Annotated in this window: 52 protein-coding genes and 1 other RNA gene (1 of these 53 running past the window's edge); 19 read left to right on the forward strand and 34 right to left on the reverse strand. The window is 63.7% G+C overall.

The window, feature by feature from the left end:
* Nucleotides 1-20: 20 nt before the first annotated feature.
* From NCS02_RS10465 to NCS02_RS10480, 4 genes are all read right to left on the reverse strand, one after another.
* The gene (locus NCS02_RS10465; protein ID WP_250496932.1) at nt 21-770 is read right to left on the reverse strand and encodes an electron transfer flavoprotein subunit beta/FixA family protein; all 750 of its coding nucleotides are present in this window, start codon (nt 768-770) and stop codon (nt 21-23) included.
* A 175-nt stretch (nt 771-945) separates the two neighbouring features.
* Nucleotides 946-1740 carry a MetQ/NlpA family ABC transporter substrate-binding protein gene (locus NCS02_RS10470; protein ID WP_008342356.1) on the reverse strand — a complete coding sequence of 265 codons (795 nt, stop codon included), beginning with the start codon at nt 1738-1740 and terminating at the stop codon, nt 946-948.
* A 14-nt stretch (nt 1741-1754) separates the two neighbouring features.
* Nucleotides 1755-2408 (reverse strand): methionine ABC transporter permease, encoded by a 654-nt coding sequence (locus tag NCS02_RS10475; protein ID WP_008342358.1) that lies wholly within the window; start codon nt 2406-2408, stop codon nt 1755-1757.
* Nucleotides 2398-3432, reverse strand: coding sequence for a methionine ABC transporter ATP-binding protein (locus NCS02_RS10480; RefSeq protein ID WP_008342360.1), 1035 nt, complete (start codon nt 3430-3432; stop codon nt 2398-2400). Before NCS02_RS10480 ends, NCS02_RS10475 begins: the two co-directional genes overlap by 11 nt.
* A 164-nt stretch (nt 3433-3596) precedes the next feature.
* On the opposite strand from NCS02_RS10480, the gene NCS02_RS10485 reads away from it, so the two are divergent.
* Nucleotides 3597-4478 (forward strand): alpha/beta hydrolase, encoded by an 882-nt coding sequence (locus tag NCS02_RS10485; protein ID WP_008342362.1) that lies wholly within the window; start codon nt 3597-3599, stop codon nt 4476-4478.
* Here the strand turns inward: NCS02_RS10485 and NCS02_RS10490 are convergent.
* Nucleotides 4475-5398 (reverse strand): histone deacetylase family protein, encoded by a 924-nt coding sequence (locus tag NCS02_RS10490; protein ID WP_008342364.1) that lies wholly within the window; start codon nt 5396-5398, stop codon nt 4475-4477. The two genes, NCS02_RS10485 and NCS02_RS10490, sit on opposite strands and share 4 nt — an antisense overlap.
* Before the next feature lie 308 nt (nt 5399-5706).
* On the opposite strand from NCS02_RS10490, the gene mltB reads away from it, so the two are divergent.
* Nucleotides 5707-6879, forward strand: a complete 1173-nt coding sequence (mltB, locus tag NCS02_RS10495) for a lytic murein transglycosylase B (protein ID WP_008342366.1) — start codon at nt 5707-5709, stop codon at nt 6877-6879.
* A 73-nt stretch (nt 6880-6952) separates the two neighbouring features.
* Here the strand turns inward: mltB and cysM are convergent, their stop codons facing one another.
* The 16 genes from cysM to gyrA form a co-directional block, all read right to left on the reverse strand.
* A complete protein-coding gene (gene cysM / locus NCS02_RS10500; protein WP_008342367.1) occupies nt 6953-7855 on the reverse strand; it encodes a cysteine synthase CysM in 903 nt (300 codons plus the stop codon).
* A gap of 257 nt (nt 7856-8112) precedes the next feature.
* Nucleotides 8113-8487, reverse strand: coding sequence for a ComEA family DNA-binding protein (locus tag NCS02_RS10505; RefSeq protein ID WP_008342369.1), 375 nt, complete (start codon nt 8485-8487; stop codon nt 8113-8115).
* A 75-nt stretch (nt 8488-8562) separates the two neighbouring features.
* A complete protein-coding gene (gene rfaD, locus NCS02_RS10510; protein WP_008342370.1) occupies nt 8563-9555 on the reverse strand; it encodes an ADP-glyceromanno-heptose 6-epimerase in 993 nt (330 codons plus the stop codon).
* 19 nt (nt 9556-9574) lie between these two features.
* Nucleotides 9575-10549, reverse strand: a complete 975-nt coding sequence (gene rfaE1 / locus NCS02_RS10515; protein ID WP_008342371.1) for a D-glycero-beta-D-manno-heptose-7-phosphate kinase — start codon at nt 10547-10549, stop codon at nt 9575-9577.
* Nucleotides 10515-11918, reverse strand: coding sequence for a UDP-glucose dehydrogenase family protein (locus tag NCS02_RS10520; RefSeq protein ID WP_008342372.1), 1404 nt, complete (start codon nt 11916-11918; stop codon nt 10515-10517). Before NCS02_RS10520 ends, rfaE1 begins: the two co-directional genes overlap by 35 nt.
* A gap of 82 nt (nt 11919-12000) precedes the next feature.
* A complete protein-coding gene (gene lapB / locus NCS02_RS10525) occupies nt 12001-13176 on the reverse strand; it encodes a lipopolysaccharide assembly protein LapB (protein WP_008342373.1) in 1176 nt (391 codons plus the stop codon).
* A 38-nt stretch (nt 13177-13214) separates the two neighbouring features.
* On the reverse strand, nt 13215-13508 hold the full coding sequence (locus tag NCS02_RS10530; RefSeq protein WP_008342374.1) for a LapA family protein: 294 nt from the start codon (nt 13506-13508) through the stop codon (nt 13215-13217).
* A gap of 295 nt (nt 13509-13803) precedes the next feature.
* Nucleotides 13804-14133 (reverse strand): integration host factor subunit beta, encoded by a 330-nt coding sequence (locus NCS02_RS10535; RefSeq protein WP_008342376.1) that lies wholly within the window; start codon nt 14131-14133, stop codon nt 13804-13806.
* A 23-nt stretch (nt 14134-14156) separates the two neighbouring features.
* Nucleotides 14157-15887 carry a 30S ribosomal protein S1 gene (gene rpsA / locus NCS02_RS10540; RefSeq protein WP_174447740.1) on the reverse strand — a complete coding sequence of 577 codons (1731 nt, stop codon included), beginning with the start codon at nt 15885-15887 and terminating at the stop codon, nt 14157-14159.
* Between the two features lie 111 nt (nt 15888-15998).
* Entirely contained in the window at nt 15999-16685 is a 687-nt protein-coding gene (cmk, locus tag NCS02_RS10545; protein WP_008342380.1) for a (d)CMP kinase, read from the reverse strand.
* A 75-nt stretch (nt 16686-16760) separates the two neighbouring features.
* Nucleotides 16761-18065 carry a 3-phosphoshikimate 1-carboxyvinyltransferase gene (gene aroA / locus NCS02_RS10550; RefSeq protein ID WP_008342383.1) on the reverse strand — a complete coding sequence of 435 codons (1305 nt, stop codon included), beginning with the start codon at nt 18063-18065 and terminating at the stop codon, nt 16761-16763.
* Between the two features lie 21 nt (nt 18066-18086).
* Nucleotides 18087-19007 carry a prephenate dehydrogenase gene (locus NCS02_RS10555; RefSeq protein WP_008342384.1) on the reverse strand — a complete coding sequence of 307 codons (921 nt, stop codon included), beginning with the start codon at nt 19005-19007 and terminating at the stop codon, nt 18087-18089.
* A 34-nt stretch (nt 19008-19041) separates the two neighbouring features.
* Nucleotides 19042-20124 carry a prephenate dehydratase gene (gene pheA, locus NCS02_RS10560; RefSeq protein WP_008342386.1) on the reverse strand — a complete coding sequence of 361 codons (1083 nt, stop codon included), beginning with the start codon at nt 20122-20124 and terminating at the stop codon, nt 19042-19044.
* A gap of 26 nt (nt 20125-20150) precedes the next feature.
* Nucleotides 20151-21233, reverse strand: a complete 1083-nt coding sequence (gene serC, locus NCS02_RS10565; protein WP_008342388.1) for a 3-phosphoserine/phosphohydroxythreonine transaminase — start codon at nt 21231-21233, stop codon at nt 20151-20153.
* 207 nt (nt 21234-21440) lie between these two features.
* Nucleotides 21441-22055, reverse strand: coding sequence for a DUF2059 domain-containing protein (locus NCS02_RS10570; protein ID WP_008342389.1), 615 nt, complete (start codon nt 22053-22055; stop codon nt 21441-21443).
* A 150-nt stretch (nt 22056-22205) separates the two neighbouring features.
* Nucleotides 22206-24845, reverse strand: coding sequence for a DNA gyrase subunit A (gene gyrA, locus NCS02_RS10575; RefSeq protein ID WP_008342391.1), 2640 nt, complete (start codon nt 24843-24845; stop codon nt 22206-22208).
* Between the two features lie 732 nt (nt 24846-25577).
* On the opposite strand from gyrA, the gene ompA reads away from it, so the two are divergent.
* From ompA to ssrA, 4 genes are all read left to right on the forward strand, one after another.
* Nucleotides 25578-26240, forward strand: coding sequence for an outer membrane protein OmpA (ompA, locus tag NCS02_RS10580; protein WP_033537188.1), 663 nt, complete (start codon nt 25578-25580; stop codon nt 26238-26240).
* 192 nt (nt 26241-26432) lie between these two features.
* The gene (gene ubiG / locus NCS02_RS10585; protein WP_008342396.1) at nt 26433-27131 is read left to right on the forward strand and encodes a bifunctional 2-polyprenyl-6-hydroxyphenol methylase/3-demethylubiquinol 3-O-methyltransferase UbiG; all 699 of its coding nucleotides are present in this window, start codon (nt 26433-26435) and stop codon (nt 27129-27131) included.
* Nucleotides 27132-27135: 4 nt separating this feature from the next.
* Nucleotides 27136-27900: a phosphoglycolate phosphatase gene (gph, locus tag NCS02_RS10590; RefSeq protein ID WP_008342397.1), complete on the forward strand. Its 765-nt coding sequence runs from the start codon at nt 27136-27138 to the stop codon at nt 27898-27900.
* A 59-nt stretch (nt 27901-27959) separates the two neighbouring features.
* Nucleotides 27960-28318, forward strand: a transfer-messenger RNA (tmRNA) gene (gene ssrA, locus NCS02_RS10595).
* Nucleotides 28319-28701: 383 nt separating this feature from the next.
* On the opposite strand, the gene NCS02_RS10600 is transcribed toward ssrA, so the two are convergent.
* Both NCS02_RS10600 and NCS02_RS10605 read right to left on the reverse strand, forming a co-directional pair.
* Complete coding sequence (locus tag NCS02_RS10600; protein WP_008342435.1) at nt 28702-28971, reverse strand: hypothetical protein; 270 nt, start codon at nt 28969-28971, stop codon at nt 28702-28704.
* 94 nt (nt 28972-29065) lie between these two features.
* Nucleotides 29066-30136 carry a substrate-binding domain-containing protein gene (locus NCS02_RS10605; protein ID WP_008342436.1) on the reverse strand — a complete coding sequence of 357 codons (1071 nt, stop codon included), beginning with the start codon at nt 30134-30136 and terminating at the stop codon, nt 29066-29068.
* Nucleotides 30137-30264: 128 nt separating this feature from the next.
* Between NCS02_RS10605 and NCS02_RS10610 the strand changes: the two genes are divergently transcribed.
* The 4 genes from NCS02_RS10610 to NCS02_RS10625 are packed head-to-tail and all read left to right on the forward strand — an operon-like array spanning nt 30265 to nt 35493.
* Nucleotides 30265-30753 (forward strand): NAD(P)H-dependent oxidoreductase subunit E, encoded by a 489-nt coding sequence (locus NCS02_RS10610; protein ID WP_008342437.1) that lies wholly within the window; start codon nt 30265-30267, stop codon nt 30751-30753.
* The gene (locus NCS02_RS10615; RefSeq protein ID WP_008342438.1) at nt 30750-32306 is read left to right on the forward strand and encodes a formate dehydrogenase beta subunit; all 1557 of its coding nucleotides are present in this window, start codon (nt 30750-30752) and stop codon (nt 32304-32306) included. The genes NCS02_RS10610 and NCS02_RS10615 overlap by 4 nt, the downstream gene beginning before the upstream one ends.
* A 16-nt stretch (nt 32307-32322) precedes the next feature.
* The gene (gene fdhF / locus NCS02_RS10620; protein WP_250523067.1) at nt 32323-35244 is read left to right on the forward strand and encodes a formate dehydrogenase subunit alpha; all 2922 of its coding nucleotides are present in this window, start codon (nt 32323-32325) and stop codon (nt 35242-35244) included.
* Nucleotides 35245-35247: 3 nt separating this feature from the next.
* Nucleotides 35248-35493 carry a formate dehydrogenase subunit delta gene (locus NCS02_RS10625; RefSeq protein ID WP_008342440.1) on the forward strand — a complete coding sequence of 82 codons (246 nt, stop codon included), beginning with the start codon at nt 35248-35250 and terminating at the stop codon, nt 35491-35493.
* 32 nt (nt 35494-35525) lie between these two features.
* On the opposite strand, the gene NCS02_RS10630 is transcribed toward NCS02_RS10625, so the two are convergent.
* From NCS02_RS10630 to NCS02_RS10640, 3 genes are read right to left on the reverse strand one after another with little or no spacing between them, the layout of a single operon-like run.
* A complete protein-coding gene (locus tag NCS02_RS10630; protein WP_008342441.1) occupies nt 35526-37262 on the reverse strand; it encodes an FAD-dependent monooxygenase in 1737 nt (578 codons plus the stop codon).
* A gap of 57 nt (nt 37263-37319) precedes the next feature.
* Entirely contained in the window at nt 37320-38315 is a 996-nt protein-coding gene (locus NCS02_RS10635) for a cation diffusion facilitator family transporter (RefSeq protein ID WP_008342442.1), read from the reverse strand.
* A gap of 25 nt (nt 38316-38340) precedes the next feature.
* Complete coding sequence (locus NCS02_RS10640; RefSeq protein WP_085955275.1) at nt 38341-38700, reverse strand: ArsR/SmtB family transcription factor; 360 nt, start codon at nt 38698-38700, stop codon at nt 38341-38343.
* 131 nt (nt 38701-38831) lie between these two features.
* Here NCS02_RS10640 and NCS02_RS10645 point away from each other — a divergent pair, with 131 nt between their 5' ends.
* Entirely contained in the window at nt 38832-40691 is a 1860-nt protein-coding gene (locus NCS02_RS10645; protein ID WP_008342444.1) for a tetratricopeptide repeat protein, read from the forward strand.
* 48 nt (nt 40692-40739) lie between these two features.
* On the opposite strand, the gene NCS02_RS10650 is transcribed toward NCS02_RS10645, so the two are convergent.
* The gene (locus NCS02_RS10650; RefSeq protein ID WP_008342445.1) at nt 40740-42035 is read right to left on the reverse strand and encodes an MFS transporter; all 1296 of its coding nucleotides are present in this window, start codon (nt 42033-42035) and stop codon (nt 40740-40742) included.
* Between the two features lie 245 nt (nt 42036-42280).
* Here NCS02_RS10650 and NCS02_RS10655 point away from each other — a divergent pair, with 245 nt between their 5' ends.
* Nucleotides 42281-42793, forward strand: coding sequence for a GNAT family N-acetyltransferase (locus tag NCS02_RS10655; protein WP_008342446.1), 513 nt, complete (start codon nt 42281-42283; stop codon nt 42791-42793).
* Between the two features lie 211 nt (nt 42794-43004).
* On the forward strand, nt 43005-43562 hold the full coding sequence (locus NCS02_RS10660) for a hypothetical protein (protein WP_008342447.1): 558 nt from the start codon (nt 43005-43007) through the stop codon (nt 43560-43562).
* 191 nt (nt 43563-43753) lie between these two features.
* Here the strand turns inward: NCS02_RS10660 and NCS02_RS10665 are convergent, their stop codons facing one another.
* Nucleotides 43754-43939, reverse strand: a complete 186-nt coding sequence (locus NCS02_RS10665) for a hypothetical protein (protein ID WP_008342448.1) — start codon at nt 43937-43939, stop codon at nt 43754-43756.
* Nucleotides 43940-44075: 136 nt separating this feature from the next.
* Between NCS02_RS10665 and NCS02_RS10670 the strand changes: the two genes are divergently transcribed.
* On the forward strand, nt 44076-44789 hold the full coding sequence (locus NCS02_RS10670; RefSeq protein WP_008342449.1) for a DUF2968 domain-containing protein: 714 nt from the start codon (nt 44076-44078) through the stop codon (nt 44787-44789).
* An 87-nt stretch (nt 44790-44876) separates the two neighbouring features.
* On the opposite strand, the gene NCS02_RS10675 is transcribed toward NCS02_RS10670, so the two are convergent.
* From NCS02_RS10675 to NCS02_RS10695, 5 genes are all read right to left on the reverse strand, one after another.
* Nucleotides 44877-46283, reverse strand: coding sequence for a gamma-glutamyl-gamma-aminobutyrate hydrolase family protein (locus tag NCS02_RS10675; protein ID WP_008342450.1), 1407 nt, complete (start codon nt 46281-46283; stop codon nt 44877-44879).
* 162 nt (nt 46284-46445) lie between these two features.
* Complete coding sequence (locus tag NCS02_RS10680) at nt 46446-48203, reverse strand: cation:proton antiporter (protein ID WP_008342451.1); 1758 nt, start codon at nt 48201-48203, stop codon at nt 46446-46448.
* Nucleotides 48204-48370: 167 nt separating this feature from the next.
* Nucleotides 48371-48709, reverse strand: coding sequence for a P-II family nitrogen regulator (gene glnK / locus NCS02_RS10685; protein ID WP_008342452.1), 339 nt, complete (start codon nt 48707-48709; stop codon nt 48371-48373).
* Nucleotides 48710-48838: 129 nt separating this feature from the next.
* On the reverse strand, nt 48839-50893 hold the full coding sequence (locus tag NCS02_RS10690) for an NAD(+) synthase (RefSeq protein ID WP_008342453.1): 2055 nt from the start codon (nt 50891-50893) through the stop codon (nt 48839-48841).
* Between the two features lie 56 nt (nt 50894-50949).
* Nucleotides 50950-52092, reverse strand: coding sequence for a GNAT family N-acetyltransferase (locus NCS02_RS10695; protein ID WP_008342454.1), 1143 nt, complete (start codon nt 52090-52092; stop codon nt 50950-50952).
* A 165-nt stretch (nt 52093-52257) separates the two neighbouring features.
* Here NCS02_RS10695 and NCS02_RS10700 point away from each other — a divergent pair, with 165 nt between their 5' ends.
* Entirely contained in the window at nt 52258-52551 is a 294-nt protein-coding gene (locus tag NCS02_RS10700; RefSeq protein ID WP_008342455.1) for a GIY-YIG nuclease family protein, read from the forward strand.
* Nucleotides 52552-52602: 51 nt separating this feature from the next.
* On the opposite strand, the gene ppa is transcribed toward NCS02_RS10700, so the two are convergent.
* Nucleotides 52603-53130 (reverse strand): inorganic diphosphatase, encoded by a 528-nt coding sequence (ppa, locus tag NCS02_RS10705; protein WP_008342456.1) that lies wholly within the window; start codon nt 53128-53130, stop codon nt 52603-52605.
* A 188-nt stretch (nt 53131-53318) separates the two neighbouring features.
* On the opposite strand from ppa, the gene NCS02_RS10710 reads away from it, so the two are divergent.
* The 4 genes from NCS02_RS10710 to urtA all read left to right on the forward strand — a co-directional run.
* Nucleotides 53319-54758 (forward strand): aldehyde dehydrogenase family protein, encoded by a 1440-nt coding sequence (locus NCS02_RS10710; protein WP_008342457.1) that lies wholly within the window; start codon nt 53319-53321, stop codon nt 54756-54758.
* 10 nt (nt 54759-54768) lie between these two features.
* On the forward strand, nt 54769-55545 hold the full coding sequence (locus tag NCS02_RS10715; RefSeq protein WP_008342458.1) for an SDR family oxidoreductase: 777 nt from the start codon (nt 54769-54771) through the stop codon (nt 55543-55545).
* A 175-nt stretch (nt 55546-55720) separates the two neighbouring features.
* On the forward strand, nt 55721-57037 hold the full coding sequence (locus NCS02_RS10720; RefSeq protein WP_008342460.1) for an MFS transporter: 1317 nt from the start codon (nt 55721-55723) through the stop codon (nt 57035-57037).
* A 322-nt stretch (nt 57038-57359) separates the two neighbouring features.
* A protein-coding gene (gene urtA / locus NCS02_RS10725; RefSeq protein ID WP_008342462.1) for an urea ABC transporter substrate-binding protein crosses the window boundary here: on the forward strand, nt 57360-57671 show its 5' portion. 996 nt of this gene lie beyond the right edge of the window; 312 of the gene's 1308 nt are visible here — the first part of the coding sequence; its start codon is at nt 57360-57362; its stop codon lies off the right edge, out of view.

Below are 57671 nucleotides of genomic sequence, written 5' to 3' on the forward strand. Positions count from 1 at the left end.
AATTACGAGAATCGTCATGTTCAGATCACCTTCGCTTCGGTTTTCAGTTTTTCGACCAGCGTCTTCACGTCGGGCACGGTGATGCCCGCGCTGCGCTTCGGTGGCTCGACGACTTTCAGCGTCTTCAGACGCGGCGCGACATCGACGCCGAGATCGGCGGGCTTCACCGTCGTCAGCGGCTTCTTCTTCGCCTTCATGATGTTCGGCAGCGTCACGTAGCGCGGCTCGTTCAGGCGCAGATCGGTCGTGACGACTGCGGGCAATTTCAGCGACAGCGTCTCGGCGCCGCCATCGACTTCGCGCGATACCGTGGCTTTGCCATCGGCAACGACGACCTTCGATGCGAACGTCGCTTGCGGCAAACCCGCCAGTGCAGCGAGCATCTGGCCGGTTTGATTCGAGTCGTCGTCGATGGCCTGCTTGCCCAGGATGACGAGCTCAGGCTTCTCTTGATCGACTAGCGCCTTCAGGATCTTCGCGACCGCCAGCGGCTGCAGTTCATCGGCGGATTCGACCAGGATCGCGCGATCCGCACCGATCGCCAGCGCCGTCCGCAACGTCTCCTGAGATTGCGTAACACCACACGACACAGCGATCACTTCCGTAGCAACACCCGCTTCCTTCAGACGCACCGCCTCTTCCACGGCGATTTCGTCGAACGGGTTCATCGACATCTTCACGTTGGCGATATCGACACCCGTGTTATCCGATTTCACGCGGACCTTCACGTTGTAGTCGACCACGCGCTTGACTGGCACCAGAATTTTCATGCACACGCTCCAAAGTTACGATTACGTCAACCCAGCGCCATTATACGAGTGACGCGTAAGATCACCCCTCCAAAAGCGGGTGGGGTCGGCGATCGTGCAATAGGTATGAGCCGAATTTTATCGAACGATCGTTCTATTTATATCCACGAAAACCCGAATCCGACCATGAAAACGATTACCAGGCCGTAATCACCGCGCCGGCGTACTTGCCTTCGATGAACTGCTTCACTTCCGGCGAGTGATACGCCGCGATCAGCTTCGCAACCCACGGCTTGTCCTTGTCGGCCGCGCGAACCGCGATGATGTTCACATACGGACCGCGCGGATCTTCGATTGCGATCGCGTCCGACTTCGGCTTCAGGCCCGCTTCCATCGCGAAGTTCGTATTGATGGCGGCGGCATCGACGTCGTCGAGCGAGCGCGGAATCTGCGCGGCGTCGAGTTCGACGATCTTCAGCTTCTTCGGATTCTCGACGATATCGAGCGGCGTCGCTTTCAGACCCGCATCCGCGCGCAGCTTGATGAGACCTTGCTTCTGCAGCAGCAGCAATGCGCGGCCGCCGTTGGTCGGATCGTTCGGCACCGCGATGCGCGCGCCGTTGGCAAGCGCCGACAGCGACTTCAGCTTCTTCGAGTAGATGCCCATCGGGAACGTCACCGTATCGGCGACCTTGACGAGCTTGTAGCCGCGATCCTTCACTTGCGCGTCGAGATACGGCAGATGCTGATAGCTGTTCGCATCGAGATCGCCGGCGGCGAGCGCGGCGTTCGGCTGCACGTAATCCGAGAACTCGACGACCGTGATCTTCAGCCCGTTTTTCGCGGCGACCTGCTTCACCACGTCCATGATCTGCGCGTGCGGGCCGCCGGTCACGCCCAACTTGATGGCTTCATCGGCGTGCGCGGCACCGTTGAACAGCGTTGCGCTCAGCAGCGCGGCGGCGAACTTCAGAATGAATCGACGTTGCATGGTTTCTTGAGTGGTTATTTGTGACTGAGACGACGAACGAGCCAGTCGCCGAACGACTGAACGAGCTGCACGAATACGATGAGAATCACGACGACCGTGATCATCACTTCAGGAAGAAAACGCTGATAACCATAGCGGATGCCGAGATCGCCGAGACCGCCGCCGCCGATCGCGCCCGCCATCGCCGAATAGCCGACGAGCGACACGAACGTGATCGTCAATCCAGCGACGACGCCCGGCAGCGATTCCGGCAACAGCACTTTGAAGACGATCTGCGATGTCGTCGCGCCCATTGCCTGCGCGGCCTCGATGAGTCCGCGATCCACTTCGCGCAGTGCCGTCTCGACGAGCCGCGCGATGAACGGCGCAGCGGCGATCGTCAGCGGCACGACGGCGGCCGCGGTGCCGATCGACGAGCCGACGACGAGCCGCGTGAACGGAATCACCGCGACGAGAAGGATGATGAACGGCGTCGAGCGCACCGCATTCACGATGCCGCCGAGCACCCGATTCACGCCGATGTTCTGCAGCACGCCGTCGCGATCGGTGAGATAGAGCAGCACGCCGAGCGGCAAACCGACCGCCGCGCCGACGAGTCCCGAGATGCCGACCATGATCAGCGTTTCCCAGAACGACTGGACGAACATGTCGAACATTTCACTCAACATGGGACAACTCCTCCACGACGACGCCCTGCGAGCGCAAATATTCGATCGCTTCGGCGATCTTCACCGGCTGACCGCCCGCGAGCACCGCGAGCGAGCCGAACGCCTGCCCCTGAATCTCGTCGATCTGGCCGTGCAGGATGTTGAAATCGAGTTCGTAGCGGCGGATCGTCTCCGAGAGAATCGGCTGATCGACGCCCGAGCCCGTGAACGCGAGCCGCAGCAAATGACCGCTGCCGGTCTTGAGCCGCTCGATCACGCGTGCCTTCAATGCGGGCGGCAACTCGTGCGCGATCACGTCGCCGATCAGTGCGCGCGTGACTTCGTGATGCGGCTGCATGAAGACATCGACGACCTTGCCCTCTTCGACCACGCGCCCGGCGTCGAGCACCGCGACGCGATCGCAGACCTGTTTGATCACTTCCATCTGATGCGTGATGAGCACGATGGTGAGCCCGAGCTCGCGATTGATCTTGCGCAGCAGATCGAGAATCGCGCGCGTGGTTTCGGGATCGAGCGCGGACGTGGCTTCGTCGGAGAGCAGCACTGTCGGCTTGCTCGCGAGCGCCCGCGCAATCCCGACGCGCTGCTTCTGTCCGCCGCTGATCTGCGCCGGATACTTGTCCTTGTGCGTCGTGAGGCCGACGAGATCGAGCAGCGGCAACACGGCCGCTTCGATCTCCGCGCGCTTCTTGCCGGCGAGTTCGAGCGGCAGCGCGACGTTGTCGTACACCGTGCGCGAACTCAGCAGATTGAAATGCTGAAAGATCATGCCGATGTCGCGGCGCGCGGCGCGCAGATCGTCCTTGCCGAGCGTCGTGAGATCGCGTCCGTCGACGATCACATTGCCTTCGCTCGGCCGCGTCAGCAGATTGATCGTGCGAACCAGCGTGCTCTTGCCCGCGCCGCTGCGCCCGATGATGCCGAACACTTCGCCGGCGGGAATCGTCAGATTGACGTTGTGCAGCGCTTCGACCCAGCCTCGGGGCCCCGCGAAACGCTGCGAAAGATTGCGTATTTCGATCATGAAAATGCAAACGGCGGAAGGCTTGTCGGGTGGAACCCACCCGCGCCGCCGGCCGCCGCTCGTTCTTAGCTGTTTGTATCGTGGCGGGGATTTTACAGGACGCGTTACATTCTGTTTAATAATGATTTCAGATCGGCTAATAACGTGGAGATATTTACCGCGCCATGTCACGCACTATCTATTCGACGAGCGCCGTCACGACGCGACACGGCGTCGAACTGTTTCTGCATCGCTGGCACCCCGCGCCGGGCATCGAACTCAACGCGCGGATCGCGCTCGTCCACGGTCTCGGCGAACACGCGGGCCGTTACGACGCGCTCGCGACCGCGCTGAACGCGGCGGGCATCGAACTGATCGCGATCGATCTGCGCGGACACGGGAAGTCGTCGGGCGAACGGGCGTGGGTTCGCGTCTTCACGGACTATCTGCGCGACACCGATGTCCTGCTCGAAGCGTGCGCGGCCACGCCGCCCGCCGGCACGCCGCTCTTTTTGATGGGCCACAGCATGGGCGGAACGATCGCGGCGCTCTACGCCGCCGAGCGTGCGCAGGAGAACAAGCTGGCCGGTCTGATCCTGTCGAGCCCGGCGTTGAAGATCGGACCGGGCACGCCGCGCTGGAAGGCCAAACTGAGCCGCATCGTGGGCGTGGTCGCGCCGCGCGTCGCCGCGTTCAGCATCGATCCGGCGCTGCTGTCGCGCGCGCCGGGCGTCGTCGAAGCGTACAAGCGCGATCCGCTCGTGCATCACTCAGCCGTCTGCGCACGCACTGCCGCGCAGATTCTCGCCGGCATGGAGCGCGTGGCGGAAAAGCGCGGCGACATCAAGCTGCCGCTTCTCGTCTTTCACGGCAGCGCGGACGCGATCTGCGATCCCGCCGGCAGCCGCGAGTTCGAAGCCAACGCGGGATCGACCGACACCACGCTCATCGTCCACGAAGGCAGCGCCCACGAAACGCTCAACGATCTCGACCGCGAGCGCGTGATCCGCGAGCTGATCGACTGGACGCTCGTGCGCGCGGACTACGCGCGCGCTCGCGCCCGCTAGATTTCCGCCAGCACCCGCAGATGCGCAACGACGCTGCGGCCCAGCGCCGACAGGTTATAGCCGCCTTCGAGACAACTCACGATGCGCCCTTGCGCGTGGCGCTTCGCGACGCCGCGAATCTGCTCGGTGATCCACGCGTAATCGTCCTCGACGAGACCCATGTTCGCCATGTCGTCTTCGCGATGCGCATCGAAGCCGGCCGAGACGAAGATCATCTGCGGCTTGAACGCTTCGAGCCGCGGCAGCCACATCATGTCGACGACCTCGCGCACCTGCATGCCCTTAGTGCGCGCGGCGAGCGGCACGTTGACCATGTTCGCCGCGTGATTGTCGGCGCCGGAAAACGGATAGAACGGATGCTGGAAGAAACTGCACATCAGCACGCGCGAATCGCCGCTGAACGCGGCTTCGGTGCCGTTGCCGTGATGCACGTCGAAATCGACGATCGCGACCCGCTGCAGGCCGTGCACTTCCAGCGCATGCCGCGCGGCGATCGCGACGTTGTTGAAGAGGCAGAAGCCCATCGCGCGCGCGGGCTCGGCGTGATGGCCCGGCGGCCGGATGCTGCAAAACGCGTTGTCGTAACGGCCTTCGATGACGGCATCGGTGGCCGCGACCGCCGCGCCCGCCGCGCGCAACGCCGCGCGATAGGACTGGGGGCACATCGACGTATCGGGGTCGAGTTCGCTTCGGCCCGATTCCGGCGTGCGGCTCTTGATGTAGTCGATGTGCGCCTGCGTATGCACGCGCGCGAGGTCGGCTTCGTCGGCGAGCGGCGCTTCCTCGCGCTCGATGAGCGAATCGATCCGGCTCGCGATCAGCTGGTCTTCGATCGCCTGCAGGCGCGCCGGACACTCGGGATGCCATTGGCCGTTGTCGTGCTGGAGGCAGTCGGGGTGGGAGTAGAAGCCGGTGGCCATGATGTCTCGCAATGCCGCTTGTCGTCGGCTCTCGTCTCGTATTTTTTCGTCATACGCGACCACTTGTCGCGCAATTGACGTTAAGTTACCACACCGTCCGGCACGGCCGCCCTCGCCCGGGCACATGGCCGATATGGGCGCGAAGCGTCGGTTATACTGCCCCGACGCCTTGCCGGCCGAGCGATTGCGCGCGGCATGTTGCAGGCTGTTGCGTTCCGTTGAGAATCGTTGCATCGATTCGACTTCACAGGCGTTTTTGGCCACTCGCGCATCCGGCATCGCCCCAACCGCCCCCAACCACGCACACTATGACTTTCCAGTTTGCTCCGTTCGTCTTCACGGCTTCATCCAGGCCGGCAAAGCGTGCACTCGTTGCCTCCCTCGTCTGCGCGCTCGGCTTTCTCTCCGGGAACAGTGCCTTTGCGCAGTCGCAGCAGCCGCAGGCCGCGACGCCGCAAGGGCAGGTGTTCGAAGAAGAGATCGTGCCGCAGCGCTACGCGAACAATCCGAATGTCGATGCGTTCATCAATGACATGGTCGCGCGCTACGACTTCGATTCGTCCGCGCTGCACGACCTGTTCGCGCGCGTGAGCTATTCGGCGACCGCGGCGAAACTGGTGTTGCCGTCGCCCACGCCGCAGGCCAAGAACTGGCGCGCGTACCAGGGGCGTTTCATCGAGCCGGTTCGCATCAACGCCGGCGTGAAGTTCTGGCGCGCGAATCAGGCGACGCTGCAGCGCGCGTCCGAGCAATTCGGCGTGCCGCCGGAGGTGATCGTCGGAATCATCGGCGTGGAGACGATCTACGGGAAGTACATGGGCAACTTCCGCGCGCTCGACGCGCTGACCACGCTCACCTTCGATTACCCGAACACGCCGAACCGCGTCGAGCGCATGGCGACGTTCCGCAAGAATCTCGAAGACCTGCTCGTGTGGACGCGCGATTCGCAGATCGATCCGACGACCGTCCTCGGTTCATACACGGGCGCGATCGGGATTCCGCAGTTCCTGCCGAGCAGCATCGTGCAATACGCGGTCGATTACGACGGCAACAGCCGCATCGATCTGCGCACGAGCCCGGCAGACGCCATCGGCAGTGTGGCGAACTATCTGAAGCAGAACGGCTGGGAACCGGGCCGGCCGGTCGTGTGGCGCATCGCCGGCGATGTCGGCAGTCAGGGCATCGCGCAGGCCGCCGCCGATGGCGCGCCGGAACCGAAATGGTCGCTCGCGCAACTGACGAAGGCCGGCATGCTGCTCAACGAGCCGGGCTTGAATATCGACGCAGAAGCGCCGACGCCGCTCACCGTCGTCGATTTGCCCACGCCCGGCCGCGCGACCGAATACACGCTCGGGCTGAAGAACTTCTACGTGCTGACGCGTTACAACCGCAGCTTCTTCTACGCGCTCGCGGTGTATCAGCTTGGCGAAGCGGTCAAGGCGCGCATGGTCGCGGGCGACACGGGCGCGAATTCGCAGTGACGTTTGTCCGCTACAGACGTAAAAAACCCCGGCTCGCCGGGGTTCTCTCATTGCGCGATCAGGATGCGCGGCATCACGCCGGGAACACGCCCGTCGAAAGATAACGATCGCCGCGATCGCAGACGATGAACACGATCGTCGCGTTCTCCACCTGGCGCGCGATGCGCAGCGCCACTTCGCACGCGCCGCCCGACGAAATGCCCGCGAAAATGCCTTCGACCGATGCGAGGCGTCGCGCCATCGCTTCGGAGGCCGCCTGACTTACGTTCTCCACGCGATCCACGCGGCTGCGATCGAAAATCTTCGGCAGATAGGCTTCCGGCCACTTGCGGATGCCCGGAATGCGCGAGCCTTCTTCCGGCTGAGCGCCGATGATCTCGATCTTTTCGTTCTGCTCCTTCAGATACTTCGACACGCCCATGATCGTGCCGGTCGTGCCCATCGACGAGACGAAGTGCGTAAGGCGGCCTTCGGTCTGACACCACAGCTCCGGGCCCGTGCCTTCGTAATGCGCGAGCGGATTGTCCGGGTTCGCGAACTGATCGAGAATGATGCCTTTGCCGTCACGCTGCATCTGATCGGCGAGATCGCGTGCGTATTCCATGCCGCCCGTCACCGGCGTCAGCACGATTTCGGCGCCATACGCGGCCATGCTCTGGCGGCGCTCGATCGACAGATCTTCCGGCATCAGCAGCACCATCTTGTAGCCGCGCATTGCGGCGGCCATCGCGAGCGCGATGCCGGTGTTGCCGCTCGTCGCTTCGATGAGCGTGTCGCCCGGCTTGATGCGGCCGCGCTCTTCAGCTTTCCTGATCATCGACAGCGCCGGCCGGTCCTTCACCGATCCCGCCGGATTGTTGCCTTCGAGCTTGCCCAGCACGACGTTGTTGCGGCTGCGAATTTCATCGTCCACGATGCGGACGAGTTGCACGAGCGGCGTGTTGCCGATCGTGTCTTCGATAGTCATGTAAGCCATATGCGGAGCCGATTCGGATTCCCCGCGGACGACACTGCCTTTCCGCGCGGATTTTGATATAGGGATTCGTCGATTGTAGCCCACCGGTTCCGCCGATGCCGGCGCATCCCTGATGCACGGATGGAATGCCGCTCGCGCGCGCCGTCCGCGCATGCAAAAAGCCCCGCGAGGAGGCCGTCCGCGGGGAGCCCAAGACATCCGAAGGCTGAAGGAGATCGATGGCGCGCCGCGCACCAGGGCGCGCCTCCGGGCCGTGCTTATTTCTTCACAATGACCGGTTTAGCTGATGCGGACGCCGAAACCGGCGTCGCGACAGCCGAGTTCGCGCCGCCAGGCGGTGCGGCGACGGCCGCGGTCTTCGTCGTTGCGCCGATTGTCAGTCCTTCCGCTTCCAGACGCTGGACGGTCTTGCCGCCCATGCCTTTGACGCGCGTGCCGAGATCGCTCGCGTCCTTGAACGGACCGTGCGCCTGACGTTCATCGAGAATGGCTTTCGCCTTCGCCGGACCGATGCCCTTGATGCCGCGCAGCGCGTCGGAGTTGGCGGTATTGACGTCGACGGCCGCGAACGCGCTACCGATGGAAAAGATGAGCGCGAACGCAGCGATCGACGAGAGTGCTTGCTTGAACATGACTGAGTCTCCGTGAAGAACCGGCCGGCACCAGCGCCAACCGTGAGACCCAGTTTAGAGAGGCTCGAAGCGCGTTTATAGCTGGCCGAATAGCCAACGCACGTAGCGATCGACACCTTCCTGAACCGTAAGAAACGAGGCGTCGTAACCGGCTGCGCGCAGCTTCGACTGGTCCGCCTGCGTGAAGCATTGGTACTTGCCGCGCAGCGCGTCGGGGAACGGCACGTACTCGATCAGACCGCGCTGCACGAGTTCGGCGAGCGAGAGCGCCGCTTCGCCGTTCAACGCGCGCAGCGAGTTCACGACCGTCGACGCGATGTCGTTGAACGGCTGCGCGCGCCCGGTGCCGAGATTGAAAATGCCCGACTTCTCCGGATGATCGAAGAAGAACAGATTCACCTTCACGACGTCTTCGACCGAGATGAAGTCGCGCGTCTGCTCGCCGGCCGCATAGCCGTTGTACTCGCCGAAGAGCTTGACCTTGCCTTCCGAGCGGAACTGATTGAAGTTGTGGAACGCGACCGACGCCATGCGTCCCTTGTGCGTTTCGCGCGGGCCGTACACGTTGAAATAGCGAAAGCCGGCGATCTGGCTTTCCGCCTTCGGCAGCACCTGCCGCACGATCTGATCGAAGAGGAACTTCGAATAACCGTACACGTTGAGCGGCTTCTCGACTTCGCGCTCTTCGACGAAACGGCTCGATCCGCCGTATGTCGCCGCCGACGATGCATACAGGAACTGCGCGCCCTGCGCGAGGCACGCGTCCATCACGTCGCGGCTGTAGCGGAAGTTGTTGTCCATCATGTAGCGGCCGTCGGTTTCCATCGTGTCCGAACAGGCGCCTTCGTGGAACACCGCGCGCACGCGGCCGAAATCGCCGCGCTTGAAGCGCTCGACGAACTCGGTCTTGTCGAGGTAATCGTCGATTTCGCAATCGACGAGATTCTTGAACTTGTCGGCGCGCGTGAGGTTGTCGACCGCGATCACGCGATTCTCGCCACGCTCGTTGAGCGCCTTGACGATATTGCTGCCGATGAAGCCGGCTGCACCGGTAACGATGATGGTCATGGCGTTATTTCAGATAAGGTCAGGCGAAGAGTTCGTTGTAGTCGACGGTCGCCGTACCGAGCTTGCCCACGACGATGCCCGCCGCGCGGTTCGCATAGACGATCGAGTCGACGAGCGGCACACCCGCGCCCAGCATGGTCGCGACCGTTGCGATGACGGTGTCGCCGGCGCCCGAGACATCATACACTTCGCGCGCTTCGGCCGATGTGTGCAGCACCTGGTCCTCGGTGAAGAGCGTCATGCCCTCTTCCGAGCGCGTGAGGAGCAGCGCTGAAAGATCGAGCTCCGCACGCAGTTTCCTCACGCGCTCGTGCAGATCTTCTTCCGATTTCCACTGGCCGATGACTTCGCGCAGCTCCGCGCGATTCGGCGTGATGAGCGTCGCGCCGCGATAACGGTCCCAGTCGTCGCCCTTCGGATCGACGAGCACGGGCTTTCCGGCGCGTTTCGCGTCGGCGATCATCTGCGTGACGTGCGTGAGGCCGCCCTTCGCGTAATCGGACATGAGGATCACGTCGTGCTGCGGCAGGATCTCGGTGAACCGTTCGAGACACGCGCGCAGCACTTCATGATTCGGCGTGTTCTCGAAATCGACGCGCAGCAACTGCTGCTGACGCGACAGCACGCGCAGCTTGATGGTCGTGAGCAGTTCGGGATCGCGCTCGAGATGCGCCGCGACCTTGCTTTCGCCGAGCAGCTCGACGATGCGCTCGCCCGGCTCGTCATGTCCCACTACGCAAAGCAGGCCGGCCTGCGCGCCGAGCGCCGCCGCGTTGCGCGCGACGTTCGCCGCGCCGCCGAGGCGGTCTTCCTTCTTCTGCACGTGCACGACCGGCACGGGCGCTTCGGGCGAGATGCGGTTGACGTCCCCGAACCAGTAGCGGTCGAGCATCACGTCGCCGACCACGAGCACGCGCGCCGCCGAAACGCGCGCAAGCGGGACGACGGGAATATCGGCGTTAGTTGTGGCTGCCGTTGCGGTCGAGTTCGACATGGGGACGTCCTATTGCAAAGTAGTCGATGCCCATTTCGGCCATCGCTTCCGGTTCATACAGATTGCGGCCGTCGAAGATCACCGGCGTCTTCAACGCGCTCTTCAAGTGCCAGAAATCCGGGCTCTTGAATTCCTTCCATTCGGTCACGATGACGAGCGCGTCCGCGTCCGTCAGCGCATCCTGTTGCGTGTTCACGAGATGCAGGCGCTGGAAGTCGTCGGGGCGATCCGCGAGATCGAGCGCGAACACGCGCTCTGCCTCGTCGCGCGCGACGGGATCGTAGCCGCGCACCGTGGCGCCGCGCTGCAGCAGCGCCTCGATGATGCGCCGGCTCGACGCCTCGCGCATGTCATCGGTATTGGGCTTGAATGCGAGGCCCCACACGGCAAACGTGCGCCCGCGCAGATCCTCGCCCATGCGCTTCACGATCTTGTTGACGAGCACTTCCTTCTGATCGTTATTGACCGCTTCGACCGCCTCGAGCACGCGCAGCGTGTGGCCGTTTTCGCGCGCGGTTTGCGCGAGCGCCTGCACGTCCTTCGGGAAGCACGAGCCGCCATAGCCGCAGCCCGCATACAGGAAGTGATAGCCGATGCGCGGATCCGAGCCTATGCCCCGCCGCACCGATTCGATGTCGGCGCCGACGGTATCCGCGAGATTCGACAGATCGTTCATGAACGAGATGCGCGTCGCGAGCATCGCGTTGGCGGCGTACTTCGTGAACTCGGCCGAACGCACGTCCATGTACAGCGTGCGCTCGTGATTGCGGTTGAACGGCGTGTAGAGGCGCTTCATCTTCTCGCGCGCGAGGTTGCCCGCGCGGTCGTCGTCGATGCCGATCACGATGCGATCCGGGCGCATGAAGTCGTCCACAGCCGCGCCTTCCTTCAGGAACTCCGGATTCGACACGACCGAGAAGCCGTGCTTCTCCGACTCGCCGAGTCCGCGCGCCCGCAACTCTTCCTCGACGACGCGCTTCACTTGCAGCGCCGTGCCGACCGGCACCGTCGATTTATCGACGATCACCTTGAAGCCGTTCGAATACTTGCCGATATTGCGCGCGGCGGCGAGCACGTATTGCAGATCGGCTGAGCCGTCTTCGTCGGGCGGCGTGCCGACCGCGATGAATTGAATGTCGCCGTGCTCGACGCTCGCTTTCACGTCGGTGGAAAACTGGATGCGGCCTGCCGCGCGCGTGCGCCTCAGCATTTCCTGAAGGCCCGGCTCGTGGATCGGCACGCCGCCATTGTTGAGAATTTCGATCTTGCGCGGATCGACGTCCACGCAAAACACGTCATTGCCGATTTCGGCAAGGCACGCGCCGGTTACGAGACCGACGTAACCCGTGCCGACGATGGTCACTTTCATACGCTTTCCGGTTGTTCCTGAAATGCCGGTGGCAGAAGCGGCGCATTCGCGCGCCGCCCGATGTCATGCTCGCCGCGCTGGCTCAGGCCGAGCTCGTGATCGGCTCGACGCGACGCGGCGCGTACGTCTCCCAGCCGCTGCAGCCGGGGCATTGCCAATAGAATAGACGCGCACGGAACCCGCAAGTTTGACACGTATAACGCGGCAGATTCTTAGTGCGCTGTTTCACCAGATTACGCATCAGTTCGAGCTCGCCGCGGCGCGGCTCGTCGGCCGTCGCCTCCTGCGCCTCGAGCAGACGCGTCATGCCCGCGAGATTCGGCGCGCTTTGCATCTGCTTGCGTGCCAGCTCGTGCGCGGCTTCGAGACCGCGCAACTCTTGAACGTGCTTGTAGGCGACATCGAGCAGATCGTTCGACGGATAGCGCGTCGCGTAATCGATCAGCAGATCGACGCCCTCTTCCTTGCGCCCGAGCGCGGCGTACGCCTTCATCAGCTTCTCGGCGACGAGCGGCAGATACGCCTCGTTCTGCTCCTCGACGCGCTTCCAGTGCGCGATCGCCACATCGACGTTGCCGGCGGCCGCTTCGACATCGCCTGCCAGGATGGTCGCGCGCACGTTGTCCGGGTTCGATGCCAGCGCGAGCTTCAGTTCGGCGCGCGCACCATCTGGATTCTTGCGCTGAAGCGCTTCCTGCGCGAGCTCGCAGTGGAAATGCGCGATTTCCATATGCAGCGAGGGCGCGCCCATCTTTTCGATCTGCTCGGCCGTCGCGATCGATTTCGGCCAGTCCTTTTCGATCTCGTAGATGGTCAGCAGCGCGCGCTGCGCGCCGAGCGAATATTCGCCGGCGTTGAGCGACTTGAACGTTTCCTCGGCGCGATCGAGCAGGCCCGCCTTCAGGAAATCCTGTCCGAGTTCGTAGAGCGCGTGATCGCGTTCCGCGACCGGCAAATCGGCGCGGCTCAACAGATTCTGATGCACGCGAATCGCGCGATCGGTCTCTCCGCGACGGCGAAACAGATTGCCGAGCGCGAAATGCAGTTCGATCGTTTCGGGATCGAGCTTGGCGACTTCGATGAACGCATCGATCGCCTTGTCGTGTTGCTCGTTGAGCAGAAAATTGAGGCCGCGAAAATACGAGCGCGGCAGATTCGCATTTTCGGACAACAGCGCTTTCAAGTCATAGCGGGACGCCATCCACCCCAGCGCGAAAGCGACGGGGATGACAAGCAGCCACCAGAAGTCTAGATCCATGCGATTAGTCGTTGAGTGTCAGATGTCTGCGCGAAAGGTCAGATGAGCGGCGGCATCGGCGGTTCTTCCTTCACCACCGGCGTCTCGCGAGCGACGCGCAGCTCGCGCTTCAGACGCCCGTTCTCCATGCGCAGACGCACCCTGGCCGGCACAGCCGACACGAGCCCCGCGAGCAATCCCACCACGAAAAACGCGAGGCCGATCAGAATAAGCGGCGCCTGCCACGCGTAGCCCGCGAGAAAGTTCAGCGTCGCGGGCTGGGTATTGGCGAGCGCCAGCACCAGCAACAGCACGAATACCAGAACGCGGATCAGCCAGACGATGAATTTCATGTAGGGTCTCGCAAGAGCGGTTGCACCAGACGGCCCTTCCGTTTCGGCCGGGCCTGCGCGGTTGAACACCCAGGTCAAAGTGACCGGTATTGTAATTGATGCTCCCGGGCGCCGGCAGTCGCCCGCTCGACGCATGAATTTTTAGCAAACAACGCACCCGTCGCGCTGGATCGCTGCTATCGAAACGCCGCGCATAAAAAAAGCACCCCGAAGGGTGCTTTTCTGGTCGATTGCCTCGCAGGCCGACGCCGCGAACCGAAAATCCTGAAGGATCATCAGTCAGGATGCGTGCCGATCAGAGATCGTCGGCATCGTCGTCATTCGAAGCTTTCAGCGGCTCGCCCGCGCGGCCGTCGACGCGTTCGCGCAATTCCTTGCCCGGCTTGAAGTGCGGCACGAATTTCTCCGGCACCAGCACCTTTTCACCCGACTTGGGATTGCGCCCGACGCGCGACGGACGACGATTGAGCCCGAAGCTGCCGAAGCCGCGAATCTCGATGCGATGACCGTTGGCCAGAGCCTCCGACATCGCATCCAGCATCGTCTTCACCGCGAAATCCGCATCCTTGAGGACAAGTTGCGGAAATCGCGACGCCAACTGGGCGACCAATTCCGATTTGGTCATTCTGCAGCTGTGCCGTTAAGGGCTTAGCTGTTCTGGCCGTCGAGCTTGGCCTTGAGCAGCGCGCCGAGGTTGGTCGTGCCGGTCGCGGCGGCGTTCGAGTCGCCCTGCAGGCTGCGCATGGCTTCCTGCTGTTCGGCCGAATCCTTCGCCTTGATCGACAGGTTGATGCCACGCGACTTGCGATCGATGTTGATGATCATCGCGTTGACCTTCTCGCCTTCCTTCAGCACGTTGCGCGCATCTTCCACGCGGTCTTGCGCGATTTCCGAAGCACGCAGGTAGCCTTCGACTTCGCCGGACAGCGTGATGACCGCACCCTTCGGATCGACCGACTTCACAACGCCGTCGACGATAGCGCCCTTGTCGTTGATCGCCACGAAGTTGCTGAACGGATCGCCTTCGAGCTGCTTGATGCCGAGCGAGATGCGTTCCTTGTCGACGTCGATGCCCAGAACCACGGCTTCGACTTCGTCGCCCTTCTTGTACTTGCGGACGGCTTCTTCGCCGGTTTCCGACCACGACAGATCCGACAGGTGAACCAGACCGTCGATGCCGCCAGGCAGACCGATGAACACGCCGAAGTCGGTGATCGACTTGATGGCGCCGCTGATCTTGTCGCCCTTCTTGAAGTTGCGGCTGAAGTCATCCCACGGATTCGGCTTGCACTGCTTCATGCCGAGGGAGATACGGCGGCGGTCTTCGTCGATTTCGAGAACCATGACTTCGACTTCGTCGCCAAGTTGAACAACCTTCGACGGCGCAACGTTCTTGTTGGTCCAGTCCATTTCCGACACGTGGACGAGGCCTTCGATGCCCGATTCCACTTCGACGAATGCGCCGTAGTCGGTGATGTTCGTGACCTTGCCGAACAGGCGCGTGCCCGACGGGTAACGGCGCGAGATGCCTTCCCACGGATCGTCGCCCAGTTGCTTGATGCCGAGCGAAACGCGGTTCTTCTCTTGGTCGAACTTGAGGATCTTGGCGGTGACTTCCTGGCCAACCGACAGGACTTCCGACGGGTGACGCACGCGGCGCCATGCGATGTCGGTGATGTGCAGCAGGCCGTCGATGCCGCCGAGGTCCACGAACGCGCCGTAGTCGGTGATGTTCTTGACCACGCCTTCGACGATCGCGCCTTCCTTCAGCGTCTCGAGCAGCTTCGCGCGCTCTTCGCCCTGCGTCGCTTCGATGACCGCGCGGCGCGACAGCACCACGTTGTTACGCTTGCGATCGAGCTTGATGACGCGGAATTCGAGCGTCTTGCCTTCGTACGGCGTCGTGTCCTTGACCGGACGCGTGTCGACGAGCGAACCCGGCAGGAACGCGCGGATGCCGTTGACCATCACGGTCATGCCGCCCTTGACCTTGCCGGTGATCGTGCCGGTCACGAGTTCGTTGTTGTCCAGCGCCTTTTCCAGCGACAGCCACGAAGCGAGGCGCTTCGCCTTGTCGCGCGACAGGATGGTGTCGCCATAGCCGTTTTCCAGCGCGTCGATCGCGACGGAAACGAAGTCGCCCGCCTGCACTTCCACTTCACCCGCGTCGTTCAGGAATTCTTCGAGCGGAATATAGGCTTCGGACTTGAGACCAGCGTTGACGACCACGAAGTTGTGGTCGACACGCACGACTTCGGCGGAGATCACTTCGCCGGCGCGCATGTCCTGCTTGGTCAGCGACTCTTCGAACAGAGCCGCAAAGGATTCGGTATTCGGGGTGGAGGTTTGCAGGTCGGACATAAAAATCGATATTTGCACGGCCTTTGCGCGGTGATTCGGAATGAACCGGCGGGCTTTACCCAGATGCGCAACGCCATACGGGGTTAATGGTTTAACACACGCCCTGCCTCCCGGCAGAGCACCTTACTTCTACTGCACTACACGAATCTCGCTGAACCAGCCGATGATCTGCTCGACCGCTTGATCGATCGACAAACCGGAGGTGTCCAGCGTCTTCGCATCCGCCGCAGGCTTGAGCGGCGCGGCGCTCCGGTTCATGTCCCGGGCATCGCGTGCGCGCAAATCTCGCAGCAAGTCATCCATATTAGCAGAAAAACCTTTTTGCATCAATTGCTTATACCGCCGCGCCGCGCGCGCCTCGACGCTTGCAGTCAGGAACACCTTCAGCGTGGCGTCGGGGAAGATGACCGTGCCCATGTCGCGGCCGTCGGCGACGAGGCCGGGGCGCTTGCGAAAAGCCCGCTGGCGCGCGACGAGCGCCTGGCGCACTTCGGGATGCACGGCGATGGCGGAGGCGCGGTTGCCGACTTCTTCCTGCCGGATTTCGCCCGAGACATCGGCGCCATCGAGCTGCGCGCAACCTTCGCGGAACGTGATATGGAGCGCCTCGACCAGTTTTGCAAGGCCGGGGGCGTCGTCCTTGTCCACTTCGTAGCGGATGCTCGCGAGCGCCGCGAGCCGGTAGAGCGCGCCGCTGTCGAGCAGGTGGAAGCCGAGCGTCGCCGCGACGATCGCCGCGACCGTGCCCTTGCCCGACGCCGTCGGCCCGTCGATGGTAATCACTGGTGTTGGGTCGAAAGGACGGGTCGGTTTCATTGAGTCTGGCCGTTCTGGCCCGTTATTACGATCATGGAAGTCGAAGTCATCGCGTTTCACGGTACAGCGCTCCCGTTACGCTTTCACGAGCGTCGAGAAGCGGTCGAAGTAGTCCGGAAAGGTTTTAGCCACACATTTCGGATCGTTGATGCGGACCGGCACGCCGCCGAGGCTCACGAGCGAAAAGCACATCGCCATGCGGTGATCGTCGTAGGTGTCGATCGCGGCGTTCGGCGTCAGTTTCGCCGGCGGCGTGACGACGAGATAATCCGCACCCTCTTCCACGGTCGCGCCGACCTTGCGCAACTCGTTCGCCATCGCGGCGATGCGATCCGTTTCCTTCACGCGCCAGCTCGCGATATTGCGCAGCGTCGTCGTGCCGCTCGCGAAGAGCGCGGCCACGGCGATCGTCATCGCGGCGTCGGGAATCAGGTTGAAATCCATGTCGATGGGCGCGAGCCTGCCATCGTCCGATTCGACGCCGCGCACTTCGATCCAGTCCTCGCCCATCATCACGTTCGCGCCCATGCGGTTCAGCGCGTCCGCGAAGCCGACATCGCCCTGAATGCTCGAACGACCGACGCCCTCCACGCGCACCGGTCCATGCCCGATCGCGCCCGCCGCCAGGAAATACGAGGCCGACGACGCATCGCCTTCCACCATGATCGCGCCCGGCGACTTGTAGCTCACGCCGGCGGGAACGGTGAAGCGCGCCCAGCCGTCGCGCTCGACCGTGACGCCGAAGCGCTCCATCAAACGAATCGTGATTTCGATGTACGGCTTCGAAATGAGTTCGCCTTCGATCTCGATCGTAACGGGACCGTTACGGCCTTCCACGACCGGCAGGCTCATCAGGAGCGCGGTGAGAAACTGGCTCGACACGTCGCCGCGCACGCGGATCGGCTTGTCGATGGCGATCTTCGCGGCGTGGATCCTGAGCGGCGGGAAGCCGTCGTTGAGCTCGTAATCGATCGCAGCGCCGATCTGACGCAGCCCGTCGACGAGATCGCCGATCGGCCGCTCGTGCATGCGCGGCACGCCGTGGACGCGATATTCGCCGCCGTTCACGGCCAGCGCCGCGGTCAGCGGACGCACCGCCGTACCCGCGTTGCCGAGAAACAGCTCCGCCGATTTCGACGGAAACGCGCCGCCCGTCCCGCCGACGATCACGCGCTCGCCGTCCTCGCGCACGGCGACGCCCAGGTTCCGGAGCGCGGCGAGCATCACGCGCGTGTCGTCGGAATCGAGCAGATTCGTGATCGACGTTTCACCGTGCGCAAGCGCCGCGAGCAGCAGCACGCGGTTCGAAATGCTCTTCGAGCCGGGCAGGCGCACGGTGCCGGACGCGCGGGAAAAAGGTCCGAGATCGAGATGTTCCATGTTGTTTCCTTGTTTCGCGGCTTACTTGGCGGCGATGTCGTTCGAAGGCTTGATGCCGCCGCGTTCCTGCCATTCTTTCCGGGCGACGCGCGAACGCGCGAACGCCGCTTCGAGCGCCGCGCCGTCCGAGGCGTCGATCGCCGCGCGAAAACGCGCGAGCACCGCGGTGTAATCGTCGAGCTCGGCGAGCAGCGCGGCGCGGTTCGCGAGACAGATATCGCGCCACATTTCGGGACTCGACGCCGCGATGCGCGTGAAATCGCGAAAGCCGCCCGCGGCGAACGAGAATTTCAGATCGGCATCGGGCGTGTCGAGAATCTGATCGACGAGCGCGAACGAGAGCACGTGCGGCAAATGACTCACCGACGCGAACACGCGATCGTGCTGCGCCTCGCTCATCTGACGCACGCACGCGCCGCTCGCGCGCCACATCGACGCGATGCGTTCGACGCCATCCGCCGCATTTTCCGGCAGCGGACACAGCACCACATTGCGATCGACGTACAGATCGGGCAATGCCGCATCGACGCCGCTCGACTCGCGCCCGGCGATCGGATGGCCCGGCACGAACAGCGCGACGCGCGCACCGAGCGCGCGCTTCGCCGCCGCGACGACATCGGATTTCGTGCTGCCGGCGTCGGTGACGATGGTTCGCGCGTCGAGAAACGGCGCGATGCGCGCGAGCAGCGGCTCGGTCTGCGCGACGGGCGCGGCGAGCAATACCACGTCGGCGCCTTCGAGCGCCTTGACGAGCGCGGCGTCGTCGTTGAGCGCGGCGGCTTCGTCGATCACGCCGAGTTCGATGGCGCGCTCGACCGACGCACGCGACCGACCCACGCCGACGACGCGACCTTCGAGCCCCGCGCGCTCACGCAACGCGCGCGAGAGCGATCCGCCGATCAGGCCGACGCCGAAGATAACCAGTTTATTGAAAGAGAACATCGATGCAGCCTGAAGCTGAAAACGAAGCGGCCGCTCAACGCGCCCGCGGATACGAACCGAGAATCTTCAGGAACGCGGACTTGCGCCCGAGTTCGTCGAGCGCGGCCGCAACCGCGGCATCGTCGCGATGGCCTTCGATGTCGATATAAAAGTAGTACTCCCACGCGCCCGAACGCGCGGGACGCGACTCGAAGCGCGTCATCGAAACGCCGTGTTTCGCGAGCGGCTCGAGCAGCTTGAAGACCGCGCCGGATTCGTTCTTCACCGTGACGATGAGCGACGTCTGATCGTGGCCGCTCGAATCCGTCGGCTGCTTGCCGACGATCACGAATCGCGTGCGATTGTGCGGATCGTCCTGAATCATCGAGAACACGACGCCGAGGCCGTAATGCGTCGCGGCGCGATCGCCGGCGATGGCCGCGACCGTCGGATCTTCGACCGCCATGCGCGCGGCTTCCGCGTTGCTCGACACCGCTTGCCGTTCCAGATGCGGCGCGTTCGCGGACAGCCAGCGCTGGCACTGCGCGAGCGCCTGCGGATGCGCGCATACGCGCTTCACGCCGTCGAGCGTGCCGGACGCGGTCAGCAGATTGTGATGGATCGGCAACGCGAGTTCGCCGCCGATCAAGAGCGACGTCTGCAGCAGCAGATCCAGCGTGCGCGACACCGCCCCTTCCGCCGAATTCTCGACCGGCACGACGCCGTACTGCGCCGCGCCCGCCTCGACGGCGCGGAACACTTCGTCGATCGACGGGCACGGCACGCCCTGAATCGAATGCCCGAAGTATTCGAACATCGCCTGTTCGCTATAGGTGCCGACCGGGCCGAGGAACGCAGCGCTGATCGTCTGTTCGAGCGCGCGGCTCGCGGCCATGATCTCGCGCCAGATCGACGCGATGTGCTCGTCGGCGAGCGGCCCGTCGCTCATTTCCTGCAGGCGCGCGATGACCTGCATCTCGCGCTCCGGACGAAACACGGGCGCATTGAAATGCTTCTTCACTTCGCCGACTTCGAGCGCGACGGAAGCGCGCTGATTCAGCAGCCCGATGAGTTGCGCGTCGAGCGCATCGATGCGCTCACGCAGCGGTTTGAGTCTTGAATTGAGATCGTCGTCCATGCGGTGCTTGATGTTTGAAGCCAGGTTTAAGCGCTTTCGCGCTCGAATTCCTTCATGTAATCGACGAGCGCTTTCACGCCCTCGATCGGCACCGCGTTGTAGATCGATGCCCGCATGCCGCCGACGGACTTGTGGCCCTTCAGTTGCAACAGCCCGCGCGCCTTCGCGCCGGCCAGGAAATCGGTGTTGCGCGATTCGTCGGCGAGGAAGAACGGCACGTTCATGCGCGAACGGTTCGGGCGCTCGACCTTGTTGACGTAGAAATCGCTCGAATCGATGGTGTCGTACAGCAGCTTCGCCTTTTCGACGTTGCGCGCTTCGATCGCCGTGAGGCCGCCCTGCTTCTTCAGCCACTTGAACACGAGACCGGCGATGTAGATCGCATACGTGGGCGGCGTGTTGTACATCGAGTTGTTCTCGGCGACGGTCTTCCACTCGAACGCCGAAGGACAGATGGACAGCGCGCGGTCGAGCAGGTCTTCGCGCACGATCACGACGGTCACGCCCGCCATGCCGATGTTCTTCTGCGCGCCGCCGAAGAGCACGCCGAACTTCGCGATGTCCATCGGGCGCGAGAGGATGTGCGAGGACGCGTCGGCGACGAGCGGGATGTCGCCCAGATCGGGAATCTCGAAGGCTTCGACGCCGTCGATGGTTTCGTTGCTGCACAGATGCACGTAGGCCGGATCGTCCGACAGCTTCCATTCGCTGAAAGCCGGCACGCGCGTGAAGCCTTCTTCGGTCTTGCCGCTCGCCGCGAGATGCGGCGTGCCGTACTTCTGCGCTTCCTTGAACGATTTCGTCGACCATGAACCGGTGACGACGAAGTCGGCGGTTTGCCGCTTGCCAAGCAGATTCATCGGCACGATGGCGTTTTCGCCGATGCCGCCGCCCTGCAGAAACAGAATGCGATGCGACGCCGGCACGTCCAACAGTTCACGCAGATCGGTGAGCGCGGCCTCGTGGATCGACATGAACTCCGCGCCGCGGTGACTCATTTCCATCACGCTCATGCCGCTGCCTTGCCAGTCGAGCATTTCATCGGCTGCCTGCTTCAGGACTTCTTCTGGCATGGCGGCTGGGCCGGCGGAGAAATTGAACACGCGCATCTGGAGATCCCGGAAATCCGATTCGGCAGGCGCGAATTGCGCGGCAAATGCAGCGAAGACCGCGCAATCACCGTTTTCGCGCCCGAAAAAGAAATGGCTGCTTGCGCTCGCGCGCAAACAGCCATTATCGCACTGTCCTGAAAACCCGCCAATGCACGGGGCGGTGAGCCCCGCCGGCGGATTCCCGTCAGGCCGACGTCATCGAGCTTACTTGGCGCTCGGCTTGACGCTCGCCACTTCCTGATCGGCTTGCGTGCGCGTTGCCTTGATGGCTTGCGGCATGTACTTCTGCATCAGGCCATTCACGACGTCGCGGCCAACCTGGTCCTGAACCTGGATGAACTTGCGGCCAGTCGTGCTCTTGTAGAAGTTGGTCAGATCCTTGATCTCGTCCGTCGAGTAGTACTTCGCGTATGCGTCGTACTGAGCTTGCATCGCGTCCTTGCGGAAGGCGTCGGTGGCGAAAACCTGGCCGGCGGAGTCGACCAGCTTCGGCACTGCGTTCTTCTGCAGCGTCGGAACGGCGGCTTGCTTCTGCTTGTCGTTCATCGTCTTGTTCTCGGACAGCGCGTCCGAGAGGATCGCCGGCACGAGTTGCTTCGATTGCATCTGCGCGCTGTTACCGATCGCACCGACCAGCTTCTGCGCGTCGATCGCGTCGAGCAGGTCCTTGATCGCGGCTTGCTTGGCCGGATCAACCGGTGCTGCTGCGGCTGCCGGTGCGGCCGTTTGCGCGGGCGCCTGATTCTGAAGCGACTGAGCCATCGCGAAGGTCGGCACGAAAGCGGCCAGCAACATCCACTGCTTGAAACGTCCTTGCATTATTACTCCCTGTAAAAAATATCCAGTTCAGCACTGGCGACGAGCGTTGCCTGTCGTTTCGACGCCGGCAACCCGCTCATGTCACGTCGCGCAGCTTAACCAATCCAAGCTTTCAAAAGCGATAACGAGAGCGTTGAGACACAAAAAATATCAGGCGTTTTCTTCGCCTTCACCATTTTCCGCGTCGCCCGGTTTCGCTGCAGAATCTTCCGAACCGGCGTCTGCCTCGAGTTCGGCCTCGGCTTCCGCGATATGCTGCAGTCCCGACAACTTCGTTCCCTCGTCAAGGCTGATGAGTGTAACACCTTGAGTTGCACGGCCCATTTCGCGGATTTCCGAAACTCGCGTGCGAATAAGCACGCCCGCAGTCGTGATCAGCATGATCTCGCTCTCCGGCTCGACGAGCGTCGCCGCGACGACGCGGCCGTTACGCTCCGACGTCTGGATCGCGATCATACCCTTCGTGCCGCGGCCATGACGCGTGTACTCGTTGATCGGGGTGCGCTTGCCATAGCCGTTCTCGGTCGCCGTCAGCACCGACTGATTCTCGCCGCCCGCAACGAGCATCGCGATGACCTGCTGCCCGTCTTCGAGCTGCATGCCGCGCACGCCGCGCGCCTCGCGGCCCATCGCGCGCACGTCGTTCTCGTCGAAGCGCACGGCCTTGCCCGCGTCGGAGAACAGCATGACGTCGTGCTGGCCGTCGGTGATGGCGGCGCCGATGAGGTAATCGCCCTCGTCGAGACCCACCGCGATGATGCCCTTCTTCATCGGACGGCTGAACGCTTCGAGCGGCGTCTTCTTGACCGTGCCGAGCGCGGTCGTCATGAACACGTACTTGTCGACCGAGAATTCCTTGACCGGCAGGACGACGTTGATCTTCTCGCCATCCTGCAGCGGGAACATGTTGACGATCGGACGGCCGCGCGAGTTGCGCGAGCCCTGCGGCACTTCATAGACCTTGATCCAGTACACGCGGCCGCGATTCGAGAAGCACAACATGTGATCGTGCGTGTTCGCGATGAAGAGCGTGTCGATCCAGTCGTCTTCCTTCATCTGCGTCGCCTGCTTGCCGCGACCGCCGCGCTTCTGCGCGCGATATTCGGAAAGCGGCTGCGACTTCACATAACCGGAATGCGACATGGTGACGACCATGTCCGTCGGCGTGATGAGGTCTTCGGTGTTGAGCTCGGTCGCGTTCATCTCGATACGCGAACGGCGGTCGTCGCCGAACTCGGCGCGAATCTGGCCCAGCTCCTCGACGATGATCTGGCGAATCCGCTCCGGCCGCGCGAGGATGTCGAGCAGGTCGGCGATCTGCGCCATCACTTCGCGATACTCGCCGACGATCTTGTCCTGCTCCAGACCCGTCAGGCGCTGCAGACGCATCTGCAGAATTTCCTGCGCCTGAACGTCCGACAATTTATACAGACCGTCTTCCTGCAGGCCGTATGCCGGATTCAGCCCTTCCGGACGATACGCCGCGCGGCCGCCCGAAGCCTCGGTCTCGGTGCGCGTGAGCATTTCGCGCACGAGCGACGAATCCCACGGACGCGCCATCAGTTCCTGCTTCGCGATAGGCGGCGTCGGCGCGGCCTTGATGATCGCGATGAATTCGTCGATGTTAGCGAGCGCGACAGCGAGACCTTCGAGCACGTGCCCGCGATCGCGGGCCTTGCGCAGTTCGTATACAGTGCGCCGCGTCAGCACTTCCCGTCGATGCGACAGGAAGCACTCGAGCATCTCCTTCAGGTTGAGGAGCTTCGGCTGGCCGTCGACGAGCGCGACCAGGTTCATGCCGAACGTGTCCTGCAGCTGAGTCTGCTTGTACAGGTTGTTCAGAATGACTTCCGGCACTTCCCCGCGCTTCAGCTCGATCACGACGCGCATGCCCGACTTGTCGGATTCGTCGCGAATATCGGAAATGCCTTCCAGCTTCTTCTCGTTGACGAGTTCGGCGATGCGCTCGAGCAGCGTGCGCTTGTTCACCTGATACGGAATTTCGTCGACGATAATGGCCATGCGCTGGCCGCGGTCGATCTCTTCGAAGTGCGTGGCCGCGCGCATCACGACGCGCCCGCGCCCCGTGCGATAACCGTCGCGCACGCCCGCCACGCCGTAGATGATGCCGGCGGTCGGGAAGTCCGGCGCCGGCACGATCTCGATGAGTTCGTCGACGGTGGCCTCGGGCGTATTCAGCAGATGCAGGCAGGCGTCGACGATTTCGCGCAGGTTGTGCGGCGGAATGTTGGTCGCCATGCCGACCGCGATGCCGGCCGAGCCATTGATCAGCAGATTGGGAATGCGCGCCGGCAGAACGAGCGGCTCGTTTTCGCTGCCGTCGTAGTTCGGCCCGAAGTCGACCGTTTCCTTGTCGATGTCGGCCAGAAGCTCGTGGCCGATCTTCGCCATGCGGATTTCGGTGTAACGCATCGCCGCGGCGTTGTCGCCGTCGACCGAACCGAAGTTGCCCTGGCCATCGACCAGCATGTAGCGCAGCGAGAACGGCTGCGCCATCCGAACGATCGTCTCATAGACGGACGCGTCGCCGTGAGGATGGTACTTACCGATGACGTCACCGACGATACGCGCCGACTTCTTGTACGCGCGATTCCAGTCGTTGTTCAGCTCGTGCATCGAGTAGAGCGCCCGACGATGCACCGGCTTCAAGCCATCGCGTACATCGGGAAGCGCCCGCCCGACGATCACGCTCATCGCGTAATCGAGATACGAGCGGCGCATTTCCTCCTCGAGGGAGATTGGCAGAGTCTCTTTGGCGAATTGATCCATTATCCGTGTCTTGAACTATGCAGCGGCGACACGGCAGCGCGCGACGATTTCGCGAATCTCGCCCGTCAGCCGCACGACATGAGGCTGCCGCGGGGCGTAGCCGGCGTACGCTGCGCGCCCCATATGCGGCGCACGCCTCTGAGCGCTGCGTACGGTGCATATGCTGCGCATGTCATATTTATGCGTGCGAACGCAGCGCATCAGGAGATTCTACCATGCGCGACATTGGCGCCCTGACGACTGCTGTATACATACAGTGTGTTGCGCGCGTCCAGCCGGAATGCGCACACCGAGTTCGCATTGCGCAACGTCGTACCAATTACTTACAAAAACCGGGGAACGATTTCCGTCCTTTCGTCACTTCGGCGGGCTATCATGCCGCCTCGTCTTTTTGCTGATCGATAAAGTACCCGCGATAAAAACACGCAGGAAATGGCATTCAGGCACGCAATATGCGCGGATTTTGCGCCTTCTCCGGGCCTGACCGTCTCCTGTCCCCTTCTTGTTGCGCATGCACCACATAAGGTTGCGGGCGTGCAGCGTGCGGGGATATTTTTATCGTTGCAAGGGAACGATATGGCAAAATGCCAACGCACAAACTTAGACACTGCTCGAAGTCTATACAGCGCGTTTTGTTCCGTAGGGAATGTTATACTTCGAGCAATGTATGACTTGTCTTCGTCTACAGGCTCGCAGTAAACCTGCGGTAATCTCAATTTCGAGAGGAGAAATATGAATAAACTTTCAAAGCTCGCGTTCATTGCAGCTACCGCAGTTATGGCTGCATCGGCCTCGGCACAGTCGGTGCCGGCCTCGCGACAAGCCGTGAATGACAACTGGGTGAACGGTACGGGCGAGTATGTGTGGATGAACGGCACGAACGAACTGTGCTGGCGCGACGCATTCTGGACGCCGGCTACGGCAAACGCGAAGTGCGACGGCGCGCTGGTCGCGCAAGTTGCACCGCCGCCGACGCCGGTCGCTCCGCCGCCGCCTGCTATCACGACGCAGAAGATCACGTATCAAGCTGACGCCCTGTTCGACTTCGACAAGGCTGTTCTGAAGCCGGCTGGCAAGACGGCGCTTGACGACCTGGCATCGAAGATCGGCGCGCTGAACCTCGAAGTCGTGGTTGCAACGGGTTACACCGACCGCATCGGTTCGGACAAGTACAACGATCGTCTGTCGCTGCGCCGTGCGCAAGCTGTGAAGGCTTACCTGGTCAGCAAGGGCATCGAAGCCAACCGTATCTACACGGAAGGCAAGGGCAAGCGCGACCCGGTCACGAAGGGTAGCTGCCAACAGAAGAATCGCAAGCAACTCATCGCTTGCCTCGCACCGGATCGTCGCGTGGAAGTCGAAGTTGTCGGCACGACGCGTCAGCCGCAGCAGTAATAGCGAGCAGGATTGCCGCAGATCAAACCCCCGCCTCGGCGGGGGTTTTTTTATGCCCGAAGCATTTCGCGCATTCGTTTAATGGGCCGCCGATTCAGGTAGGCTTCGGCTATGGCGCGTTTTGCCCGCCCATTGCGTCGCCTATATACTCGGTCCTAATCGATTCACGACTCAAACAAGGCACTCCCGAACATGACCAACGTCGATCCCCACGAACTGCAGAAATTCAGCGAGCTCGCGCATCGCTGGTGGGACCCGAACGCCGAGTTCAAGCCGCTGCATGAACTGAACCCGGTTCGGCTCGACTGGATCGACGCGCACGCGCATCTAATGAGCAAACGCGTTCTCGACATCGGCTGCGGCGGCGGCATTTTGTCCGAGTCGATGGCCACGCGCGGCGCGAACGTCAAAGGCATCGACTTGTCGTCGAGCGCGCTCGGCGTCGCGGATCTGCACAGTCTCGAAAGCGGCGTCGAGGTCGCGTACGAAGAAATCTCGGCGGAAGCGCTCGCCGCGCGCGAACCGGGCTCATACGACGTCGTCACCTGCATGGAGATGCTCGAGCACGTTCCGAATCCCGCGGGCACCGTTGCCGCTTGCGCCGCGCTCGTGAAGCCGGGCGGCTGGGTCTTCTTCTCCACGTTGAACCGGAACGCGAAGGCGTATTTGTTCGCCGTCATCGGCGCGGAATACATCGCGCGCATGCTGCCGCGCGGCACGCACGATTACGCGCGCTTCATCAAACCGTCGGAGCTCGCCACGTTCGCGCGCGCCGCCTCGCTCTTGCCCGTCGATATCAAGGGCATCACGTATCGGCCGATCTCCAGGCACTTCGGCCTGTCGAACGACACGAGCATCAACTACATGATGGCTTGCCGCCGCGAAGCCTGACGCCATGACCAACGACGATCCCTTGTCTACGGGCACCATCGATACCACGCCCCTTCCGGAAGACACGAATCCCCTGCCCCAGCGCCTTGCCGAAGGCGATGGCCTCGGGCTGTGCCAGGCCGTGCTGTTCGACCTCGACGGCACGATCGCCGACACCGCGCCCGACCTCGTCGCCGCGGTGAACAAGATGCGGCACGATCGCGGCCTCGAAATGCGCCCGCTCGAAACGTTGCGGCCGTTCGCGTCGGGGGGCGCGCGCGGTCTGCTCGGCGGCGCGTTCGAGATCGGGCCGGAGCATCACGACTTCGCGTCGATGCGCGAGGAATTCCTCGCCAATTACGAAGCCGATTTGTGCATCGAGACGACGCTCTTTCCGGGCATCGCCGAGATACTCGATCAACTCGATGCGCGCGGCGTGCGCTGGGGCATCGTCACGAACAAGGTGACGCGGTTCGCCGCGCCGCTCGTGGCCTTGCTGGGACTCGACACGCGCGCGGGCTGCCTCGTCTGCGGCGACACGACGCCGCATTCGAAGCCGCATCCGGCACCGCTCCTGCACGCGGCCGAGCTGCTGGATGTGGCGCCGGAGCGCATCGTCTATGTCGGCGACGATTTGCGCGACGTGCAGGCCGGTTTCGCGGCTGGCATGATCACCGTGGCGGCAGCCTACGGCTATTGCGGCGACGATATTCCGCCGCGCCGCTGGCACGCCAATCACGTCGTCGATTCGCCTGAGGAGTTGCAGCATCTGCTGCGTGACATCGCCTGACTTGAAAGTCCCGCGATTCGCCTCATATGGCTTTTCGTGGGATAATTTCTCTTCCGCTTGGGGGCGACCTGGTTTCGACAGGGGTTGTGAAGCGGTCAGGGCATACCGAGGACCCGTCACCTCGTTAATCAATGGGAAAAACGTAACTGCAAACGACGATACGTTCGCACTGGCAGCCTAAGGGCTAGCCGTCCTCTCACTAATTCGCTGACGGGTTAGGGTAGCAATACCACGAGAGGTCATATACGTCAGATAAGCTTTGGTGGCGTCACGACGCCCGAGTCGAAAATCTAGTGAATCGCCGTAACGCAGCGTGTTCGTCCGCGTCGTTACGGTTAAATCAAATGACAGAACTAAGTATGTAGAACTGGTCGTAGAGCGCTTCTGGACGCGGGTTCGATTCCCGCCGCCTCCACCAAAACACCCCCGTGAAACCCGCGATCGCGCAAGCATCGCGGGTTTTTCTTTGGCCGCACGGCAGGCACAACGACAGACGAAAAAAAAGCCCCGCACGGGGGCGGGGCAAACATCCTTGAGAGACATAGCGAGGACAGAGACAACCATCGCTACGTCCGAGAGAATAGGCGGCCACGCGCTGCGTTCGTATCGGAGCGGTCCGAATGCTGTTGCTTTGTGTCAATGACCAACAGATCGGAAGCCGGTTTACTCAGAAAACTCCGATTCTCGCCGTCCGAGCCTCAGCCTATTCTGAAGCTGCACTTCGGAACGTCGGAGGTTTGCGGCGGGCCAGGTGTCATTCCAAGTACCTTGGCCTCGCTCCGTGCGAGGTCTTTTTTTGCCTTAGTTCGAACCGTCCTGCGGACACTTCAGATTGCAGCCGTTCGGATCGCCGTTATCGCCACGGCGGCGCATGGCCGATTTGCCCTGCTGATATTTCGCTGACGGCGCCGACGCCGCGAACTGCATCTGCGGATGCTCGTTCAAACGGAATTGGTCCTGCAGCACGCCGCCCGGCACGCCCGGCGAGTTCTGGGCAAAGGCGACGGGAACCATATAGATCGCGCCAGCGACGAGCGCGGCGGAAGAACAAGCAAGCAACGAGAGTTTCATGGCAGTGAAGTCGACAGCAAAGCGTTAGGTTAGCTCAATTCGCCGTCGATGGCAGTTTTGCGTCCGCCCCGCTCTTTTACAGCATGTTTCCGTTTCAGCCGTGCAGGCCTTCGTCGACATCGACGAGCAAGCCGCAGTGCGCCGGATCGTAGCCCTCCAGATGAGCGACGCTCTCCGTGAAGCCGTCGCTGCGCAAAATACGCAGCACCGACGCAAGCTGCGCCTCGTCGAGCCGGGCGCGCTCGCACGCGAAGAAGTAATCCTCGTCGATGATCGGGATGAAATCGAGCGCGAAATGATGAGCGGCGGGCTGCACGCCGAAGCCGAGATCGGCCATGCCGCTCGCGACGAACGCGGCGATCGCCGAATGCGTGAGCTCGGTGGTCGCGTAGCCGTTGATTTGATCGGGATCGACGCCCACGCTACGCAACGACAGATCGAGCAGCATGCGCGTGCCCGAACCCGGCTGACGATTGACGAAGCGCACGTCGCCGCGCGCGAGATCGCGCAAGCCGGAAATCTGCTTCGGATTGCCCTTCGGCAGAAACAGCCCTTGAGTGCGGCGTGTGAGCCGGATGAGCTGATGCCTGTTCCGGTCCAGAAACGGCCGATAAATGTCCGCGCAAGTGGAACGGAATTCGCCGATCGGCAAGTGAAAGCCCGCCAGTTCGCACTCGCCGCGCGCGAGGGCGCTCACCGCTTCGGCGCTCTCGCGATATTTGATGTCGACCGGCACGCGTTGATCGCCCAGCGCGCGCACGAGCGCCGCGACCGCGTAACCGTGCGACGCGTGAATCCGCACCTGGCTGACGCCGCCCGCGAGACGCCGGTTCAGCTCGATGGCCACATCGTTCGCCACCGCCTGCAACGGCGTTTCGAGCCGCTCGCCGCACACGCGCTGCGCGCGCAACACCGATTCGCCCAGTTCGGACAGCACCGAGCCGCGACCGCGCGATTTGGTGATGAGCGCACCGCCCAGCCGCGCTTCGATTTCGCGCAACAAACCCCACGCGTGACGATAGGACAAACCCTTAGCGCTCGCGGCGTTCGCGATGCTGCCCGTCTGCGCGACGAGCTTCAAAAGCGGCACAACCGCGCTGAGACTGGTTTCCCGGCCATCCGCGTCGCGCAGGATCAGCTCCGCGCGGCATTCGACGTCCACCATATGCACTCCCCCTTCCTATTGCCAAGATATATCACGACGCCTATTGTTCTTTTACAGGCTCGGCACCCGTAATTATATCCGTCCAAATATGTACCAACAAAACATATGCCGAGTGTTGGAGGAGCCCCATGACACATCCGCAGCTTTCCGCCGCTGCATCCGCTGAAATCGTGCGTCGCCACGCAGTACAAGGCGCGACGTTGATGACCATTCTTCACGCCATCCAGGACGAAGTCGGCTATGTGCCGGAGACGGCGATCGCGCCGCTCGCACAAACGCTGTCGCTGTCGCGCGCAGAAGTTCATGGCGTCGTCACGTATTACCATCACTTCCGGTCCGCCCCGCCCGCGCGCGTGACCGTGCAGCTTTGCCGCGCGGAAGCGTGCCGCAGCATGGGCACGGAAGCGCTGAAGGATCACATCGAAGGACACACGGGTTGCCGCTTCGACAGCGGCCATGCCGAAGAGACCGAGCTCGAATCCGTGTTCTGCCTCGGTCAATGCGCGCTCTCCCCGGCGATGACGATCAACGGCGAACTGCACGCGCGCGTGACGCCGGCGAAGTTCGACCGCCTGTATGCAGCGGCGCAGACGAAAGTCGCGGAGGTGACGGCATGACCCGCATCTATGTACCGATCGATTCCGCCGCGCTCGCGCTGGGCGCGGACGCCGTCGCGCAAGCCATCGCGAGCGAAGCGCTGAAGCGCGGCCTCGACGTCCAACTCGTGCGCAACGGCTCGCGCGGCCTCTTCTATCTTGAACCGCTCGTCGAGGTCGAGACGCCGGACGGGCGCATCGGCTATTCGAACGTCGACGTGGAAGACGTCGCCTCGCTCTTCGATGCGGGCTTCCACGAAGGCAGCGCGCATGAAAAGAACGTCGGCATCGTCGATGAGATTCCGTATCTGAAGAACCAGCAGCGTCTGACGTTCGCGCGCATCGGGATTACCGATCCGTTGTCGATCGACGATTACGTCGCGCTCGGCGGACTCCATGGCCTGCGCAACGTGCTCGACATGAACGGCGACGCCGTCTGCGCAGCGCTGCTCGATTCCGGCCTGCGCGGACGCGGCGGCGCGGCGTTTCCGGCGGGCATCAAATGGAAGACCGTGCGCGGCGCGCTGGCGGACCAGAAATACATCGTCTGCAATGCCGACGAAGGCGACTCCGGCACGTTCTCCGACCGCCTCGTCATGGAAAGCGATCCGTACATGCTGATCGAAGGCATGATCATCGCGGGCGTGGCGGTCGGCGCGACCAAGGGCTACATCTATGTGCGCAGCGAGTATCCGCATTCGATCGCGACGCTGAACCGTGCGATCGACAAGGCGCGCGACGCGGGCTGGCTCGGCGCGAGCGTGCTCGGCACGTCGCACGAGTTCGAGCTGTATGTCGCAAAGGGCGCGGGCGCGTACGTGTGCGGCGAGGAAACGGCGCTGCTCGAATCGCTCGAAGGCAAGCGCGGCATCGTGCGCGCGAAGCCGCCGGTGCCCGCGCTCACGGGTCTGTACGGCAAGCCGACGGTCATCAACAACGTCATCACGCTCGCGACGGTGCCGATCATCTTCGCGAAGGGCGCGGCCTTCTATCGCGACTTCGGCATGGGCCGTTCGCGCGGCACGCTGCCCTTCCAGATCGCCGGCAACGTGAAGCAAGGCGGACTCGTCGAACTCGCGTTCGGCGTGACGCTGCGCGAGCTGATCTATACCTACGGCGACGGCACCGCGAGCGGACGTCCCGCGCGCGCGGTGCAAGTCGGCGGTCCGCTCGGCACGTATCTGCCGGAAAGCCAGTGGGATATTCCGCTCGATTACGAGGAGTACGCGAAGGTCGGCGCGGTGGTCGGCCACGGCGGGCTCGTCGTTCACGACGACACATCGAACCTTGCCGAGCTCGCGCAATACGCGATGCACTTCTGCGCGCTCGAATCGTGCGGCAAGTGCACGCCGTGCCGCATCGGCTCGACGCGCGGCGAGGAAGTCATCGCGAAGATTCGCGAGGGCGATACGTCGGTGAAGCAGATCACGCTCTTGCGCGAACTGTGCGACACGATGGTGTCCGGCTCGCTCTGCGCGATGGGCGGCATGACGCCGTTTCCGGTGATGTCCGCGCTCGATCACTTCCCCGAAGATTTCGGCTTGCCCCGCACGCCCGCGCAGAAGGCGGCGTAAAGAAAAGGAGACAAACATGTCCAACACCATCAACGGCTGCGGCTCCGGCAACTGCGCGTGCAAGAGCGCGGCATCGGTGCAGCGCCGCGATCCGTTCGACGAAAGCGACTACGGCACGCCGCTGCGTCATGCGGATGTCGACGTGACGCTGGAAATCGACGGCGAAAGCGTCACGGTTCCGGCCGGCACGTCCGTGATGCGCGCCGCGATCGAAGCCGGCGTCAACGTGCCGAAGCTCTGCGCCACCGATTCGCTCGAACCGTGGGGTTCGTGCCGCCTGTGCCTCGTCGAGATTGAAGGCAAGCGCGGCTATCCGGCATCGTGCACGACGCCCGTCGAAGCGGGCATGAAAGTACGCACGCAAAGCGACAAGCTGCAATCGCTGCGCAAGAACGTGATGGAGCTCTATATCTCCGATCACCCGCTCGACTGCCTCACCTGTCCCGCCAACGGCGATTGCGAGTTGCAGGACATGGCGGGCGTCGTCGGCTTGCGCGAAGTGCGCTATGGCTACGAAGGCGCAAACCATCTGAAGGACAAGAAGGACGAGTCGAACCCGTACTTCACCTACGATCCGTCGAAGTGCATCGTCTGCAATCGATGCGTGCGCGCGTGCGAGGAAACGCAAGGCACGTTCGCGTTGACCATCGCAGGACGCGGCTTCGAATCGCGCGTCGCCGCGAGCGAAAACGTGCCGTTCATGGAAAGCGAATGCGTGTCGTGCGGCGCGTGTGTCGCCGCGTGCCCGACCGCGACGCTGCAGGAAAAGAGCGTCATCATGCTCGGCCAGGCGGAGCATTCCGCCATCACGACGTGCGCGTATTGCGGCGTCGGCTGCTCGCTCAAGGCGGAGATGAAGGGCAACACCGTCGTGCGCATGACGCCGAACAAGAACGGCCAGGCGAACGAAGGCCACGCGTGCGTGAAAGGCCGCTTCGCATGGGGTTACGCGACGCACAAGGACCGCATCAAGAAGCCGATGATCCGCGCGAAGATCACCGATCCGTGGCGCGAAGTGTCGTGGGACGAAGCGCTCAACTATGCGGCGAGCGAGTTCCGCCGCATTCAGGACAAGTACGGACGCGATTCGATCGGCGGCATCACGTCGTCGCGCTGCACGAACGAAGAGACGTATCTCGTGCAGAAGCTCGTGCGGGCGGCGTTCGGCAACAACAACGTCGATACCTGCGCGCGCGTCTGCCATTCGCCGACCGGTTACGGCCTCAAGACGACGCTCGGCGAATCGGCGGGCACGCAGACGTTCGCATCGGTGGAACAGTCGGATGTGATCATCGTGATCGGCGCGAATCCGACCGACGGCCATCCCGTCTTCGGCTCGCGGCTGAAGCGCCGCGTGCGTGAAGGCGCGAAGCTGATCGTGATCGATCCGCGCCGCATCGATATCGTCGATACGCCGCACGTCAAGGCGCAGTATCACCTGCAATTGCGCCCCGGCACGAACGTCGCGATGGTCAATTCGCTCGCGCACGTGATCGTCACGGAAGGCTTGCTGAAGGACGATTTCATCGCCGAGCGCTGCGAGGAGCGCGCGTTCGGCCAATGGCGCGATTTCGTCGCGACGGAAGAGAACTCGCCCGAAGCGATGGAAAGCGTCACCGGCGTGCCCGCGAAACTGGTGCGCGAAGCCGCGCGCGTGTACGCGACGGGCGGCAACGGCGCGATCTATTACGGCCTCGGCGTCACGGAGCACGCGCAAGGCTCGACGACGGTCATGGGCATCGCGAACCTCGCGATGGCGACCGGCAATGTCGGCCGTGAAGGCGTCGGCGTGAATCCGCTGCGCGGCCAGAACAACGTGCAGGGCTCGTGCGACATGGGCTCGTTCCCGCACGAGCTGCCGGGCTATCGGCATATCGGCGATGCTGCGACGCGCTCGCTCTTCGAAGAAGCGTGGGATGTGAAGCTGCAGCCGGAACCCGGCCTGCGCATTCCGAACATGTTCGATGCCGCGATGCACGGCACCTTCATGGGCCTTTATTGCCAGGGCGAGGACATCGTTCAGTCGGATCCGAACACGCAGCACGTCGCCGATGCGCTGTCGTCGATGGAATGCATCGTCGTGCAGGACATCTTCCTGAACGAGACGGCGAAGTACGCGCACGTGCTCTTGCCCGGTTCGACCTTCCTCGAAAAGGACGGCACCTTCACCAACGCCGAGCGCCGCATCTCGCGCGTGCGCAAGGTGATGCCGCCGCTCGCGGGCTTCTCCGACTGGGAAGTGACGATCAAGCTTTCGCGCGCGCTCGGCTACGAGATGAACTACGCGAACCCGTCCGAGATCATGGACGAGATCGCGCGTCTCACGCCGACGTTCCACGGTGTCTCGTACGAACGTCTCGACGAGCTCGGCAGCATCCAGTGGCCGTGCAACGAGCGCGCGCCGGACGGCACGCCGACCATGCACATCGACGAATTCGTGCGCGGCAAGGGACGCTTCGTCATTACGAAGTTCGTCGCGACGCCGGAAAAGGTCACGCGCAAATATCCGCTGCTGCTCACGACGGGGCGCATCCTGTCGCAATACAACGTGGGCGCGCAGACGCGTCGTACCGAAAACTCGCAATGGCACGACGAGGATCGCCTGGAGATCCATCCGGTCGACGCGGAAGATCGCGGCATCAAGATGGACGACTGGGTCGGCATCGAGTCGCGCGCGGGGCAGACCGTGTTGCGCGCGAAGCTCTCGGAGCGCATGCAGCCGGGCGTCGTCTATACGACGTTCCACTTCCCCGAGTCGGGCGCGAACGTCATCACGACGGATTCTTCCGACTGGGCGACGAACTGTCCGGAGTACAAGGTGACGGCGGTGCAGGTGATGCCGGTCGAGCAGCCGTCGCAATGGCAGAAGGAGTATTCGCGCTTCAACACGCAGCAGCTCGAACTGCTCAACCTCGCCACGACTTCTTCAGGAAAATAAGCAATGGATGTCGATAACCTGATCGAGATGGCGAACCGCATCGGCGAATTCTTCGATTCGATGCCGGACCGCCCCGAAGCCGTCGATAGCGTCGCGGACCACATCCGCCGGTTCTGGGAGCCGCGCATGCGGCTCGCGATTCTCGCCGCGCTCGACAATCCGGAAGCGAGCGCGACGATGGAGCCGATCGTGCGCGAGGCGCTCAGTCTGCATCGAATAGATCTGACGCCGAAAGCTGCGACCGCCTGAAACTCCTCGAAGCCCTGCACCGCAGGGCTTTTTCAATCCTCCCGATACTCGCGTTGCGGCTGCCGCTCGATGTTCGTCTCCTGCGCGCCGAACCACGTTTCGCAGTGACGCAAGAGCGCGTGCACATCCGACGGCGCCCGCCCGCGCGCCGCGATATAGCCATCGGGACGCACGAGATAGAACGCGGGGCGCGTGCGGCCATAGTTGTCGGTGAGCGAGTTCGCGCCGTCGCCTTGCGTATCGGTGATGCGCCACACGCGCACCGCGTTCGGCAGGATCGCTTCGACGGACTGCGCGAGGCCGTCGAGATCGGGATCGCGCATCGCGTGGGCGACGGTGATCGTCGCGGGCGCGAGGGCGATATCGTCCTCGCCCGACGGATTCACCAGCAGAAACAGCGAGAAGCAGCCGGGATCGTGCAGATCGTAAAGACAGCCGACGCCCGGCAAACGCCCGAGCGGCCCGTCGACGACATGCACACGCGCATCGGGCGCGCGCTCGCCCGCGCGCGGACCGCCGTCGAGCAGACGCTCCAGCGTGAGCGGACTCTTGCGATAGTTGATCGACAGCTCGCTGACCGTGCGCCGCATCGCGTCGCGCAACGGACCGATCGCGGCGAGCGCGGGCATCACGTGATCGCGCATCAGCTTCATCGGGCCATGCTCGGCGCCGGCCATCTGCGTGAGCATGCTCGATTGCCGCAGCACGTCGCGCTCGATCGGATGCCGCTCCATGTGATAAGTGTCGAGCAGCCGCTCGGGCGCGTTGCCCGCGAGCATGCGAGCGATCTTCCAGCCGAGATTGAACGCTTCCTGAATGCCGGTGTTCATGCCCTGCGCGCCGGCGGGACTATGCACGTGCGCCGAATCGCCGGCCAGGAACACGCGCTCCACGCGAAGCTTGTCGACCATGCGGCTATTCAGATGAAAGTACGACGACCACGTCATGTTCGACAGCGCGATCTTGTGATGCACGCGCCGCTCGACGAGCGCGCGGCATTCGTCGAGCGTCGGGCCGGCTTTCGCGCCGGCCGCGTTGACCGCGCTTGCGGCAGGCGCGGGCAGATCGGCGATCAGGCGCGCGCGGTCGCCGCCCATCGGAAAGAGCGCGGCCAAGCCTTCGCCCGAAGCGAAGATGTGAAATTCGTCGTCGGGCCAGTCGGAGTCCGCATCGAGATCGGCGAGCAGGTACGTTTGATCGAACGTCTTGCCGTCGAAACCGATGCCGAGCCGATGCCGCACGAAACTGTGCGCGCCGTCCGCGGCGATCAGATACGAAGGCCGCAGCAGCTCGTCGCGCCCGTTCGGATGGCGCAGCGTCGCGTGCAGACCGGCGGAGCCTTGCGACACATCGACCACTTCGACACCGCGCTCGATATCGACGCGACAGCCCGCCAGATGCTCGGCGAGCAGACGTTCGGTCTGCGACTGTTCGAGAAAGAGCAGATACGGATAACGCGTCTGCAGCGGATCGAAATCGAGGCGCGCGAGGCGCTGGCCGTTGGAATAGAGATTCGCGACGCGCGCGCGATGGCCGAGCTCGAGAAACGGCTTGACGACGCGATGCTGTTCGAAGAGTTCGAGCGTGCGCGCCTGAATGCCGATCGCGCGTGAATGCGACGACGGCTCGCGCGCGCGGTCGACGAGCCTCACCGGAATGTGCGCGCGCGCGAGACTCATCGCGGCGGCGAGGCCCGTCGGACCGGCGCCGACGATGAGAACGGGCGCCACGTCCAGCTTGTCGTTCGGATTCAGCTTTGGCGCGAACATGCAGTCGGTCCTCCCTGAAACGTCACGCGCTCTAGTGTACGCCCGCGAACCGCTCGCTCAGTGGGCGTGGCCGCGCTCGCTGAGCACGCACGCCTGGCATGCCTCGCCGAACTCGACCTGCACGGTCGCGTGATGCATCGAATATTCGCTGCGCAAGGTCGTGACGACGTCCTGCACGAACGCATCGCCGGGATGGCCTTGCGGCATCACGAGATGCACGGTGAGCGCGTTTTCGGTCGTCGAGAGCGCCCAGACGTGCAGGTCGTGGACGTCGCGCACGCCGGGAAGCCCGGTCAGATATCGCTCGATGCGCGACATGTCGACCGAAGGCGGAACGGCGGCCATCGCGAGGCGCATCGCGTCGCGCCCGAGTCCCCAGGTGCCGTAGACGATCACCGACACGACGATCAGGCTCATCAGCGGATCGAGCCAGCTCGCGCCCGTGAACAGGATGATGAGGCCGCTCACCGCGACGGCGGCGGAGATCGCGGCATCGGCGGCCATGTGCAGGAACGCACCGCGCACGTTGAGGTCTTCCTTGCTGCCGTGCATGAAGAGCCACGCGGAAAAGCCGTTCACGACCATGCCGAGCGTCGCGACGATGAACACGTCGAGGCCCGCGACGGGCGCCGGGTCGAAGAGACGCTCGATCGCTTCGAGGACGATCGCGCCGCACGCGAACAGCAGGAGCGCGGCGTTGGCGAGCGACGCCAGAATCGACGAGCTGCCGAGACCGAACGTATAGCGCGCGTTCGGCCGGCGCTTGCCGAGCCACACGGCGCCCCACGCGAGCAGCAGGCCGAGCACATCGGAGAGATTGTGGCCGGCGTCGGCGAGCAGCGCGGTCGAATGCGCGAGAAAGCCGTAGATGGCCTGCACGATCACGATCAGCAGATTCAGGCCGACCGCGAGCGCGAACGTGCGGCCCTGCCCTTCCTGCGGCGCGTGATGATGGTGATGTCCATGTCCGCCGTGCCTGTGCCCGTGCGCGTGCCCGTGCTCGTGCTCGTGCCCGTCGTGATGCTCGTGTTTGTCGTGCTGATGCGTGCTCATCGGCGTGCTCGTTGTTCGGTGAGTGTCATTCGATGTCCGCGGCATCGGCCTGCGGCTCCGCGATGTGCTCTCGCAACTCGGCGAGCATCGTGCTGATATGGCGATCCGCCGCCACGTAGAAAACCTGCTTGCCCTGGCGTTCGGCCCGCACGATTCGCGCCGCGCGCAAGAGCCGCAGATGATGGCTCACCAGCGACGCGGACAACCCGAGCAACTCCGCGATCGCCCCCACCGCGCGCTTGCGTTCGACGCATGCGAGCACGATGCGCAGGCGCGTCGGGTCGCCGAGCAGACGGAACAGATCGGCGAGCGGCACGACGCGGTCATCGGAAGTGATCGGGACGGCGGCGGAAGAATCGGAAACCGGATCGGAAGCCACGGACATCGTCAACATATGAATAGATGTTCATATGTTAAGTGCCATCGCCGCAACAAGTCAACGTCGCTTTGGCGGGGCGCTGTCCCCGGTGTGGGAAAATGCGAGGTTTGCTTTTCCGGGACAGCAGTTTCCCCGTCATGGACACCGTATTCGCCCGCGGTTTCGCGGCCCATCGCGACGGTCGCCTGACCGACGCGGAGCGCGACTATCAGGCCGCGCTCGCCGCCGAACCCCATCATGTCGACGCCTTGCACTATCTCGGCGTGCTGCGCCATCAACAGGGCCAGCACGCGGAAGCGGCCGAGCTCGTGCGCCGCGCGGTCGACCTGCGCCCGACCGATGCCGGCCTGCAGCTCAATCTCGGCAACGCGCTGAAGGCGCTCGGCCGTCTCGACGACGCGATCGAGCGCTTTCGCAACGCGCTCACGCTCGCGCCGGGCTTTCCGCTCGCGCAGTACAACCTCGGCAACGCCTACACGGCGGCCGGCCGTCACGAAGACGCCGCCGACGCGTTCGAAAAGGCGCTGCGCCTGCAGCCGAACGACGCCGCCGCGTGGAACAACTTCGGCAACTCGCTTTCCGCGCTGCAGCGCTTCAAAGACGCCGCGCAGGCGTTCAGGCGCGCGCTCGCGCTGCGTCCCCGTCATGCCGGCGCGCACAACAATCTCGGCATGGCGTTGAACGCGCTCGGCGATACCCTCGGCGCGATCGCGCACTTTCGCGCCGCGCTCGACGCCGAGCCGAACTACGTCGCCGCGCACTTCAATCTCGGCAATCTCCTCGAAACGCACGGCCATCCGGAAGACGCGCTGCCAGCGCTGCAGAAAGCCGTCGCCTTGCATCCGCATTTCGCGCCGGGCTATTTCGGGCTTGGTCACGCGCTCGCGAAGCTGGGCCGTCACGATGACGCCATCGCGCACTTCGAGCGCGCGGTCGGGCTCGATCCGAAATACGGCGTCGCCTGGCTGTGCCTCGGCAACGCGCGGCTTGCGCTCGGCGCGCATCAGGCGGCGCTGCGCGCATTCGACGAAGCGTTGCGCATCGATCCTTCGATGCCCGCCGCGCATCTGAACCGGGCGCTGGCCCTGCTCGCCATCGGCGATTACGCGCGCGGTCTCGCCGGTTACGAGTGGCGTCTGCAGACGCCCGGCAGCGAGCCGCCGCCGCGCCTGCCACGCTGGAACGGCGAACCGATGCCGGGCCGCACGCTGCTCGTGCGCGCCGAGCAGGGCTTTGGCGACACCTTGCAGTTCGCGCGTTTCGTGCCGTTCGCGGCGAAGCTCGCCGGCAAGCTGGTGCTCGAAGTGCAGCCCGCGCTCGTGCCGCTGCTCGCGCCTGCCGCGCATGCCGCGCGCGTCGAACTGAAGAGCAAGTCAGATGGCGTCCCGGTGCACGCCGACGCGTTCTGTCCGCTGTTAAGCCTGCCGCTCGCGCTCGGCATGACCGCGCTCGACGCGATTCCGGCGCGCGCGCCCTATCTCGTCGTGCCCGCCGAATACCGGCGCAAGTGGCGCGGCTCGATCGGTGGCCAGCACAAGCGCAAGATCGGCATCGCCTGGTCCGGACGGATGCAGCCGGGCGAAACGCGCTCGATCCCTGTCGCCGAGCTCGCGCCGCTGTTCGCGCTCGAAGGCATCGACTGGGTCGTGCTGCAGCCGTTCGTCACGGGCCGCGAGCGTGACTTGCTGGGCGCGCATCCGAACGCGGCATCGATTCATCTGCTGGAAAACCGGCTCGAAAACTTCGCCGATACGGGCGCGATCGTCGATCGGCTCGACGCCGTCGTCTCCGTCGATACGTCCGTCGCGCACCTCGCGGGCGCGCTCGGCAAGCCGCTCTGGGTAATGCTGCCGTTCGCCGCCGACTGGCGCTGGGGCATCGGCAGCGCCGAATGCGCGTGGTATCCGGGCGCGCGGCTCGTGCGTCAGCGCGCGCCGGGGCAATGGCGCGAAGTCATCGACGACACCGCGGCGGCGCTGGCGGCGCTTCCCGCATAAAAAATCCCCGCTTCATCGGCGGGGATTTTTTTCGACTGTTCAGCCGGATCACGCCGTCTTGTACTGATTGCGCGCCTCGGGCGACCGATACAGCACGAGCGTCGCGATCAGGCCGCACACCGCGGCAAGTCCCATCCACAGTCCGGGCGCGGCCTTGTTGCCGGTCGCGTGGATCAGATACGTCGAGATCGCGGGCGTGAAACCGCCGATGGTCGTCGCGAGGCTATAGGCCATCGAGAAGCCGGTCGTGCGTACATCGACGGGCATTACTTCGGTCAGCGCCACCACCATCGCGCCGTTGTAGCTGCCGTACAGGAACGAGAGCCACAGTTCGCACATCAGCAGACGCACGAACGACGGCTCCGCGACGAGCCATTGCACGACCGGATACGACGTCAGAATGGTGAGAATCGTAAAGACGAGCAGCACCGGGCGGCGGCCGACGCGATCCGAGACCGCGCCCATCAGCGGCAGCCAGACGAGATTCGAGATGCCGACGCATACGGTCACGACGAGCGCATCGATCGCGGAGAGCTTCAGCACTTCCTTGCCGAAGGTCGGCGTGTACGCGGTGATCATGTAGAACGACACCGTCGTCATGATGACCATGCCCATGCCGGCCAGCACGATGCCCCAGTTCTGCCCGATCGAGCGCGCGATCTCGCCCATGCTCGGACGATGCTTCCGCGCGAGGAACTCGTCTGTTTCACGCAGCGAGCGCCGCACGATGAAGAGAAACGGCACGATCAGGCAGCCGATCAAAAACGGCACGCGCCAGCCCCACGCGGTCATCTGGTCGGGCGGAAGGAGCCGGTTCATGATGACGCCGATCAGGGCGGCGAACACGACGGCGACCTGCTGGCTGCCCGACTGCCACGAACAATAGAAGCCCTTGTTGCCCTTGGTCGCGATTTCGGACAGATACACGGAGACGCCGCCCAGCTCCACGCCGGCCGAGAATCCTTGCAGCAGCCGCCCGCCTAGTACGATGACCGGCGCGAGCGCACCGATGGTCGCGTAGCCCGGCACGAGCGCGACGCACGCGGTCCCGACGGCCATTAGCCCGAGCGTGAGGATCAGGCCTTTGCGCCGGCCGTGATGATCGATGTAGGCGCCGAGCACGATGGCGCCGACCGGCCGCATCAGAAAGCCCGCGCCGAAGACGGACAGCGCGAGCATCAGCGAGGCGAATTCGTTGCCGCTCGGAAAATAGGTTTTGGCGATCGCCGAGGCGTAATAGCCGTAGACCATGAAGTCATACATTTCAAGGAAGTTTCCGCTGACGACGCGAAACACCGTCTTGAACTTCGACTCGTTGGCGGGTGCTACGTGGGCTGTGGACATGAATTTCTCGAAAGAGCTGTGGGCGCACTCAGTTTTGGTTTCGGCGTGGCCTCAAGACCGTACACGGTCGCCGTGCTCGGCCGGCCGCCACGACGGGACGACTTGTGCCATCTTTTGTAAGTGCAACGTCGACAATCTTAACGCCGCGCCGCTCGCGACTGTACACAACTTCGCGCAATATCGCCGAAATAAAGCTTAAAATACGATTACGTATGCCTAACTTTTAACTGACAGCACCTCAAAAGATGAACGCGAATATCAGGCTACGCACGGCGACCGCCGAAGACACCGCCCTCATCGCCTCGATGCACGCGTCGAGTTGGGCGTCGGCGTATCGGGGCATCCTGCCGGACGAGTATCTCGATCGCGATCTGAGCGCGGAGCGCGCCGAACACTGGATCGCACGCATGAAGGATGTCGCGGCCGGCGCGGCGACCGTGTTCATCGCGGAGCACGAGGGCGAGCCGGTCGGCTTCATCTGTCTCGTCGAGCCGGATGCGGCGGGCAGCGTGCTCGTCGACAATCTGCACGCGCTGCCGGGACATCGCGGCCTCGGCACCGGCACCGCGATGCTCGAGGAAGCGGCGCGCTGGGCACGCGCGCGCGGGGCGCGGGAACTGTATCTTTCCGTGCTCGAACAGAACGCCGTGGCGATCGGCTTTTACGAATCGCGCGGCTGGCAACTCGCGGCGCGCGAAGCGGATCACATGGCGGGCGTCGCGCTTTTCTCTCTTCGATACGTGTATCCGCTCGACTGAGCACACGAGGATCGGCTCGGTCAATAAGCATTCCTGTCAAAAATCGACAATAGGAATCTTCTGGTCGTCGGGGACGTGACCGTTTCGTATGATCGCGGGTCGAAATTTCGGCGATTCTCGCGTCGAACCCGCGGTGCTGTCTCCATACACCACGATGGTCCGGGTGAGTTGTCGCGTTGCCCACGCCCGGGCGCATGCATGTGGAATCTTCATGTCCGAACCCTTGATCGTAGTGGAAGGCAATCTGCGTCTGCCGGCGCTGCGCGTGCTGAAGGATCCGTCCTTGAAATTCGGTTGCGAGTGGACGCCCGCGTGCGCGCGACCTGTCCAGTCGGCATCTGAAGTCGCGCTGTTCGCCGCGCGCTTCGCCACGGCTTATGCGCCGGCGCTGAGCCTGTCCGACACCAGTTCGCCCTATCGCGCCACGAGCCTGTGGGGCGTGTTCGGCAAAGAGGACATTCCCCGCGCGATGCTGCGCCTCATGCAAGGCTCGAATGCCCCCAGCAACGCCAGCGACTCGCGCACCGATCCCATCCAACTGGCGGTCAACGCTCCGAAGACCGCGCGGACCTATCGCCTGAGCGCGCCGGTCGCGACTGCGATCGCGGCGGCTTGCGGCGTGTTCATCGTATGGCTCGTGCTCGGATATCCGTCGGACTCGAAGCGCGACGCCGCACCGGCCGCGCAGAGCGAGACGCGCACGCAGCAAGCCGAGCCCGCATCGGCTCCGGCGCCGGTCGCGGCGACCGCCGTATCGACGGCCGATTAACCCGCGACGGACGCGCAGCCTTCGGTCGCGGAGCCTCCCGCCTCGCTCCCGGCCGCAACCGCCAATGACTCCGTCGCGCCAGGAATCGTGACTGCTGACAATCCGAAGTCACCTGCGGCATCGACGGCAGGACCGGAAAAGAACGGCGGTCGTGTGCGAGCCGTACTGACGCCGCGAGGGAAGCCGGCCTTTTACCGCATCCCTGCGTCGGACGCGCGCGTCGTGAAGCAGGAATCGGCGCGACCGGCGCGGGCGACGCGGGTCGAAAAAATCGCGAGCCGGTCCGCCAAGCACGGACCCGCGCGGCGCACGCGCTCGACGCCGGCCGCAACAATCGCGAGCCAGTCGAAGGCGTCGGAATCGACGAATCCGGCCACGCTCTACGCGATGCTTCAGCACTCACCGACACTCGACAGCAACGCGGCCTCGTCCGGTCGCGCATCCGCGAACAGCGCGCGCTGAAGCGCGCAATACGCATCAGAACGATCAACCATTCCCGGCCACGACGCCAACATGAAGCAACTACGTCATCATCTCCGTTACGCGACGCTCGCCCTCGCCTTGTCCCTGTGTGGTTTCCTTGCGCCTTTCGGCAGCACGTTCGCGGCGCCCACAACGGCGGCGAAATCCGCCGCAAGCGAGCCCGCGCAACCCGCGCCCGTAGACCTCTCCGACTTGACCGCCAACTCGAACGCGCCGCGCGTCGAGGGGAACATCGTCGAGTTGCAGAGTCTCGTGCAGGCGGGAAGCCTCACCGAGTTGCGCGCCACGCGCAACGGCAGTTACGGGGCGCGGCTCTACTTCCTCGCGCAGGAAATGCTGTATTACGTCGCGCTGTCGCAGGACGCGCGCTTGTGGCGCGTCGTGAAGACACAGGACGCGGCCCGCGCGGAAACGATCTACGCGCAGTTCTCACGCAAGAGCTTCGAGCTTGCCGATGGCGAAATCCGCCGCGCGCAATTGCAGGCGCAGAAAGCGCTGCTCGATCGCGTGATCGCGAAATCGGCGGATCGCGCCAACCGTCTCACCGCCGATCTCGAACTCGCGCAGCAGCAGGATTCGCAGGTGTCGCAACGTCAGCAGCAATTGCAGGCCGAATCGGCCGTGCTGCAGACGGACAAGCTCGAAGCCGAACGTAAGCTGCGCACGCTGCAGTTGCAGGTCGAGCAGCTTCAAAAGCAGACGGAAGCCGGACTCGCGCCGGTGAGCGCGTCGCCGTCGCGTTGATCTGCGCGATACGCATCTGAAAACGAAGAAGGCCCGCTCGATCCGAGCGGGCCTTCCTGCTTGGCGACGTCGAAAACGCGTCTCGCGTCAGAAGCGTGTTTCGCGCGCGACGCGCAGAAACGTATCGAGCAGCGGCGTGCAATCGAGCAGTTCCGCGCCGCCCGCGCGATGAAACTCCGGATGCCACTGCACGCCGACGACAAACGGCGCCTTCCGGTAGCGCACCGCCTCGATGATCCCATCGGAGGCCGACACCGCCTCGATGTTCAGATCGCGCCCGATCGTCTTCACCGCCTGATGGTGGATCGAGTTGACGATCGCCTCGCGCTGGTTGGGGAACATGTTGACGAGCGTGGAGCCTTCGGGGAAGCGGATCGAATGCCTATGCTGGTCGTACTGCTCGTTGACGTGGATGCCGGCCGTGGGCACATCGGTGGCGATGTCGCCGTAAAGCGTGCCGCCGAACGCCACGTTGATGAGCTGACAGCCGCGGCACACGCCGAGCACCGGCTTGCCCGACTCGACGAACTCATGCAGCAACTCCAGTTCGTACATATCGCGCACGCGGTCGCCCGGCCATTCGGGACGCGTCGTCGCTTCTTCGTACGACTGCGGCGAGACGTCCGCGCCGCCTTGCAGCAGCAGGCCGTCGAGATGCTTCGCGTAGTCGCGCAGACGGATATTGCTCGTGTGCAGCATGCCCTGATTGCCGACCGTCGGAATCATGAACACGAGCACGTCGCGCGACATCACCCAATGCGCGATGGATTCCTCGAGATATTGCAGCGTCTTGCCGCGCAAGCCTTTCGCGCCCGGCTCCGGATGAAAGATCCGCGCCGACACGCCGATGCGCAACGTGCGCTGAGTCATGCGCTGTCCCGCGCGATCGAAAATCTGCCGCGCGCGCGCCGCGATCACGCGGCCAAAGACGGACCACGCCGAATCGGATTGCTTGAGATACGCGGGTTGAGGCTGCGCGGACGTCTGCTCGGTGGCGGGCAGCGGCGGCGGATTGAGCTTGCCGAAGTCCGGCGCCTCGGTGAATTCGGGCGGCAGAACGGTGGCGCGGCCAGTCGGGGAATCGGATGACGCGGATTGCGCGTTGGCGGTGCTGGCGGCTTCCGCATCGGTCGCGGCCTCGAAGTTTTCGGCGAGGCTCGCACGCGGTTTCGCCGATGCGCGCTGCTTCTCGCGCACCGCGGCTTCCTGCGCGGCGGTCGCGCTAGCCGCCGATGCGCGCGCCTCGCGGGCGTCCTGCAGCGCGTCGTCGCGGCGGGCTTGCGCCGTGTCGGCCGGCTCGACGTTCGACGCGCTCGAAGGCGCATCCGTCGATGCCCGTTCGGTCGCGCTCGCCTGCGGACCGGGCGCCGAGGCCGCGGCGGCGGCTTCGGGCGAGGCCGTCGGGTTCGCGCTGCGCGGGGCGGCTTGTGAATCGGCGCCGCTGCGGCGGGCATCGGTGCTGCTTGCGTCGTTGGACGTTTTGTTATCGCTCATTCCTGATTCAGGCGCTCGAACGCCATAAGGAGAGTGGACAAACCCCGATTATCCGCCTGAGACCTGCACGGGGCAAACCAGCACACATTTGGTCACATTGGCTCACATTATCGCGGGAACCCGGTGCGGGCCGCTGTCGGGGCTATCCCGTGACGAAAACCCTCAATGGTCGCGCGGCTCCTCGAAGGTCTCGCGCAAGGCGATCTGCATCGTCGCGTGGATTTTCACGCACCAGCGCCACAACACCGTCAGCAACAGCGCGACGCACACGAGCACGCCGACCATCAACCCGAACGGCGGCAGGATCCCGCCCGACAGTGCCGCGACGAGCAGGAAGACGCCGAACATCGCGACGATCGGAATGAGCCCGGAAATCGCCGAACGGATCGCGCTCGTGAAGCGCCCCGCTTTCGCGGGCTGCACGCTCACTTCGGCGAGCAGCAGCGCGAGCGATTCGAGCTTGCGATACACCGCGACGAGAAACGGCAGCGCGATCACCAACGCGGCGCCCCACAGCACGACGCGCTGCGCGTTATCGGTGTCGAGCCAGCGCGCGAGATAGCCCGACGCGAACGGCGCCGCATACGACGCGCCGAGAAAAATCGCCGCGACGAGCGCGAGATTCACCGCGATCTGCATGACGATGCGCCGCGTCATCGAGAAAAGCGTCGGGCCGCCGGACGCGGGCGTCAGGCTCGCGAGCCACTGCGAATACAGGCCGAAGGTATGCGCGAGCGGCGCGGGCATCGCGCGGGAAAGGCGCATCGTGAGCGGATCGGCGGCGCGGATCAGATACGGCGTGAAGAGCGTCGTGAGCGCGGACACGGCCACCGCGATCGGATAGAGAAAGCTGCTCGTGACCTTCAGCGACAGCCCGAGCGACGCGATGATGAACGAGAACTCGCCGATCTGCGAGACGCTCATGCCGACGCGCATCGACGTGCGGCCGTCCTTGCCGGCGAGAAACGCGCCGAGCCCGCACGACACGATCTTGCCGAGCACGACGGCAATCGTGATGACGGCGATCGGCCACGCGTAGTCGACGAGCACCGTCGGGTTCAGCAGCAAACCGATGGTGACGAAGAAGATCGCCGAGAACATGTCGCGCACCGGCGCGATCAGATGCTCGATGCGCGCGAGATGCCGCGACTCCGCCATGATCGCGCCGATGAGAAACGCGCCGAGCGCGATCGAATAATCGAGCTTCACGACGAGCAGGCAGAAGCCGAAGCAGAAGCCGAGCACGGTGACGAGCAGCATCTCGTCGCTCTTCGCCTTCGCGACGTAGTTGAGCGCGCGCGGCACCGTGAGAATGCCGACGACCAGCGACACCGTCATGAAAAGCAGCAGCTTGCCGAGCGTGACGACCGCGACGGCAGCGCTTACGGACCCCGTCTGCGCGATGCCGGAGAGCAGCACGAGCATCGCGATCGCGAGTATGTCTTCGACGATCAGAATGCCGAACACGATCTGCGCGAAGTGCTCGCCCTTCATGCCGAGTTCGGAAAGCGCCTTCACGATGATGGTTGTCGACGAGATCGCGAGCATCGCGCCGAGAAAGAGCGAGTCCATCGAGCTCCAGCCGAACCATCGCCCGATCTCGTAGCCGACCCAGATCATCAGCACGATTTCCGAAAGCGCGGCGACGAAGGCGGTCGCACCGACCTTGAAGAGCTTGCGCAAGCTGAATTCGAGCCCGAGCGAAAACATCAGGAAGACGACGCCGAGTTCGCCGAGCGTCTGGATGGTCGCTTCGTCGTGGATCAGATTGAACGGCGGCGTGTACGGCCCGATGATCACGCCCGCCGCGATATAACCCAGCACGACCGGCTGCCGCAGACGGTGAAAGAGCACCGTCACCACGCCCGCGATGGCCATGATCACTGCGAGATCCTGAATGAAGCCGATCGCGTGATGCATCAACTATTTCCTTACAAAATGATAATGGGATAGCCGATGTTACCGCACGGACGCGGATTCCTGCCCTCCGGCAAGCGATCTTTTGGACGCGCATCGCGCTGGTGCAAGCGCAAAGAAAAGGCCCGCGCAAATGGCGGGCCTCGATGAAAACGAAAGAACGACGGCGCTCAGACTGCCGCTTCGTTTTCCTCGCCGGTGCGAATGCGGATCACGCGCTCGACATCGGCGACGAAGATCTTGCCGTCGCCGATCTTGCCCGTGCGCGCGGCGCCGATGATCGCGTCGATGACCTGATCGGTTTGATCGTTCGCGACGACGACTTCGATCTTCACCTTCGGCAGGAAGTCGACGACATACTCTGCACCACGATAAAGCTCGGTATGCCCCTTCTGACGGCCGAAGCCCTTCACTTCCGTGACCGTGAGACCGGTCAGGCCCACTTCGGCCAGCGCTTCGCGAACTTCGTCGAGCTTGAACGGTTTGATGATGGCGGTGATGCGTTTCATGGCGTGCCTCGCGTAAAGATCGATTCAAGGGGTTCGAAAAAAGGTCGTGTCCCGCGCGGGACAGATGTTTTCGATTCTAGCCGCGTTTCATCGAGCAGGCGGTCCGTATATTCGCGAGGACGTCGGATATCACTCCTTCGTCGGCACGCGTTCGAGGTCCGCGAGCCACACCGTCGCCTGGCCGTCGCTCGGCGCGCGCCAGTCGCCGCGCGGCGAAAGCGAGCCGCCCGAGCCGACCTTCGGCGCGTTCGGCACGCATGAGCGCTTGAACTGACTCGTGCGGAAGAACCGATCCAGGAAGATGCGCAGATTTTTGCGGATCGCGCCGATGTCGTATTGATTCCGCGTAACGGTCGGGCCTTCCGGCCACGCGCCCGCATCGCGATCGCGCCATGCATGCAACGCGAGAAACGCGACCTTCGTTGGTGCAAAGCCGAAGCGCAACGTGTAGTACAGATTGAAGTCCTGCAATTCGTACGGGCCGATGACGCTCTCCGTCTTCTGCTCCACCACGCCGCTCGTCTTGCCGGGGATGAGTTCCGGGCTGATATCGGTGGAGAGGATGTTTTCGAGCACATCGGTTCCGCTTCCGCCGATCTGTCCCGACTCGGCAACCCAGCGCACCAGATGCGTGATCAGCGTCTTCGGCACGCTCGCGTTCACGTTGTAGTGGGACATGTGATCGCCCACTCCGTAGGTGCACCAACCAAGTGCGAGCTCGCTCAGATCGCCCGTGCCGATGACGATCGCATGGTTGAAGTTCGCAAGCCGGAACAGATGGCTCGTGCGTTCGCCCGCCTGCACGTTCTCGTACGTGATGTCGTATTGTTCGGCGCCCGTGCTGTGCGGATGGCCGATGTCGGCGAGCATCTGCACGCAGCTCGGACGAATGTCGATCTCGCTCGCCGTGCAGCCGACGACTTCCATCAGCTCGCGCGCCTGCTTGAGCGTTCGGTCGCTGGTGGCGAAGCCGGGCATCGTATAGGCGAGGATGTTCGAGCGCGGCAGACCGAGGCGGTCCATCGCTTTCGCGCACACGAGCAGTGCATGCGTCGAGTCCAGCCCGCCCGATATGCCGATGACCACCTTCGACATCCCCGACGATTGCAGCCGTTGCAGCAACGCCTGCACCTGAATGTTGTAGACCTCGTTGCATCGTTCGTCGCGGCGCGCGGCATCGGCGGGCACGTACGGAAAGCGCGCGACCCGGCGTTCGAGCGGCAGCTTTTCATCGTCGGGAATCGATAGTGGAAATTCGATCACGTCGAATTGCGCGACTTCGCCGGCGTGGCGATGCGTCGAGCGGCCGAACGTGGTTTGCCGCATGCGTTCGCGCGAGAGGCGTTCGAGATCGATATCGGCGTAAATGAGGTGCGACTGGTCCGAGAAGCGCTCGGACTCCGCCAGCAGCTCGCCGTTTTCGTAGATGAGGCCTTGCCCGTCCCAGGCGAGATCGGTGGACGATTCGCCATTGCCCGCCGATGTGTACAGATACGCCGCGACGCAACGCGCAGACTGCTGCCCGACGAGCTGATGCCGATAAGCCGACTTGCCCACGACGATATTCGACGCCGACAGATTCACGAGCACGGTCGCGCCCGCAAGCGCCGCGAACGATGACGGCGGAATCGGCACCCACACGTCCTCGCAAATCTCGACGTGAAACCGGAAGAGCGGAAGATCCTCGATCTGAAACAGCAGCGACGCGCCGAACGGCACGTCCTGACCGCATAGCGTGACCGTGTTTTCGGCGGCGGCATCGGCGGGACTGAACTGGCGCGCCTCGTAGAACTCGCCGTAGTTCGGCAGATAGCTCTTCGGCACGACGCCGCGAATGAAGCCGCCGGCGATGACGATCGCGCAGTTGAAGAGCTTGTGCTCGGCGCGCACCGGCGCGCCGACGATCATCGCGATATCGAGTTGCTTCGATGCGTCGAGAATGCTTTGCAGCGCGTCTTCGCACGCGTCGAGCAAGGCGCGCTGATGGAAGAGATCGTCGCAGGTATACGCGGACACCCCGAGCTCGGGAAACGCGACGAGCACCGCGCCGTGCGCGGCGGCTTCTTTCGCGAGTTCGATCGTCTGCGCCGCGTTGAACGCGGGATCGGCGACCTTGCAGGACGGAACGCCGACCGCGACGCGCGCGAAATCGTGGCTGTACAGGTTGAAGAAATTTCTGCTCATGGCTGACATGGATGTGCGCGAGTTGCAGCGAAGGGGGTCGAATCGATTATCGCATCTCACGTTTTCTTCCTGAACGGCGTGTGCGCTTCGAGTTCCTCGATGTGCTGATCCATCGCCTGCGTTTCGGCATCGAGAAATTCGGCGATCGCGTGCGCGAAACGCTGATCCGCGATCCAGTGCGCGGACCATGTCGGCGTCGGCAACAGTCCGCGCGACATCTTGTGCACACCCTGCGCGCCGCCCTCGAAACGCGCGAGCCTATGTTCGATGCAATACGCGATGCCCTGCATGTAGCACGTCTCGAAGTGCAGCCCGGAGACGAACTCCCGCGTGCCCCAATAGCGGCCGTACATCGTGTTGCCGCCGATCATGTTGAGCGCGCACGCGAGGCGCTCGCCGTCCACTTCGGCGATGACGAGCAGCATGCTGTCGGGCGCATCGGCGTGAATGCGGCCGAAGAACTCGCGCGTCAGATACGGCGCGTTCCAGTGCTCGCGATACGTGTTGTCGTAACAGTCGTAGAAGAAGTCGAGCGCGGCATCGTCGATTTCGCCACCGCGCAGCCACTTGTACGTGACGCCCGCATCCGCCACGCGCCGGCGATCCTGCTTCACTTTCTTGCGCTTGTCGTGGCTCATCGTCGCGAGGAAGGCGTCGAAGCTCGCGTAGCCATCGCCGGGCAGATTCTCCCAGTGGAACTGCACGCCTTCGCGCAGCATGTAGCCCGCGTCGGTGAGCGCCTCGACATCCTGCGCGTGCGGAAACAGCACGTGCAGCGACGACAGTTCGAGTCGCCGCGTCAATTCGATCGCGCCGCGCGCGAGCAGCACGCGATCCTCGTGATGCGCGGCGATGAGGCGCGGGCCCGTGACCGGCGAAAACGGCACCGCCGACAGCGCCTTCGGGTAGTAGCGCAGACCGTGGCGCTCGAAGGCATCGGCCCAGGCGTGATCGAACACGTATTCGCCGCGCGAATGCGACTTGATGTAGAGCGGCATCGCGCCGGCAAATTCGCCGCCACGCTTCAGTATCAGATGATGCGCGCGCCAGCCGGTGCGCTTGACGGCGCACTCCGTCTCCTGCAACGCCGAGAGAAACGCGTGACGCACGAACGGGTTTTCGCCGGCGAGCCGGTTCCAGTCGTCGGCGGCGATGTCGGCGAGCGCATCGACCACATGAATTTCGACCTCGCGATTCAACAGGCTACCTCGCTGTGATTGACCGACGAGCGCGCCCGAACCATCGCAGAGCGCGCCCGAAAGCGGCTATTCTCGCGCAAGTCGCAGCGGCGCGCCGATGCGGACAAAACGCCCCGGCGCGGTGCTTTCGGCGATAATGCGCGGCAAATCTTTCATCGTTCTCCCATGCCCTGGTTTCTGTATCTGATCGAATGCGCCGACGGCAGCCTCTACACGGGCATCGCGACGGACGTCGAGGCGCGCTTCACCGCGCATGCGAGCGGCAAGGGCGCGCGCTACACGCGGGCGCGAAAGCCGGTGCGCGTGCTGGCGTCGTTCGAACTGGCGGGGAAATCGGAGGCGCTGCGCGCGGAATATCGCGTCAAGCAACTGACCGCGCAGCAGAAGCGCGCGTTGATTGCGGGGGAAAGGACGCTGGAGTCGTTGTTGCCTCAGACCGAAGCAAGCGAAGAAGAATAAAAAACGCCGCCGCGTGGGTGACATGCGGCGGCGTTTTGTCGGAGAACGCGTTTACTTCTTGTAGTTCGCGACGCCTTCCGAGATTTCCTTGTGCGCGGCGTCGATGCCGGCCCAGCCTTCGACCTTCACCCACTTGCCCTTTTCGAGCGCCTTGTAGTTCTCGAAGAAGTGCTTGATCTGGTCTTTCAGATACTCGGGCACGTCGTCGATCGACTTGATGTTCGCCGTCATCGGGCAGACCTTGTCGTGCGCCACCGCGACGAGCTTCGCGTCCACGCCCGATTCATCGGTCATCTGCAGCATGCCGACCGCGCGCGCACGCACGACCGAGCCCGCCAGCAGCGGATACGGCGTGATGACGAGCACGTCGACCGGGTCGCCGTCGCCGGAGAGCGTCTGCGGAATGAAGCCGTAGTTCGCCGGATAGCGCATGCCGGTGCCGACGAAACGGTCGACGACGAGCAGGCCCATGTCCTTGTCCGCTTCGTATTTGACCGGATCGCTCTGCGCGGGAATTTCGATGATGACGTTGAAATCGTGCGGGAGATCTTTGCCGGGAGGTACGTTGTTGAAGCTCATGAGCGCTCTCTGGAGAAGTTGAGATCGGAGATGGAATCGCACGGGCGGACGGTGTCTTGCGGCCCGTCGCGCTTGTCTGCGCGTGATTTCGCCATTATAGCCAATCGACCCCGCACGCCCGACGCACGTTCCCGGTTGGCGCGATAATCGGTTTCCGGCTCCAGAACATCCGATTTCAGGAGACATGCATGGAAGACGCGAAGCATTTCATCGATAACCGCTGGATCGCGGCATCGGGCAACGAGACGATTCCGGTCGTCGATCCGTCCGATGGCCAGGTCTTCGCGCAGATCGCGCGGGGCACCGCGGCGGACATCGACCGCGCGGTCGCCGCCGCCCGCGCGGCCTTCGACGGCGGCTGGGGCGCGACGAGCGCGGCGGAACGCGGGCGCATCCTCGCGCGCCTGTCGATGCTGATCGGCGCGTGCCACGAGGAGATCGCGCAGGTCGAGGCGCGCGACACCGGCAAGCCGCTGAAGCAGGCACGCGCCGACGCCACCGGCATCGCGCGCTATTTCGAGTTTTACGCGGGCGCCGCCGACAAGCTCCACGGCGAAACCCTGCCCTATCAGCACGGCTACACCGTGCTCACGATCCGCGAGCCGCACGGCGTGACCGGGCATATCGTGCCGTGGAACTATCCGCTGCAGATTTTCGGGCGCAGCGTCGGCGCGGCGCTCGCCACGGGCAACGCGTGCGTCGTGAAGCCGGCGGAGGACGCGTGCCTGTCGCTGTTGCGCATCGCGGAACTGGCGGCGGAAGCCGGCCTGCCGGATGGCGCGCTCAATATCGTCACCGGATACGGTCACGAAGCGGGCGCGGCGCTCGCGCGGCATCCGGGCATCGATCACATCTCGTTTACCGGCTCGCCAGCGACGGGCGCGGCCGTCACCAAGATGGCCGCCGACAATCACGTCCCCGTCACGCTGGAACTCGGCGGCAAGTCGCCGCAAATCGTATTCGCCGATGCCGATTTCGACGCCGCCCTTCCCGTGCTCGTCGCCGCGATCGTGCAGAACGCCGGACAGACGTGCTCGGCGGGCAGCCGCGTGCTGATCGAGCGCGCGGCGTACGAACCCTTGCTGGATCGTCTCTCGGAGGCGTTCGCGGCGCTGAAGGTCGGTCCGAGCAAGCTCGATCTCGACTGCGGCCCGCTCATCAGCGCGAAGCAGCAGCAGCGCGTGTGGGATTTTCTGTCCGATGCGCAGCACGACGGCATTCCGATGGCCGCGCACGGCGAAGTCGTCGGCGATGCGCCCGAAGCGGGCTTCTATCAGGCGCCGACGCTGTTGCGCGACGTCCCGCCGACGCATCGTCTCGCGCGCGAGGAAGTGTTCGGCCCGGTGCTCGCCGCGATGCCCTTCGACGACGAAGCCGACGCGCTGCGACTCGCCAACGGCACCGACTACGGGCTCGTCGCCGGCATCTGGACCCGCGACGGCGCGCGTCAGATGCGGCTCGCGCGCCGCGTGCGTTCCGGACAGGTGTTCATCAACAACTACGGCGCGGGCGGCGGCATCGAATTGCCGTTCGGCGGCGTCAAGCATTCGGGACACGGACGCGAGAAAGGCTTCGAGGCGCTGTACGGCTTTACGACGCTCAAGACCATCGCCATCAAACACGGATAAGGAGACACGCATGCGACTGCAAGGCAAAACCGTCATCGTGACGGGCGGCGGCTCGGGATTCGGCGAAGGCATCGCGAAGACGTTCGCGCGTGAGGGCGCAAACGTCGTCGTCAACGATCTGAACGGGCCGGCCGCCGAGCGCGTCGCGAGCGAGATCGCGCTCGCATCGTCGCCGGAGGTGAAGCACGGCCGCGCGATCGCCGTTCAAGGCGATGTGACGAAGCGCGCCGACTGGCAAACGCTCTTCGATGCCGCGATCGGGGACTTCGGCAGCGTGCAGGTCGTCGTCAACAACGCGGGCACGACGCACCGTAACAAGCCCGTTCTCGACGTCACCGAGGCCGAATTCGACCGCGTCTACGCGGTGAACGTGAAGAGCATCTATTGGAGCGTCGAGCAGTTCGTGCCGTACTTTCGCGAACGGGGCGGCGGCGCGTTCATCAATATCGCGTCGACGGCGGGCGTGCGGCCGCGTCCGGGACTCGTCTGGTACAACGGCAGCAAGGCGGCGGTCATCATCGCGAGCAAGGCGCTCGCGGTCGAACTGGGCGCGGACCGCATCCGCGTGAACTGCATCAATCCGGTGATGGGCGAGACCGCCCTGCTCTCCGAGTTCATGGGCATGGAGGACACGCCCGAGAACCGCCGCAAGTTTCTCGCGACGATACCGCTCGGCCGGCTTTCGACGCCTCAGGACATCGCCAACGCGGCGCTTTATCTCGCATCCGACGATGCCGAGTTCATCACCGGCGTCGCGCTCGAAGTGGACGGCGGACGCTGCGTCTGACGCTTGCCCGCGCACGCCGCGCGCCGTGTGCGGCGGGCGCGGGCATCGGTGCTTTCCCTAGCAGAAACGGGCGTTTTGCGGTGCGGCCGACGGGCTAGAATCCTTACGCGCCTGTAATCGCGAGCGGGCCCGTCCGCTCGCCTGGCGCACACAAAAAATATTGGAGACAAGCATCATGGCCAGCACCGCCAAACCCATGCCGCGCCCCGGCGCGGGCACGCCTTCCGCGTTCGAGGAGGCCACTTACCGAAAGGTCGTCTGGCGTCTCGCGCCGCTTCTGCTGATCTGTTATGTGGTGGCGTATCTCGACCGCGTGAACGTCGGCTTCGCCAAGCTGCAGATGGCCGCCGATTTGCAACTGTCGGATGCCGTGTACGGCTTCGGCGCGGGCATTTTCTTCTTCGGCTACTTCATCTTCGAGATTCCGTCGAACATCATCTTGCATCGCGTCGGCGCGCGCGTGTGGATCGCGCGGATCATGATTACGTGGGGCGTCATTTCGGCGCTCACGATGTTCATCACCACGCCGACGATGTTCTACGTCATGCGCTTTCTGCTCGGCGCGGCGGAAGCGGGCTTCTTCCCCGGCATCATTCTTTATCTGACGTACTGGTTTCCGGCGCAGCGGCGCGGGCGCATCACGACGCTGTTCATGACGGCGATCGCGCTTTCGGGTCTGATCGGCGGGCCGATCAGCGGCTGGATCATGGATGCGTTCCACATGAAGAACGGCTGGCACGGCTGGCAATGGCTGCTGCTGCTCGAAGGCATTCCGTCGATCATCGTCGGCATCGTCGTGTTCCTGAAGCTCGACGATCGTATCTCGAAGGCTTCTTGGCTCACGCAGGAAGAACGCGAACTGCTCGAACGCAACATCGCGGCGGATAACGTCCAGAAGGAAGATCTGTCGCTGGGCAAGATCTTGTCGAGCCCGAAAGTGTGGCTGATGAGCATCATCTACTTCTCGTTCGTGATGGGACTGTATGGCGTGAGCTTCTGGCTGCCGACGATCATCAAGTCGATGGGAATCAAGGATGCGCTGCATGTCGGCCTGCTCTCCGCGATTCCTTATGGCGCGGCGGTGATCGGCATGCTGTACGCGGCGCGCAGCGCGGATCGTTCCGGCGAGCGTCGCTGGCATATCGCGATTCCGGCGTTGATCGGTGCGATCGGACTGGTGCTGTCGGTGGTGTGGTTCAACAACACGACGCTCGCGATGCTCGGCCTCACGCTCGCCACGATGGGCATTCTCACGACGCTGCCGCTGTTCTGGAGTCTGCCGACGGCGTTTCTTGCCGGCACCGGGGCGGCTGCGGGTATTGCGATGATCAACTCGCTTGGGAATCTCGCCGGGTTTTTGAGTCCTTATCTCGTGGGGTGGTTGAAGCAGGTCACTGCTTCTAATTCGAGTGGGATGTATATGCTCGCGGGTTTTCTCGTTCTTGGGGCTGTGCTTGTGCTTAGTGTGCCGGCGCGGTTGGTTAATCGGTAAGGTTGCGTTCCGCTTTTTTTTCGCGGAAGCCTGTGATCGCGTCGGTCTGTTGGCACTGCCCTTGTGCGGGGCAGTCCCAACAGACCGACGCGTAATCGGGAGCCGGCGAAAAAGAACGAAACCCGCACCGCAACGATGCACATCTCCCGTGCATGCACCAAAACCTCGCCCGCTAACCCACATCCCCCGAAGTAAAACTTCCCTGCGACTCCCCGCAAACCCCCGCCATTAGGGCAAAAGACCCCAATTGGCATACCCCTTGCAGAACGCTCCGAGCAATCGTCATTGCTCAAACAACCACATCGGCAAGGGGAACACAGAAATGAAACGACGCAGTCTGCTGAAGTTCGGCTCCATGTCGGGCGCGCTCGCCCTTGCGGGCCAACTTCCGATCACGAAAGCCCACGCCGCCGATACCGGTCCGATCAAAGTCGGCATCCTCCATTCGCTGTCGGGCACGATGGCGATCTCCGAGACGTCGCTGAAAGACACGGCGCTCATGACCATCGCCGATATCAACAAGAGCGGCGGCGTCATGGGCCGGCAGATTCAGCCCGTCGTCGTCGATCCCGCTTCGAACTGGCCGCTCTTCGCCGAGAAGGCGCGTCAGCTTCTCACGCAGGACAAGTGCGCG

This window comes from Caballeronia sp. NCF2, from assembly GCF_023631205.1.
GTDB classification, from domain to species: Bacteria; Pseudomonadota; Gammaproteobacteria; order Burkholderiales; family Burkholderiaceae; genus Caballeronia; species Caballeronia zhejiangensis.

Coding starts and splice junctions, on each gene's coding strand:
- NCS02_RS10655 (WP_008342446.1), top strand. CDS start 42,281: ATGAACGCGAATATCAGGCTACGCACGGCGACCGCCGAAGACACCGCC.
- NCS02_RS10490 (WP_008342364.1), bottom strand. CDS start 5,398: ATGGCCACCGGCTTCTACTCCCACCCCGACTGCCTCCAGCACGACAAC.
- ppa (WP_008342456.1), bottom strand. CDS start 53,130: ATGAGCTTCAACAACGTACCTCCCGGCAAAGATCTCCCGCACGATTTC.
- NCS02_RS10630 (WP_008342441.1), bottom strand. CDS start 37,262: ATGTTCGCGCCAAAGCTGAATCCGAACGACAAGCTGGACGTGGCGCCC.
- pheA (WP_008342386.1), bottom strand. CDS start 20,124: ATGGACGACGATCTCAATTCAAGACTCAAACCGCTGCGTGAGCGCATC.
- NCS02_RS10535 (WP_008342376.1), bottom strand. CDS start 14,133: ATGACCAAATCGGAATTGGTCGCCCAGTTGGCGTCGCGATTTCCGCAA.
- NCS02_RS10680 (WP_008342451.1), bottom strand. CDS start 48,203: ATGCATCACGCGATCGGCTTCATTCAGGATCTCGCAGTGATCATGGCC.
- cmk (WP_008342380.1), bottom strand. CDS start 16,685: ATGAAACCGACCCGTCCTTTCGACCCAACACCAGTGATTACCATCGAC.
- NCS02_RS10520 (WP_008342372.1), bottom strand. CDS start 11,918: ATGAAAGTGACCATCGTCGGCACGGGTTACGTCGGTCTCGTAACCGGC.
- fdhF (WP_250523067.1), top strand. CDS start 32,323: ATGTCCAACACCATCAACGGCTGCGGCTCCGGCAACTGCGCGTGCAAG.
- serC (WP_008342388.1), bottom strand. CDS start 21,233: ATGCGCGTGTTCAATTTCTCCGCCGGCCCAGCCGCCATGCCAGAAGAA.
- NCS02_RS10570 (WP_008342389.1), bottom strand. CDS start 22,055: ATGCAAGGACGTTTCAAGCAGTGGATGTTGCTGGCCGCTTTCGTGCCG.
- mltB (WP_008342366.1), top strand. CDS start 5,707: ATGACTTTCCAGTTTGCTCCGTTCGTCTTCACGGCTTCATCCAGGCCG.
- lapB (WP_008342373.1), bottom strand. CDS start 13,176: ATGGATCTAGACTTCTGGTGGCTGCTTGTCATCCCCGTCGCTTTCGCG.
- NCS02_RS10480 (WP_008342360.1), bottom strand. CDS start 3,432: ATGATCGAAATACGCAATCTTTCGCAGCGTTTCGCGGGGCCCCGAGGC.
- NCS02_RS10650 (WP_008342445.1), bottom strand. CDS start 42,035: ATGTCCACAGCCCACGTAGCACCCGCCAACGAGTCGAAGTTCAAGACG.
- NCS02_RS10600 (WP_008342435.1), bottom strand. CDS start 28,971: ATGAAACTCTCGTTGCTTGCTTGTTCTTCCGCCGCGCTCGTCGCTGGC.
- NCS02_RS10700 (WP_008342455.1), top strand. CDS start 52,258: ATGCCCTGGTTTCTGTATCTGATCGAATGCGCCGACGGCAGCCTCTAC.
- NCS02_RS10720 (WP_008342460.1), top strand. CDS start 55,721: ATGGCCAGCACCGCCAAACCCATGCCGCGCCCCGGCGCGGGCACGCCT.
- aroA (WP_008342383.1), bottom strand. CDS start 18,065: ATGGAACATCTCGATCTCGGACCTTTTTCCCGCGCGTCCGGCACCGTG.
- NCS02_RS10635 (WP_008342442.1), bottom strand. CDS start 38,315: ATGAGCACGCATCAGCACGACAAACACGAGCATCACGACGGGCACGAG.
- gyrA (WP_008342391.1), bottom strand. CDS start 24,845: ATGGATCAATTCGCCAAAGAGACTCTGCCAATCTCCCTCGAGGAGGAA.
- NCS02_RS10470 (WP_008342356.1), bottom strand. CDS start 1,740: ATGCAACGTCGATTCATTCTGAAGTTCGCCGCCGCGCTGCTGAGCGCA.
- NCS02_RS10625 (WP_008342440.1), top strand. CDS start 35,248: ATGGATGTCGATAACCTGATCGAGATGGCGAACCGCATCGGCGAATTC.
- NCS02_RS10505 (WP_008342369.1), bottom strand. CDS start 8,487: ATGTTCAAGCAAGCACTCTCGTCGATCGCTGCGTTCGCGCTCATCTTT.
- cysM (WP_008342367.1), bottom strand. CDS start 7,855: ATGGCTTACATGACTATCGAAGACACGATCGGCAACACGCCGCTCGTG.
- NCS02_RS10670 (WP_008342449.1), top strand. CDS start 44,076: ATGAAGCAACTACGTCATCATCTCCGTTACGCGACGCTCGCCCTCGCC.
- glnK (WP_008342452.1), bottom strand. CDS start 48,709: ATGAAACGCATCACCGCCATCATCAAACCGTTCAAGCTCGACGAAGTT.
- ompA (WP_033537188.1), top strand. CDS start 25,578: ATGAATAAACTTTCAAAGCTCGCGTTCATTGCAGCTACCGCAGTTATG.
- NCS02_RS10530 (WP_008342374.1), bottom strand. CDS start 13,508: ATGAAATTCATCGTCTGGCTGATCCGCGTTCTGGTATTCGTGCTGTTG.
- NCS02_RS10615 (WP_008342438.1), top strand. CDS start 30,750: ATGACCCGCATCTATGTACCGATCGATTCCGCCGCGCTCGCGCTGGGC.
- NCS02_RS10690 (WP_008342453.1), bottom strand. CDS start 50,893: ATGAGCAGAAATTTCTTCAACCTGTACAGCCACGATTTCGCGCGCGTC.
- NCS02_RS10645 (WP_008342444.1), top strand. CDS start 38,832: ATGGACACCGTATTCGCCCGCGGTTTCGCGGCCCATCGCGACGGTCGC.
- NCS02_RS10610 (WP_008342437.1), top strand. CDS start 30,265: ATGACACATCCGCAGCTTTCCGCCGCTGCATCCGCTGAAATCGTGCGT.
- NCS02_RS10555 (WP_008342384.1), bottom strand. CDS start 19,007: ATGTTCTCTTTCAATAAACTGGTTATCTTCGGCGTCGGCCTGATCGGC.
- NCS02_RS10640 (WP_085955275.1), bottom strand. CDS start 38,700: ATGTCCGTGGCTTCCGATCCGGTTTCCGATTCTTCCGCCGCCGTCCCG.
- NCS02_RS10485 (WP_008342362.1), top strand. CDS start 3,597: ATGTCACGCACTATCTATTCGACGAGCGCCGTCACGACGCGACACGGC.
- rfaD (WP_008342370.1), bottom strand. CDS start 9,555: ATGACCATCATCGTTACCGGTGCAGCCGGCTTCATCGGCAGCAATATC.
- NCS02_RS10715 (WP_008342458.1), top strand. CDS start 54,769: ATGCGACTGCAAGGCAAAACCGTCATCGTGACGGGCGGCGGCTCGGGA.
- gph (WP_008342397.1), top strand. CDS start 27,136: ATGACCAACGACGATCCCTTGTCTACGGGCACCATCGATACCACGCCC.
- NCS02_RS10675 (WP_008342450.1), bottom strand. CDS start 46,283: ATGAGCGATAACAAAACGTCCAACGACGCAAGCAGCACCGATGCCCGC.
- NCS02_RS10710 (WP_008342457.1), top strand. CDS start 53,319: ATGGAAGACGCGAAGCATTTCATCGATAACCGCTGGATCGCGGCATCG.
- NCS02_RS10605 (WP_008342436.1), bottom strand. CDS start 30,136: ATGGTGGACGTCGAATGCCGCGCGGAGCTGATCCTGCGCGACGCGGAT.
- rfaE1 (WP_008342371.1), bottom strand. CDS start 10,549: ATGTCGAACTCGACCGCAACGGCAGCCACAACTAACGCCGATATTCCC.
- NCS02_RS10475 (WP_008342358.1), bottom strand. CDS start 2,408: ATGTTGAGTGAAATGTTCGACATGTTCGTCCAGTCGTTCTGGGAAACG.
- ubiG (WP_008342396.1), top strand. CDS start 26,433: ATGACCAACGTCGATCCCCACGAACTGCAGAAATTCAGCGAGCTCGCG.
- NCS02_RS10660 (WP_008342447.1), top strand. CDS start 43,005: ATGTCCGAACCCTTGATCGTAGTGGAAGGCAATCTGCGTCTGCCGGCG.
- NCS02_RS10465 (WP_250496932.1), bottom strand. CDS start 770: ATGAAAATTCTGGTGCCAGTCAAGCGCGTGGTCGACTACAACGTGAAG.